A 40,761-nucleotide genomic window follows, 5' to 3' on the forward strand; every position below is an offset into this window, starting at 1 on the left:
CAGTATTACGCCATGCTGGACGAGCCAGCCATGGCCGCATAACTTAAACCAACCGGCCTCCGGCAAACCCGGCGCGGTTCAGTTCCGCTGAGAATGCTGTTGTGTGAGAGGCTAGCCGTCGATATCAACGCGTGCCAACTGGCAGTTCTCCAAGTTTATGGCATGGCAGACCAACCAGCAATAAACATAGAGCTTTCGATCCTGCCAAATGCGGACAGGACGCGTGAAATACTTCTGGCTCTCGCCAAGGAAATTCAGCACGTGGTCGCGGCGGCTGCGACCACAGGAGTTGCTGTTCGCATCTCTCAACTCGACCCAGCAACCTACATAGCCGTAAAATAAGTGCACGCTTTGTTTCCTACGACGCGTGCCGTGGGCACGAGATCCTGGTCTCTTGAGGAGACCGGGCATCCAGTGAGCCGCCAGATGGAGCGGCTCTCACCAGGTCAGCTCATTCACGATTCCACCGTCGAGCTAACAAGTCGCTGGACCGAGATTGTCATTTTCCCGGTCCGCTGTTGGATGAATGATCAGAACGGATAGTGCCGCTCTTCGGTTTGCACGGTGATCCAGCGCAAGTCGGTGAACTCAGCGATACCGGCTCGCCCGCCGAAGCGGCCGATGCCAGAAGATTTCACCCCGCCAAGCGGCATCTGAGCCTCATCGTGCACGGTGGGTCCGTTGATGTGGCATATCCCGGACTCGATGCGTCCTGCAACCTGCCAAGCCCGCGCTATGTCGCGTCCGAAAACTGCGGCGGACAAACCATATTCCGTGTCGTTCGCGACTGCGACGGCCTCGTCGACACCACGAACGCGCAAGATCGGCTTGACCGGCCCAAAGCTCTCGTCCCTGAATATCCTCATCGTCGGTTTGACATGATCTACAAGCGTCGCCTCCATTAGCGTCGACTCGGATTTCCCGCCGATAGCGATCCTTGCTCCTTGCAAAACTGCGTCATCGATAAGGGCATTACAACGATCGACGGTCGCTTGGTTAACGACAGATCCCAAGACGACGGGGCCAAGGCGAGGGTCGCCGGCCGGCAAGCTCGCTGTCTTCGTGACCAGACGTTCCACAAATTCGTCAGCGATTTTTTCATCGACGATTATCCGCTCAGTCGACATGCAGATCTGGCCGGAATTCATGAACGCACCGAAGGCGGCAGCCTGAACCGCTGCCTCGATGTCAGCGTCGTCAAGGATGACCAGGGGCGCTTTGCCCCCTAATTCGAGGACCACGGGCTTGAGATATTTAGCGCAGGTGAGTGCAACCAGCCTGCCGACTTGCGTCGATCCGGTAAAGCTCACGCGCCGAACGGCCGGATGAGCGACCATGGCCTCAAATACCGCTCCTGCGTCAGCTGGGGCATTCGTTACGTAATTTACTACCCCTTCTGGCAAACCGCCGTCACCGAGCGCTTCAATGACGAGGGCATGCGTCCGTGGGCATTGCTCCGATCCTTTGAGAACGATTGTATTTCCGCAGGCGAGCGGCGTTGCCAACGCTCGTACGGCAAGAATGACAGGGGCGTTCCAAGGGGCTATCCCAACCGTGACGCCGGCCGGCACGCGGACCGCCATAGCCAAGCTGCCAGGCACATCCGATGGAATGACGTCACCGCCCACACTTGTAGTAAGAGCTGCCGCCTCTTCCAACATGTCCGCCGCAAGCCGAACATTGAAGTCTGCCCACACATCAGTGGCGCCGATCTCCGCCTTCATCGCTTCTGTGAAATCCGCCCGCCTTTGACGAATGGCGTCGGCAGCCCTCATAAGCATGTTTCGACGCTTGTGCGGACCAAGCTTCGACCAGGATGCGAATGCCTTCTCTGCGGCCTCGACTGCCAACAGGACGTCGTCCGTCGTTGCTGCAGGCGCCGTGCTGACCGCTTCACCGCTTATGGGATTGATACGTTCGAATATCGCACCGTTTGACGCGTCTCGAAGCTGGCCGGCAATAACCAGTTTCGTCTCGAGCACACTGCTCAAGTCACTGGTCGACATCTTCTCTTGTTCCATTCTCCTCCCTCTCCTTCTTTAACAGCCTGAGGCTGCATTCACTGATCAGCGAAGTGTGCAGCGCTGTACATGTCGCGCCTTACCAACTTCATTACCGGACGTTCGTGGCCTCTCCTCTTCACAGACCGATCAGGTCTGCGTGGTCGGTCATTTGAATTGCTGCTCGGGACAATGCTGCCCCCTAATTTGGTTCGGATACTGGACTACTTTCTTCGCATGGCCGTCAATCACCGTCAATGACCGTTGTTGAGTGGTCGGGTCTCCTGCAGAAAAAACTCATTTGAAAAAGGGGCGCTCCAAAGACAATTGTTGCATGTATTGAATGGAGGTCGTGAGGCTACGCACACTGAGCTTTCCCCTAAGATTCTGAAGTCATGCCTTTTAGTCCATACGCCGAACTAAATTGAATGTTCGGCATGCGGGTTCGGACGGCCCCTGCAGTCGAACGCGGGGATGATGCGAACGCTTTTATTCAGGCTTACCGCCAATTGGAATGGTGACTTGCATCCAAACCTTGTCGCCCCGAGTGGCATATTTATTGCCAAACTCGTGCTGCCATTTGACGGCGATTCCGCCACCGCCCTCAAAGGCGTATGTGACTTGCGGGCCGATCGCGAAGCCTTGCTGCCTGAAGCCGTCGCCCACAATCGCACCTTTTATCGTGTCGTCGCTCACTTGTTTAATGATATATCCATTGAGGCCTAACGCCAGTTTCGGGACCGACGGCGCCAGATGGTAAAGGACCGCCCAATCCGCCATGAGCAGCGTGCCAGAACGGTATCCGGTCTCATCGTTCTGCGTGTGGAACTCTGCAACGCCAGTGAGATCCAGCTCGAGCTCCTGCGTTGGAAACCAAGTCATGCTGACAATAGGGCTAATCGAATAAAAGTTGTTCGAGACCTTAGTTTTGGTCGGAATGACGAAGTCCATACCCGCATAGGCAAAAAACGTATGTTCTGGATTAGACCAGCCAAAATAGGCTGGTGAAACAGTGACATCACCGAGAGAGAAATCATGCTCCTCACCGGTAATGGCATTAGTTGTGTTGATATTGAAAAAGGGAACCGCGAAAGCCGAACTGATGCTGAATGGTCCTAGAGTGACCCCATCCCACGTATGAAACAGCTTCGACGCGTTTGCAGAAACGCTGGCTTTGAATCCGGGGATCAGGCTGTCTCCGTCTCCGTCAGCAAAATTGTTGGATGTATAATAGGTTGAAAAGCTCTGAAACCACGTTTCGCCCGGCTCGGGCACGATACCCGAGACAACAGTATTGACACCAATCGGATAGGCAATAGCGCCCTGTTCCGTTGCACCTGTGTCGAATGCTGGAAGCAAAATGCCGGTGCATGCTCCCGCAAGCAGTATTTTCGATTTCATGACGGTCCCCCCTCCTCTGAAGCAGATCGTGAGATCACTCAACAAAAACACTTGCCAGAATCGGTCGCAAACGCTCGATACGTGAAGGTTGCACTGACCACCCAAAGACCGACCGCCAGGCATAGGCGGTCCTCCACCGCCGCCCAAGAAGCAGGCTTTCCTAATATTTTGTGGCTAGCGTGACCGACAAAAGAGCCTTCTGCGCCGCAACAAGCGGTCATCTTGTAAGGTTGCGCAGCAGACTTTTGGCCCGCCGCCACCCGGCCATCGGCGCGGTTCATCGACAGCTGTCGATTCTGCCTCCACCGATATGACGTAGCTCTTCACCCAGTTTTGGCGGTAGGGACATCCGTTTCGTTGCCGACTTCCTGGTTCCCGTGGAGTTGCAGATAAGGACATGCGGACGCCGCCACCATGCGCGGTGTTTTGTGCTGACCCTTGATGTCACCTTTCTGACGCGCCCGTTCGGGGACACTGAGCTTTGGATCGGGCAGAACATTTATCGACAGCCACATGTTGATTTTCACAAAACGCTTGATCAGCCATCCGATGATTGGGTTTGGATCTCCCATTTCGTGTAGATCGCGGGCGCGTTTGTCTGTAAACGTCAAGATCATTTGACGCCCAAGTCCCCAGAAGGGCTTTGGCAGATTGCGCTCGTTGAACTGGCTGATGACATATGGAATGATTGTCCGCGCAACCTCTGATTTTGGCCATTTTTCGTTGTTGAAGTCTTCGACGAACCGCTCCATCGCATCAAAGCTCTCTGGAAAGTCAACAATATAGCCTTCCTCGCTCCGCATCTTGGCCATGATGTTCTTCCAGAAGAGGTGCGATGCAATCTTCTGCTTTTCGCTAAATCCCGGAAGTCCCACCATCTTGGCGAACCGATGCGGACCGGTTCCAAGTGAACAAGGGGCATAGACATAATCACGAAGGGCGAACGCTTCCGGCATCACTTTCATATAAAGCGCATGATGAATCCGGTTAACCTCCTCAATCGCGCGGATTGTGTCGATGTGATTAGGTCCGTTTTCCCACCAATGCCAGAAATGCGATATCGTGTCGTCAGAGCGCTGTTGCTTCAACTTACTGATCTTGGCGGTGCGCTTAAGAATCTCCGCGCCATCTGGGTTCTGAATAAGCCCCGGCAGACCAGTAGAATAGCTGAGGTTCAAAACGAAGTCGTTAGTATAGTAGAGGGAGCTTAGCGCCCAGATCCGCGCGTAATCGATTTTCGGATCGAGGCGCTCAATTTCCTTGGCAATCCACTTGTACCCTTTGACCGGGGTGAGTGAACTCGCACCCGCAGGCACGCCTGAAGTGATCGCTGTCATAAGTCTCCTCCCTCGACTTTCATTGACAAAGGATTCATGACAGATCAAAATTTTTACGTATACAAATAAAGCTCGATATGCGTTATTAGTCATATGGATTTTCGTTCGATCGACTTGAATCTTCTGCTTGTCCTTGACGCCATGTTCAGGCTGCGCAGCGCTACCCATGTTGCGCGCGAACTGATGATTAGTCAGCCGACAGTGAGTTTCTCGCTTAGGAAGTTGCGCGAATATTACAACGACGAACTTTTCATCCGCACCGCCAACGGCATGCAGCCGACGCCCAGGATGTCAGAACTAGCCGATCCCGTTGCGCGAATGATTAGTTTGCTGAATAAGGAAATCCTCAAAACACAGACGTTTGATCCAGCCCGTAGTGGCCGATGCTTCGTCGTCAATATGAGTGACATAGGCGAAATCGCTTTTGGCCCGAAGCTGCTTGAACGTTTGCGGGCCTTCGCGCCAGGCACCAGGATCGAAATCAAGACACTGGGTCCTGATGCGTTGACTGAGGCCCTGAGCCTGCACAAAGTCGATCTTGCCATTGGTTATGAGCCCGAATTGGCCGGGGCAAATATCATGGTGCAAAGCCTTTTCGAGCACCCGTTTGTATGCCTGGTGCGCGCAGAGCATCCGGCGATACAGACCGAACTCACATTCGATCTCTATCGAAACGCGGACCACATTGCCCTCGTGGGGGAGGGGCACGCGCAGAAACACTTCGAAATGATGATCCGAAAGACAGGTATCGAGCGGAAAATTGCTTTCCAGACACCATACTTCATGAACGTTCCCTTTCTGATACGCGAAACCGACCTGGTGGCGACTGTGCCCAAGGCAATCCCTTACATGTTTCGCGAAATGGGCGGACTTCGCGTTTTCGAACCCCCGATCGAACTGCCGCTCATTCCGGTCAAGCAATATTGGCACCGCAGCCTGCAGAACGATCCTGCACAAATCTGGCTCCGCAGGACCGTCGGTGAGCTGTTTCTCAACCGCGATCCAAGCCTCAGCTTGCCGCTCAACAGCCTTTTCGCAGCGGAACAGCGGCGTAAGAAGAGGTATTGAAAATGAAGCGTCTTCCGCTTTCGAATATTCCGATTGCTTCTCAGGCAGCGAGCCCCATCCGGCAGTGGTGTTGCCGGTTAGCGTCCGCATGCTGGTTCCCGCTGCGGCTTACATGACTGGTGCAATCATCAGCTTGTTGCTTAAGTAGCTGCTAGCTGGATCAGTATGGGAGGCGACGTCGAGCGGACCGCATGTAGATGCTGCTCGTCGCCCTAGGCATACCCAGTGGCGCTCCTTTCGGCGGCCAAGAAATCAGGCATCAGCGTAGAGTTCGGTCAGGAAAGCCTCTACAAGAACACCGACATAAGGTCAATTTCTCCGCTGAGCATAGGTGCGGCTGCGGGCCAGCTTCCAAGATTTCGATTTCGTCGAGAAAGCGGAAGCAGCTCGAACCGGCTACCGATCAAGCAGCTGCACCTGTGCCGCTTGATAGATTTTCGTCGTTGAAGCACTGTCTTTAGAAACCGGCGGACCGCAGTTCTGGACACTTAGCGCCCGAGAATGTCTTTGAGGCCGATCGACCATTTATGGCAGTTTCTGCTGGACCAGGGCGTCGTCAAAGGGAAGCTGTTTCTGAGGGCCGAGGTCTGATCTTATGAAAGAGACTGGAGATAGCGTGGGGTCCTTCCGTCACTTACAGCTTTCGCCGCATGCATGATAGTATTGGTATCCAAGCCATGATGCCGATAGAGGTCGGCAACCGTTCCCGTCTGCCCGAAGTGTTCGACACCCAGAGACTTCACACGGTGACCATAGACGCCGCCAAGCCAGGAGAGCGTTGCTGGATGTCCGTCGATAACTGTGACGATCCCGCAATCCCGTGACAGCGGCGCCAACAGGCGTTCGATATGGCTCATCGCCGAGGTCGCTCCACGTTGCCGGGCGCGTTCAGCAGCTTGCCAGCCAGCATTGAGCCGGTCTGCTGACGTGATCGCCAGCAATCCGACATCACGCCGATCTTCGGCGAGCAGGCCGGTTGCGGCGATTGCCTCTGGCGCGACGACACCCTGATAGGCAATGATCACGCTGGCATTCGGTCCCGGCCGACGTAACCAGTAGGCCCCATTGATGATGTCTTGCTCCAGGTCAGGCGCCATCTGGCGTCCTGGCTGCTCCAGCGGGCGTGTCGAGAGGCGGAGATAGACAGATCCGCCCGTCTGATCGCGCAACCATGTCACCTCATCGGGGTCACCTTCGCCGTCGCGCTGCATGTAGTCGAAGGCGAAGCGCATGATGACCGAAAGCTCGTCGACGAAGGCAGGCTCGAACGAGCACAGCCCGTCCTGCGCCATACCGATCAATGGCGTACCAATCGACTGGTGCGCGCCGCCTTCCGGAGCTAGCGTCACGCCGGACGGAGTTGCAACCAGCAGGAAACGTGCATCCTGGTAACAGGCGTAGTTCAACTGGTCGGCCGAGCGGTAGATGAACGGATCATAGACGGTGCCGATGGGCAGGAGCCGAGCGCCGTTGATCGAATGTGAAAGACCCAGTGCCCCGAGCATGATCATCAAATTGGACTCAGCGATCCCCAGTTCGAGATGTTGACCCTTCGGACCGAACTCCCAGCTGTAGGTCGACGGAATCCGTTCCGCCTTGAAGATGTCGGCCATGCTTTCGCGGGCGAAGAGACCCCGGCGATTGACCCAAGGGCCGAGATTGGTCGACACGGTCACGTCCGGCGAGGTCGTGACAATACGCTCTGCAAGCGGTGTGTCAGCACGCGCGATGTCGTTCAGAATTTGTCCAAAACCCATCTGGGTAGACAGCAGCTTGCCCGGCTGACCGGGCGAGGGAAGGGTAGGTGGGACGGGGATTGCCGGTGCGAAAAGTCTGCGGCGGCCCTCGCTGAAGAAGGGCGTCAGAGCGACGAATGCGTCTAGCTCACCAGCTGGCATGGTAGCCGCAGCCCATTTTTCCCATTCCTGCCCGGGCTTCACCCCCATCTGCTGGCGGAACCCCTCCATCTGGTTGGGGGTCATCTGACCGGCATGGTTATCCTTGTGTCCTGCCAGCGGCAGGCCATATCCCTTGATCGTATAGCAGATGAAGCAGACCGGACGGTCGTGCTGTGAGGCCTGCTCAAAGGCCTCTAGAAGACTCGGCAGATCATGTCCTCCGAGATTGACCATCAGCGCTTGCAGTTCCTCGTCGGAGCGCCGCTCGATGAGCGCGGTTACGGGCCCTTGATCACCGATTTCATCCAGCAATCGCTTTCGCCATGCCGCGCCACCCTGGAAGGTCAGGGCGGAATAGAGTTGGTTCGGGCACGTCTTGATCCATTGCCGCAGTTTGTCCCCGCCGGGCTCGGCAAAGGCCGCCTCTTGCAAAGAGCCGTGGCGCAGGATCACGACGTCCCAGCCGAAGTTTCTGAATATCTGTTCGAACCGCTCCCAGAGGCCTTCGCGGACGACAGCGTCCAGCGACTGGCGGTTGTAGTCGACGATCCACCAGCAGTTTCTGAGGCCGTGTTTCCAACCCTCGATCAAAGCTTCGTAAATATTGCCTTCGTCCATCTCGGCATCGCCGATCAGGCTGATCATCCGCCCTTCAGGCCGATCGTTCATCCAGCCATGCGCCGAGACATAGTCCTGGACCAACGAAGAAAACAGCGTCTGCGCCACGCCGAGACCGACCGAGCCGGTCGAGAAGTCGACGTCATCGACATCCTTGGTCCGTGAAGGATAGCTCTGTGCACCCTTGAAACCGCGGAAGTTTTCGAGCTTCTCGCGGGTCTGGTTGCCTGCCAGATATTGGAGAGCATGGAATATCGGTGCTGCATGGGGTTTGACCGCGACCCGATCCTGGGGACGAAGCGCCGAGCAGTAGAGCGCGGTCATGATGGTGCTGAGCGACGCTGACGAAGCCTGGTGCCCGCCAACCTTCACCTCGTCCGCTTCGCGGATATGGTTGGCGTGATGGATGGTCCAAGCGGCAAGCCAGGAAACGCAGCGTTCAATTTCGTTCAGATAGTTGATCTTGGAGTTCATCACACCCCTCTTTTACAAGTCGAGTTTCAGAACGCCCGTCGCGCGTGATACGCACGGGATAAACCGACGGTCACGCGCGTCGTTCGAAAGCACAGCATCGCGATGGATTGGCTGTCCTTCCAAATACCCGCACTCGCAGGTTCCGCAGACGCCGTTCTCGCAGGACGCCATCAGCAACACGCCGGCGGCGCGAATGGCCGATAGCGCTGACTCGTCTGCAGGTACCGGAACAACCGTCCCGTTACGAAGCACAATCGTAAACGGTTCGGGTGGAGCATCATCCCCGGCCGGCGGCTGAAAGGCTTCGAAATTGACGGTGCCATCCGGCCAGTGTCCTGAAGCCTGGCCAACGGCTGCCATGAAGCCGGGAGGCCCGCAATAATAGAGCTGCGCACCACGGGGTCGCGCCAGCAGCAGGCTATCAATGTCCTGCCGAGTTTCTACTTGATCGTCGAAGTGGAGCCTCAGGCTTTCGGAGCCGATAATCTTCTCCAAAGTTCCCAGCAACGGTGCCAGGCTTCGGCTCCGCGAAAAATAATGGAGCTCGAAAGTCTTGCTCTGCCGACAGAGAGCCCGCGCCATTGCTAGGATAGGTGTGATCCCGATACCTCCCGCCAGCAAAAGGACCGGCCCGTCACACTCCCTGAGCGGAAAATGATTGCGCGGGGCGGATACGGACAGCTCGACGCCTGGCGCAATAGTATCGTGGATCCATGCCGAGCCGCCCCGGCCACCGGTTTCGCGCTTCACCGCTATCGTGTATCGGCTGAGATCTTCAGGGTCACCGCAGAGCGAGTATTGGCGTACCTTCCCGTCGGGGAGGTGGACGTCGACATGCGATCCCGGTTCAAAGCGCGGCAGAAGAGGCTTGCGTGGGTGCCTCAACTCGATCACGCGGACGTCGCCCGGCTCGTCGTGGACGCCGGCAACAATCAGTTTCATGATGATACGTGGAGATCCCATGTCGCGTCACTCGTCCATTGGCAGGATCGGGTCCCCAGGGCGGATGGTACCACCGACCTCGATCGAACAGTTGAGGCCGGAGCGATTCAGCAGCCCTTCGTAGAGGCCCGGCATGCCGAGCAGCTCCTCGATGTATTTGCAGGGAAAGTTCATCCGCGCCGCCCGCAAAACCGTTTCGCCGACCCGGAAGCGCTTGCCGACGAGATGATTGAGCGGAATGCCGCGGGTCGTCAGGTTGCGCCTGTGATCTTCGGGTTTAAGCGTGCCCTGGAAACCAGGAATCTTGGGCTCTCCCTTGGCAATCGCCTCGAGAACCTCGACCTCTATCAGCGTGACTTCACGGACGTCAGGCTTAGGGGAATACGTCCCAGTCCCGAGATAATAGCGGTCGCCCGCAATGCCGCGGCCAGCGATGAGTTGCGCCTCGGCGAGTTCTTCCATTTCGTAGGAAGCGGCCGGCGCAATGTGAATGTGGAGCAGACTCCCCTGCCAAGTCATGTATCGGCTCCCGCAATGCCTTGCCTTTTATCGACATGGATCTCCGCGCCGGTGGCCTGCTGCTCTCATCATGGGATCATCCCATGTCTCACCAGTCCCGGCTGACGGGGAAATCTGCCGTGAAACTGGCTTCGTCAACAGTGCCAGTTTACCAGCATGTTCCTAGTCCAGTTCGGCGAAGGTTAAAGGCTTGCCACGAGAGGATGCAATAAAATGCTCGGCGCGCTGGGTCTTGCTGTCAGCCCGCCCCCTTCACTGCATCGACGGCCGAGGCGACAAGTTGAATGCCCTTCTCGATCTGCCTCGGTGTCAACGCGGAATAGCCTATCACCAATCCCAGCCGCTCTCGTGGCGCCTCACTTGCCTCTGGTGCAGAATCGTAGAGCAATGAAATACCGTAGAGGCCGACGCCGCGTTGGCGAGCGGCATCCATCAGGGCGATCTCAGCTGATCTCGGCAGCTCATTGAACCAGACGACGACATGCAATCCGGCATCCGCACCCTCGACCGTGACGCGGTCGCCGAATGCAGTCTCAAGAGCGCTCAATAATGTCTCACGGCGCTCCCTATTCAGTCGTCTGACGCGACGCACATGGCTCTCATAGGTGCCACTTTCGATCAGAGAGGCGAGCGCTTCCTGCTCGGTCATAGGTGTATGGCGGTCGGTCAATTGCTTGGCGGTTGCGAACACCTCCTGCAATTGCTTTGGCACCACGAGGTAGCCAATGCGCATCATCGGCGACAGTGTCTTTGAAACGGTGCCCAGATAAATGACGTTGCGCCCGTCCGCCAAGCTCTGGAGGGGCGGAACGGGGCTGATGTCGTACCGGTACTCGCTGTCGTAGTCGTCCTCAACCACATAGGCGTCTCGATCCCGAGCCCAAGCGAGAAGCTGGTGGCGACGGCTGATCGGCATGACACCGCCCAAGGGAAACTGATGGGATGGTGTTACATAGGCCATCCGGGCGTCGATTCCTGATAAGTCCGGGGTCTTCAAGCCGCCCGCGTCCACGTCCACTGCCACGGCGGAAGCCCCGGTGCTTGAGAAGATCTGGCGAGCCATCCGGTAGCCGGGATTCTCCATCACAAATGCGCTGTTCGGGTCGAGGAGGATCCGCGCGCAGAGATCCAGCCCTTGTTGGGAACCATTGACGACGATGATTTGCTCGAGGTCGCATTGTAACGTCCGCGCCCGCCAGAGATAACCTTGAAGGGCTTGCCTCAGGCGTCGGGATCCTCGCGGGTCCTCATAGGCAAGCCGACCTCGCCGTTGCGTAAGGACCGAATTGACGGCCCGCTTCCATGCCAGTGCAGGAAAGTCAGACGGGGCAAGATCTCCGTACCTAAAATCAACCGCCAGGTTGGTTGGCAGATAGTCGAGCCACGGCGAAAGCGCACGAAGTCTTTCGCCGTAAGCAGAAAGCGGCCCGAACGCCTCCTGTGTAGCGTCGGACTCTTTCGGCCGCTGTCTCAGCTCCAGCGCTGTCACACGCGGGCGGGCGCCTTGGCGCAGCTCTACAAAGCCTTCAGCGGCAAGCTGTTCATAGGCAACAGTAACTGTTGTCCGCGACACATGCAGTTCATTGGCCAGGCTGCGTGAGGATGGCAGTTGACTTCCCGCTTCATAGACACGGCTAAGGATCTGACTCTTGAGCGCCTCGTAAATCCTGCGTGCGCCCATCCTCGGGGCGTGTACTGCCGCCGCTTGGTTTTCCGACTGGACCATATTCTTTCTGCCAAACTGGATGTTTCATGCCGGCCAGTATGATGCCAGTCTGGGCCAAAGCAAAGAGGATACGATCGAGCTATGACAGGCGGCGGCGAGCATGACAAATGTCAGAAACAATCCGGCCACTCTCATGCGGCAAGCTTCGGCTTCGACACGCGCGCCATTCATCATGCGTTCAGCCCCGTGGACTTCAAACGGGCAGTCCAGCCGCCAGTCTTCCTGACCTCGACCTACGGCTTCGAGAGCGTCGAGGCCAATGACGCCGCGGCAGCGCTCGGCGGCAGACTTTACGCGCGGGAATACAACCCGACCACAGAGATCCTCGAGCAGAGGCTTGCGAATCTGGAAGGGGCGGAGGCGGGCCTTGTCGTATCGACCGGAATGGCCGCCTTCGGCACTCTCATCCTCTCCTTGCTGTCGCAGGGCGACGAGCTCGTCGTTCACAAAACGCTTTATTCGAATACCGTGGCAATGGTGGAGCAGGGGCTGCCGCGTTTCGGCATCAAGGTCGTTCCCGTCGACCTCTCTGATCCGTCGAACCTCGACACGGCGATCACGGAAAAGACCAAGCTCGTCTATTTCGAGACGCCCGTGAACCCGCTCAGCAGCATTCTCGACATTTCGGCAATCTCAGAGCGTGCACACGCGCGTGGGGTGAAAGTCGCGGTGGACAGTACCTTTGCTTCTCCCGCGCTCCAGCGGCCGATCGAGCATGGCGCCGATATCGTGCTTCACTCTCTTACGAAATACATCAACGGCCATGGCGACACGTTGGGTGGGGCGTTACTCGGCGACGCCGAAACGCTCCACCGCCTGCACGAAACGGGTTTGCGTTATATTACCGGTGCAACCTTGGCGCCGCACTCGGCCTTCCTGATCATGCGCGGTCTGAAAACACTCTCGCTTCGAATGGATCGGCACAGCGCCTCGGCTCTGGCGATCGCTCGAATGCTCGAAGCGCATCCCGCCGTGTCCTGGGTGAGCTATCCCTTCCTCGAATCGCATCCCGGTCAGGCTATCGCGCGCAAGCAAATGACACAGGGATCGGGCATGCTGGCCTTCGGACTTCACGCCGGTTTTGCCGGCGCAAGAAATATGCTCGATCACTTGCAACTGATGACACGCGCGGTGAGCCTCGGCGATACCGACACCCTGATCTATCATCCGGCCAGCATTACGAGGGCGCGGCAATCGATCCGAAAAGACGCTCACATGATCTCGGGCGTTGGTGACGACCTTATCCGCCTTTCTGTCGGCCTTGAGGACGTGGATGATCTGATTGGCGACCTGCAGCAGGCGCTCGCGACCTTGTGACACCCGCATTGACGATTGCGAACATAGAAGCACAGAACCGGACCGGGAGTATCGAATGGCTTTCCTGAGCGGGCTCTCCGCATTTCCCATCACGCCGATTGACCTAGACGGTCGCGTCGACACTGCCGCTCTCAAGAGGCTTGTGGCTCGGCTTTGCATCGCAGGTGTCGACTCCATCGGCCTTCTCGGCAGCACCGGAACCTACATGTATCTGTCCCGCGAAGAGCGGCGACGCGCCTTGGATGCGACCATCGAGGAAGCCAACGGCGTACCGGTCGTGGCAGGCGTCGGCGCCTTACGGACCGACGAGGCGGTCAGACTGGCGCAGGACGCCAAGGCCGCAGGCGCGGCCGCAGGTCTTCTTGCCGCCGTTTCGTATGCGCCGCTGACGGAGGATGAAGTCTTCGAGCATTTCTCCACCGTCGCTCGAAAGAGCGGCCTCCCCATCGTGATCTATGATAATCCGGGGACCACCCATTTTCGCTTCACGGCTGTTCTGGTGGAACGTTTGGCTCAGGTCCCCGGCATCGTGGCAATCAAGAATCCGACGGAAAAAGCCGAGGAGATTGCGAGCCACCTGGGGCAGCAGAGATCCGCGACACCCAAGGGTTTCTCGATCGGCTATAGCGGCGACTGGAATGCTGCCCAAGCCATGATCTGTGGGGCCGATACCTGGTACAGCGTGCTCGCCGGCATCCTTCCGGACGTTTGCCTGCGCATCGTGAGAGCAGCTCAGAACGGCGATGCTGAAGAGGCACTCCGGATTGATGCAAGTCTTGCCCCTATCTGGGAGCTCTTCAAGCGGTTCTCCAGCTTGCGAACCGTTTATACGATGGCCGATCTGCTTGGCGTCTGCCGGGCCGAGCCGCCTCGTCCCATCCTCCCACTACCGCCGTTTGCAAAAGAGCAGGTGGCACACTGCCTGACCTTGCTCGAGCAGGATCTCGCCTGACCCCTGGCAAGGTCAGGCGCCGCCGGAGGATCGCGACGGAATTGCTTTACATCGTCTGGGCATTGCCCGCGCTCATCGTCATCGGCCTTCTGGCAAGCGGTCGGGCTTCCACGCTCGTTGCCGCGGGCATCGGATTGCTGGTGGCAATGGTTGTCGCGCTCGGCGCGGCGCCCGGCGGATTCCAGTTGCGCGACGGCGCCAGCGCACTCTTTCGCGGCGCATGGATCGGCTGGATCGTCGTGCCATATATACTGGGCGGGCTGTTATTCTGGCAGATGGCTGTTCGGCCCGGGGATGCAGCGATACCGGTCGAGAGCCTCAGGCGGAACAGGCAGTCCAGGCGGCGTCTGCTATTTGCTGCGTGCTTCCTGATCGGCCCGTTTTCTGAATCCGCGACCGGCTTCGGCGTCGGAATTGTCGGGACGATGCTACTGTTGCGCAGGCTGGACTTGCAACCGGTTTATCTGATGGCCTTCAGCCTGCTGAGCCAGACGATGATCCTGTGGGGCGGCATGGGCAACGGTGCAATTGTCGCTGGCGCCTTCTCGCGAAGCGATCCGACCATGCTCGCTGTCAATGCCAGCTTCTTTCAAGTCGCCCTGAATGCGCTCTGGTTGCCGCTCTACTGGAGAATGGCTGAAAAAGCTGGTATCGGGGCTTCATGCCGCGAGTGCCTCAGCGAGGTCGTCTGGCTCGGCGGAAGCCTCCTTCTCCTGATTGCCGCAACGCGAGCTCTGGGGCCCGAGGTTGCGATGCTCTGCGCCTATGGACCGGTCATTGTGCTGCGTTATATTGTCGACGAGCGCCCCGATGCGGGCCAACTCCTTGACGCCGTAAGGAGAATGGCGCCATTCGCGCTCCTCATCGCATTGCTCATGGCGACCCGGCTGATCTTGCCCGTGCGCGAACTCTTGCTGCAAACTGGGCGGCTGGAGCCGTTCGTCGGAGCCCCGGCCTGGTCGCCGCTGTTTCATGCGGGCACGTGGTTGGCTTTTGGCGCTGTCATCTGCGCATTCCTCTATGGTCATGTTTCCAGCTTGGGATCGCAAGTCCTCACAGCCTGGAGGACCGGGCGGCTCGCAATTCTTGCCATCATCATCTTCTCGATGATGGCAGAGCTGCTATCCAGCTCCGGGATCGCTGCAGCATTGGGGGAGGGGATCAATTCCGCAGCCGGCGGAGGCGCATTGACATGTCTTGCTCTTGTCTCGGCAGCGTTTGGAGCACTTGCAAACAGTGGTAACGCCGCAAACGGCCTGTTCATGAGCTCGCAGGTCAGTCTTGCGAAGGAAGCGGGCCTCAATGTCGCGGCCGTGATTGCCTTGCAACACACCGCCGCTCTGGCGCTCAACTGTACCTCAGGGTCTGATCACGCCTTTCGAACGACGGAAGAGAGCGCGAATGCCGTAAGCGTGTCGCGTACCCCGGGGAGTTCGGATATTTGCTGCCAGATCTGGCGAATACGATCGGCTTGCGAAGACTCGACCCTCACCACCAGGTCGAAATCGCCGGTCATGACGTCACAGGCGACAACCTCCGGGATTTTGCGTAGGACGTTGATGACGTCACCGCCTCTCATGCGGTCATGGCGATAGACGAACATAAGTGCGGTGGTCACCTGCCGGTCGTTTCCGCCCTCACCGGTGACAATCGTGTAGCCTTTGATGAAGCCTTCTCGTTCGAGCCGTTCGATGCGCACCCGCACGGCGTTTCGGGACAGGTTCACCTTTGCCGACAATTCCGCGTGCGGAATGCGGGCGTTGTTTTTGAGTTCGGCAAGTACCAGCTCATCTATTCGGTCCAGAAGATATTTCATCCCGTTGCCGCCTCTATTGGTCGAAGATATCTGGCGTGACCGAATGATAAGCAACAAGGGCACATTCAGGGGCCGAAGTCATTCGCGCGCCCGCAGCGGCGCGCTTCGCTGTTGAGGCAAGAACAAACGCAGGCAGAGCTGCTTTTTCTGCTCCCGAAAGCTTTCTGATGGTTTGATAACCGCTCAAGAGCGCATGGGCTTTGCGCCGGTCCAAACCGCCGTCGAGCCCGCCTGTCCAGTCAACGAGAACGTCGGCTATCTCAGTGATGAGGGCGTCATCATGGCGAAGCCTGAAATTGATGACACCGCTGACTTCCTCGCCAAGAAAAAAGACATTCGCAAAGACCAATGCACCATGTATGGGGCCCGATGGTAAGTCGGGCTGGCGGTTGAGCCCACCCTGCAAGCTCCTGTGTATCTGGCCCATAACGCGGCCCACACTCGCACATTTGGCTGGCGACGGGTCACTCGTCGATGACCCTGACACGAAGCTTACGATGGCTACGAGCCGACCCGCAGCCTGAAACGTGGCATTGCCGTCGACAGTGCGCCTGGGTTCGGGGCAGGGGACGCCCGCCCGATGCAGCGTTTCCATCGTCGTGAAAGCGCGTTCGAGATCAAGCGGCTCAGCCCCGTTTTCAAACAGGGTCACGATGGACTCCCCTTCGGCAGACCTGAACAGATAGGTCGTTTCACGATCGCCGTCGGCGATGCCGATCACCGAGGACAAACCTGTCAAGCCGTAAGCTTCCACGATCGCGTGGCGGTCTTCGTCAGACAGTTCGGTAAATACCGCCATGACTTCCCCTCAAGCGGACGTGCGCTGCGGGACGTTCGCAAACGTCGCGTAGTCGCTGAAGATTTCCTCGATCTGCCGTTCGGTCAGGCATCCGTCGTCCTCGACGATGGAGCGCAGACTTTTCTTTTCAGATAGTGCTCTCTTCGACAGCAAAGCCGCCTTGGAGTAGCCAATCAGCTTTGCTAGCGGGGTGGCCAAAACGAGAGACTGGTCCAACAACGCCCTGCAACGATCCTTATCGACCTCGATCCCCGCCACACATCGGTTGGCGAAGATTTCCATCCCTCTGGTCAGCATGCGTATTGACAGCAGGATGTTCAGGACAATGACCGGCTCCATCGCATTGAGTTGCAGTTGTCCGGCGCTTGCCGCCAGCGTCACCGTCAGATCATTGCCGATCACCTGAAATCCGATCTGATTCATCATTTCCGGAATGACCGGATTGACCTTGCCGGGCATGATCGAGGAGCCAGCCTGCATCGCCGGCAGCCGAATCTCACCCAATCCCCCGATTGGGCCACTGCTCAAGAGCCGCAGATCGTTGCAGATCTTCGTCATCTTCACGGCAATCCGTTTGAGAATGCCTGAGAAGGCGACAAACCCGCCTGTATCCGACGTCGCTTCCACCAGGTTACGAGCTGTCATGAGCGGCAGACCGGAGATCTCGGAGAGCTTCCTGCACGCAACGCTCGGGAAGGTCGGCGGCACATTGATCGAGGTCCCGATTGCAGAACCGCCGAGATTGACCTCCTGAAGAATTTTCTTGGCAGACTGCACCTGGATGATGTCCTCGTCGATCAGCTCCGCAAAGGCTTCGAACTCCTGGCCGACAGTCATGGGCACGGCGTCCTGGAGCTGAGTGCGTCCAACCTTTATGACATCCGCGAATTCAGCACCTTTCCGACGGAATGTGTCCCGAAGATTGACCTGCGCGGCGATGAGCGCGTCGCAAGTGCGCAACAGGGTCAACCGGATCGCTGTCGGGTAGACATCGTTAGTCGACTGCGAGAGGTTCACGTCGTCGTTCGGGTGAAGCGTGGAATAGTCTCCGACGCTGGCGCCCAGCTTGAGAAGAGCAAGATTGGCCACAACCTCGTTGACGTTCATGTTAGTCGAGGTGCCCGCTCCGCCCTGCATCATGTCCACTGGAAAATTGTCATCAATCGCTCTTAGTTCGATGAGATCGTCGCACGCCTCTGCGATCGCAAGAGCTTTTTCAGAAGACAGCAGTCCAAGCTCCATATTGGTCAGCGCCGCAGCCTGCTTCACCATCGCCATCGACCGAATGAGCTCGGGAAAGTCTCTCAGGCGGAAGCCTGTCACGTTGAAATTCTCCTCCGCGCGCTGAGTATGCACGCCAAACAGCTTACCCGCGGGAATGGAGAGAGGCCCGATGAGGTCAGTTTCTATGCGATCGATCTTCATCGGTGACCTCAACTCAAGATGTCAGCGTGGAGCATCGCCCGGTCGATCTGTTCGCGAACCGAGCTGCTTACGGGAACAAGAGGCAATCGCAGGTCCCCACGGATGCGTCCCAGCCGCTCCAGGGCATATTTTGGTCCAGCGGGGTTTGTTTCCAGGAAGAGCGCCCGGTGCAATGGCATAAGACGATCCTGGATCTCCAAAGCCGAGGCGAAGTCGCCTCCAAGGCAGGCGCGCTGGAATTCAGCGCACAGGCGCGGTGCAATGTTGGCGGTCACAGAAATGCACCCGTGCCCGCCATGGGCCATGTAGCCGAGGGCTGTGCCGTCTTCCCCGGTCAGCAGGTTGAAGTCCTTGCCGCAGGCCATGCGCTCCAGTGAAGGTCGCAGGAGATTGCCGGTGGCGTCTTTGACGCCGCTCACATTTTTGCAGTCGCTAATAATGCGCGCCAGCGTCTCGACCTGAATGTCGATCACACTGCGACCCGGAATATTGTAGACGATGATCGGGATCTCGGCCTCGGCATCTATGGCTTTGAAATGCTGATAGATGCCCTCCTGCGTCGGCTTGTTATAATAGGGCGAGACGACGAGCAATCCATCGGCGCCGGCTTCCTGTGCATGGCGAACGAAGTCGATTGCCTCCGCCGTGCTGTTCGAGCCTGCCCCTGCAATGACCGGGATGCGGCCGCCGACCGTTTTGACCGTAATCTCGACAACTTGTTTGTGCTCGGCATGCGTGAGTGTCGGACTTTCGCCTGTCGTTCCGCATGGGACCAGCCCGGATGATCCCTCCTCGATCTGCCAGTCGATAAGGGCGCGCAGCGCGCCTTCATCGACACGCCCATCAGCAAAGGGTGTAACAAGTGCGGTGATGGAACCTTTGAACAAAATGGTACTCCTGATGTTGCTGATGGGCTTGTTGGCTGGTGATCTATTGCCGTTTGAGCCTGTTGATGCAGACGACCTTTGGTTGGGTCATGTCTTCAAAAGCAAAGCGCACCCCTTCGCGGCCCATGCTGCCATACTTGAAGCCGCCGAACGGCATAGCGTCGAACCGGTAGTCGGAAGAGTCGTTGATCATGATCCCTCCGGCATCAATCCCGCTGGCCGCCTCGAGGGCTCCCTCGAGGTCATTAGTGAATATACCGGCGTGCAGACTGTAGTCTGGCGCATTCGCAAGGCGGATGGCATCGCAGAGCGCATCGAAGGGTTCGAGGATTACGATCGGGGCGAACACCTCTTCGCTCCATAGGTCGCAACCGAAGGAAACATTTTCCAAGACCGTCGGCGGGTAAAGGTTGCCCGCCGGGCTGTGGCCGCAAAGGAGGTCGGCGCCAGAAGCAATGGCGCGGTCGACCATCGCCGCTGCGCGTTGAACGGCACGTTCCGAAATCATCGGGCCGACATCAGTGTCAGGCTCAAGTGGGTTTCCGGTCTTGAGCATTTTTGTGGCTGCAACGAACTCCGACTTGAACCGCTCATAAATGGAGCGCTGGATCAGGATCCTCTGGGTGCCAATGCAGTTCTGACCCGCCGCCCAGTAGGCTCCAGACACGCAGCCGTCGACTGCAGCGACGAAATTGCAGTCCTCCATGACGATGACTGGTGCATTGCCTCCCAGATCCATCGCCAGCTTCTTGATGCCTGCAGCCTTGGCGATTGCCTCACCCGTGGCAAACCCGCCCGTGAACGAAATCATTCGCACGTCTCTTGCCACGACGAGTGCCTTGCCAAGATCCGCGCCACCGATGACAACCGTAACGATCTCTTCCGGAAGGCCGCTTTGCACCAGAACGTCGACCAGTTTGAGCGCCGATAGGGGAGCAAGCTCAGACGGCTTCAGGAGCACGGCGTTTCCACCGGCAATCGCCGGCCCAAGTTTGTGGGCGACCAGGTTCAGCGGGTCATTATAAGGGGTGATTGCCGTAATGATCCCGAGCGGCTCTCGCGTGTACCAGCCCTGCCGGGCTTCGGACCCAGCATAGGACTCGAACGGAATGACTTCGCCGGCATTGCGTTTGGCCTCATCGGCCGAGAGTTTTAGCGTGTTGACGCATCGGGTCGCCTCTTTGCGGGCTTGCGTTATCGTTTTGCCGGCCTCGTTGACGATCAGAAGCGCGAATTCTTCATGCGCCGCCTCAATGCAGGCGGCTGCCTTTTCGAGGATTGCAGCTCGCTTGTGGCGCGGCAAAGCTTTGGCGGCCTGCGCTCCGCGGTGCGCGCGTTCAATAAGGCTGCTCACGCAAGAAGCATCGCTGCTTGGAACGGTTCCGACGACCGATCCGTCGAAAGGGTTGCGCACGACGATCTCGTCGCTTGAAAAGGGTGCGTTCAGGGCAAGGCCGTGCATCATGCGGCCTCCTTTGCAATGGCGGAGGTGCTTTGGGTGTGAATTGCCACGATGTCGGACAGAAGAGCATAGGCGGTCTCAATTCGCCCCGCACCTGGTCCGGTGACCGTCACAGAACCGAGCAGCTTCGTGTTGAACGAAACTGCATTGGTTGGACCGTTGACGGCGGCGAGAGGATGCTCCAACGGCAGTTGCTTCGGCATGACGCTTCCGACGACGCGGCCGTCTGCCCCCCGGGAGGCGGAACCAATGAGTTTCCAGCGGCTGTTGGTCTTGGCTGCATCCCCGATGTCAGAAGGCGAAAGCTGCGAAATGCCTTTGCAGGTGACGTCATCCGGCTTGAGCTGCGCACCAAGCAGCTCATTGGCAAGGATGACGACCTTGAGGCGGACGTCGAAGCCTTCCACATCCGCCGTGGGGTCGGCTTCCGCGTAGCCGAGCTCCTGTGCTTCCCTGACGGCGGTATCGAAATCCAGGCCACTTTCCATGCGTCCCAGAACGAAGTTGGAAGTGCCGTTCAGGATTCCCTCGAAACCATCGACCTCAGCGCCCGCGAGCGTCTTCGCGGCCATTCGGATCACCGGCGTTCCGCTCATCACGGAACCCTCGTACTCAAACCGGACGCCATTTGCCTCAGCGAGGGCTTTCAGCTCCAACGCGGCGAGTGCCACCGGGCCCTTGTTTGTCGTCACCACATGCTTGCCGCTTGCAAGCGCCCAACGGCAATGGGAGACTGCGGGCTCGCCGTCCGTTGGGTTGGTGAACGTTGCCTCTACGACAATGTCTGCCGGAGCGGTCCTGATGATCGTTTCGTTGTCCGCTTCCGCGTTGCCGCCTGAGAGTTGGCCGAACCCCCCTTTGGTGAACTTGGCGTCAATCAGCGTCTTCGCGTCGAGCCCGTTTGGTGAGATCACGGAGCCCAGATAAAGATCGCTCACAGCGACAATGTTCAGACGGAACCCGAGCTCCCGCTCCCACAGCGTATTCCTTGTTGCGATAAGCTCGGCCAAAGCGCGGTTTACGCCGCCAAAGCCGATGAGGGCAATGTTGTAGACGGTCATGACAATCCTCCAATGACACCAATGATGTTCTCTGCTTGCCGAGAATGCGAGGCAGACCGCTCAGTGGGAACGGCGCAAATCGGCCAAAGGAGGAGGCATTTCGCCCAAAGTGCCTGCGTGACGATGCTGGCGCTCATTGCTTCTCTTGCGAACAATCCGGCGAGCCGCTGGAGGTCCTGCAACAACACTGACATCTATGAAATTCCGTCCAGTTTGAGGCTTTGCTGCGCAAGGCGGATGATGGCCGCCGTCAGCCCCTCCAGCTGTTGGACCGCTACGCGATGAACCTGCCATTGCACCGGCAAGTCGACGCCTGTCCCTTTGATCAATTCTGTCAAAGTGCCGGACTTGAGATGGGCCGCCGCAAGGTGAGCCGGGACAATGCCCCATCCAATGCCTGCGAGGGCTGCATCGAAGATGCTTGCGCGCGAGGGTAGCCGATGCACCGGAGACTCGACACCATCGCCGAGCGCAGCTTTGACCCATCGCTTCGGAAAGGGGTCCGTCGACCCCATGGCCAGACCAGGCGCTTTGGCCATCGCCTCGGGGCTTGCGCCTTGTGGAAAATGGCGGCTGCTATAGCCCGGTGTTGCCACGGCTAGGAGGCGCAGGCTGCCCAACGAACAGCTGTCGTGATCCTCAAGCCGTTCCTCGCCTAAGGTGACCGCAGCGACAACCTCGCCGGCTCGCAGCCTTTCTGGCGTCGGGATGGTCTCATTCAGAACCAGGTCGACGAGAAACGGTGCGGATCGTACGAAGTCGGAGACAGCATCCAGGATCCAGCTCCCGAGCCATTCCGGATTGGCGGCAATCCTGATGGTCATGCGTCCAGGCAGTGAGCCAGGACCGATAAGACCGGGCATTCTGGAGGCCAATTGGCGCTCGAGCAGTTCGACGCGCTCGAAATGGTAGACGAGCTGAGCACCCGCCGTGGTGGCGGAACACGGGCTTCCTCTGACGATCAACGCGACGCCGAGACGTTGCTCCAACTGCTTGACCCGCTGCGACACAGCTGATTGCGTAACCTTCAGTTCGCGCGCAGCTCTGTCGAAGCTGCCCAACCTGATGACAGAAACGACGGCCTTGACTGCCTGATAGTCGATCATGGCTCGAGTCCAGTCTGCGTTTGATGGTTGGCGAAGTTTGTTCTTGTCTGGGCTTGGCGCGCAAAATCGCTGACACCGGAACGCGCGAGCGACCGTCGCAAACCTTCTTTCATCCGGCGTTCGACAGCTTCATCATCAGGAGACCGGAGAGTATCATGGCGCCGGCGAGAATGCGCATTGGGGCAGCTGGCTCGTTCAAGACCAGGACGCCAAGCAGGAACGACCCGATGGCTCCAATGCCAGTCCAGACAGTGTAGGCCGTGCCAAGCGGAAGAACGCGCATCGAGAATGAAAGCAGCACACCACTTGCGATCATTGCGGCGACCGTGATTGCCGACGGAACAAGCAGTGTGAAGCCTTCGGACTTTTTCATATAGAAGGCCCAGACCACTTCGAGCAGCCCGGCGATGAGCAGAATAATCCAATGCATAATGTGTTTCCCTTGAGAAAGTCGCTGAGACAGCGGGAAGATCCCAAGGAGAGGGCTTCCCGCTGCACCGGGCGTCTGAATTCGCGTCTTCAGGACTGGCCGAAGGTCTCGTCGAGAGCGTTTTTGATATCGGCGATGAGGTCCTCGGGATCCTCCAAGCCGATGGAAAGACGCAGATGTCCATATTTCTGGAAATTCAGCGGATAGCGTTCGGCGCCTCCGCGGCCGCTCCCCCCGACGTGCACGATCAGGGTTTCGTCGTGGCCGAGCGAGACCGCTGAGGTGATCACCTTCAGATTGGAAACGAAACGGTTCTGGGCGTCCGGGTCCCCCTCGACCGCAAAGGCGATGACGCCGCCATAACCCTTGCCTCCAAATTGAGCCTGTGCGAGTTGGTGCTGGTCGTGGCTTTCGAGCCCGGGATAAGTGACGTAGGCAACCCGCTCGTCCCGCGCAAGGTTATCCGCAACGACCTGTGCGGTCGCGAACTGCTGCTTGAGGCGCAATGGAAGCGTGACTGAGCCGCGGGTGATCAGCCAGGCATTGAAGGGGGAGATCGTTCCGCCGAGATCGACAAGGGCGTCGGCCTTGACATGATGGATGAGCTCCTTGGAACCGACCACCACACCGCCCATAGCATCACCATGGCCATTGATGTACTTGGTCAGGGAGTGGATAACGAGATCGGCGCCGAGCGCCAGCGGCCGGAAAAAGGGGGGAGGCGTAAAGGTGGAGTCGACTGACAGAAGCGCGCCAGCCTGCCTGGCTATGGAGACCAGTGTCGCGATATCGGCAACCTTTGTAGTCGGATTGGCGATCGTTTCCGTATGGATCAGCTTCGTGTTAGGCCGCACGGCGGCTCTGACTGCCTCCATGTCGCCCATATCGACGAAGGTTGCCTCAATCTTGTAGCGCTGAGGCAAGAGCTCGGCGAAGAGCCGCCAGACGGCTTCATAAGTGACATCGCCGACGATCACATGATCGCCGCTTTTCAGGAAGGTGAAGAACACGGCGTGGAGGGCAGCGACACCGGTTGCGAAGACGGCTGCGTCCTCTCCACCTTCCATGGCCGCCAGCTTGCGCTGCAGGCAGATCTGGTTATGACCGGAATTGCGTGTATAGGAAGGCGCCTCCGTGTCCGACCAGTCCATGGTCGAGGGGTCGTAGGGCAGAAGATAGGAATTGGCCATGACGATCGGTGTGCGGATCGCGCCGGAGGTCTTGTCGATCTCGTTGCCGCCATGCACCGAAAGCGTGTTGAAGGAGAGCGTCGAAAGCTCGTGTTTGTCTGGTCTGGACATGTCGTGGGCCTCTGGTTGTTCTGGGTTTAAGGGCCGCGCTAGCGGCGCGTCGGCACAGCATTTTCGAGCTTCTGGAAGGCCTGCGTGATGAGAAAGGTCAGACCGACATAGAAGAGGGTGACGAGGAGCAGGGGTTCATAGACGAGCAGCGTGTCCTGGCGGATCTTGTAGGCGGCGCCATAGAGGTCCATCACCGTCACCGAAAACACGATCGGTGTGGCCTTGAGCTGAAGGACCACTTCTCCGGCGAAGGTGGGCAAGCCGATGCGGATTGCACGGGGAAGCCAGATCCGGCGCAGGATCATGGCAGGCGACATGCCAACGGCGCGAGCAGCCTCCAATTCACCCTTCGGAACCGCCAACATGGCGCCTCTGAGGATCTCACCTTGATAGGCTGCAAAATTCAGCGTCAGCGCAAGGGCGGCGAAGAACAGGCCTTCTCGCAATATCGGCCACAGGAAACTTGTCCTCAGTCCCGGTATGTAAGGCAGATACGTGCCCAGGCCGTAGTAAATGAGCCAGAGCTGAATCAGAAGCGGTGTGCCGCGGAAGAACGTGCAGTACCCCTTCGCAAGCCAGCGTGCGACGGGGTTCTTGCCCACCTGGGCGATCGCAAGGAAGATCGCCAGGCCAAAGCCGCAGGTCACCGAGATCACGAGCAGCAGGCAGGTGAGGAAAGCACCCTGCAGGATGAGATCGCGGTAGGGGAAAATCCAGCTGAAATCCATGTCTGGCTCCCTTACACAACCGGTCTTTGTCCGCGACGGAAGTAGGCTTCCAGCGCAGCGAAGAGCATGTTCGAGACTATGGTGATTACGAGGTAGAGCACCGCAGCAGCCAGAAAGAACACCATGTATTCCTTGGTGTTGCTTGCTGCGACGCGCGCGGCAAGCGCCAGTTCCTGGTAGCCGACGACGGCGATCAATGCGCTGTCCTTGATGACCGACATCCATAGATTGGCAAAGCCCGGCAGCGCGTTCGGGATGAGACCCGGCAGAACGATCCTGCGGAAGCGCAACGCCGGACGCATTCCGAAAGCCTTGGCGGCTTCCAGTTGCCCGACAGGGATTGCAAGGATTGCGCCGCGCAGCACCTCGGTCATGTAGGCACCTTGCACAAAGCCAAGGACCGCAACAGCCGCGACAAGACCGTTGATTTCGATAGGTCCCAGTCCCGCCCAGGCGAGGATACGGTTCAGGCCGTCAGTTCCCGCGTAATAGAGGGCAACGATCAGTATCAGCTCGGGTACGGCACGAATGATCGTGGTATAGGCATTGAGCAGGAATTGGAGCGGCCGAAACCCACTCAGTTTTCCGAGCGCGCCGAACAGTCCGATTAGCATCCCGACCAGATATGCTCCGGACGAGATCAGGACAGTGGCCAGGGCACCCGCAAGGAGCACGCCTCCCCAGCCGGGAGGAGCGATGGACAGAAGATCCAGCGCTGAATGTGTGGGGTTCATGGGAAGCCTTCCAGTCAGGACAAGGGATCGCCACACAGCTGTGCGGCGATCCGCAACGCCTTGGTCTCAATAGGGGTCGTAGTCGAAGTACTTCTTGCTGAATTCGGCATACTTGCCGCTGGCCCTGACGGCCTTGATAGCGGCGTTCAGCTTTTCGCGCAGCGCGTCGTCGCCCTTGCGCACTCCACCGCCGACACCCGCTCCGAGGATGGCATCATCCGGCTCGACATTGCCCTTATATTCGCAGCACTCTTCTCCGAGGTCTGTTTTCAGGAATTCCTTGAGCGGGCCGGTGTCGGCAAAGACGTAGTCGATGCGTCCGGAGGCAAGGTCCTGGAAGGACTCATCGACCGTCGCATAGCTCTTCTCGCTTGCGACGTCGGCAAAGTGTTTCTTGAAATAGGCGGATTGGGTGGTCGAGACGGCAATGCCCACCGTCTTGTCCTTCAGCTCCTTGGCCGTGACCCCCATGGCGCCGTCCTTCGGGCCGATCATCCCCGCCAGCGCCGAATAGTACTTTTCGGTAAAATCAATCCGCTTCTTGCGCTCGTCGGTGATCGACATGGAGGACCAGATCACGTCGATTTTCTTGCTTTCCAGCGCCGGGATGAGGCCATCCCAGGCAACGTCGACGATCGTGCACTTCTCCTTCAGCTCCTCACAGACGGCGTCCATCAGGTCGATCTCCCAGCCGATCGCCTTGCCGGAGGCGTCCTTGGTCGTGTAAGGCGGATAAGCCTCGTTGACGATGCCAAAGCGGATGTCGGCATGCGCATTTGCCGCCATCACGAACATGCCGATAGCCAGAGCTTTTCCCAGATGCTTCATTTGCATTCCCCTTTTTGCTGTTGAAAAGATTGAGTGGTTAGTGCGAACCGGCTGCAACGAATTCTTTGCAGCGAGCGCTCGTGGGCGCGCCGAAGACCTGTGCGGGGGAACCTTCCTCCTCAACCTGGCCCTGGTGCAGAAACATGACGCGTGTCGAGACATCGCGAGCGAACTTCATCTCGTGGGTGACCATGATCATGGTGCGGCCCTCCTCGGCGAGGCCGCGGATGACCTTCAGCACCTCCCCGACAAGCTCGGGATCAAGAGCCGATGTCGGCTCATCAAACAGCATGACGGCGGGATCAACGCAGAGTGCGCGAGCGATGGACGCGCGTTGCTGTTGTCCGCCTGACAGGAAGGCCGGGTAGGCGTCCTTTTTGTCGTAAAGACCGACCTTGGCCAGTAGTGCTTCGGCCTTCTCGATGGCTACGACCCGCTCGACCCCGAGCACATGTACCGGCGCTTCGATGACGTTCTCAAGGATGGTCATGTGCTGCCACAGGTTGAAACTCTGGAAGACCATGCCCAGGCCGGTTCTCAGCCTTTCGATCTGGCGCCAGTTCGCGGGTTGCGATTTTCCGCCGCGCCCGCTTCGGAACGCGACTTCTTCGCCATTGATGCGGAAGGAACCACAATCCGGAATCTCAAGGAAGTTGATGCAGCGCAGGAAGGTGCTCTTGCCCGAACCTGACGATCCAATAATCGAGACGACATCGCCCTTCTCGGCGGACAGGGAAATGCCCTTCAGGACCTTGTGGGCTCCGTAGCTCTTGTGAACATCACTCACGACCAGAGCGGGCGCGTGTTTCTCAGTGCGCATTGTTCCTCCTTTGCGATACGGTGAACGCCCGCTCCTCCGGGCAAAGCTTCGCCTCCGCCGCGTCGCCGCGACGAAAAATTGTCCGATCTGTCCGCGAATGACGCCACTTGTTAGCCGGCGCTTGCTTACAGTCTGGGGTAAGCAGTCAATATACTGACTTTCGTCACTTGCTCTGCGGGCGCTACCTACGCCGCCAGAAGGTTTTGCCTATATACTTCACACCCCGGCGCCAGTTGCCGAAGACCATTCACCAGCATGTTGGCCGCCTCCTCAAGCGCCTCCTCTGGCATCGTTTCGAGGCTCTCCAGGATGAACCACATCCGACCACCGATGAAATCCAGCCGCGTGCGCGTTCCCTGCCGCCAATTCCACCGGCGGCATGTCACGCCGATATCGTCGCGCCAGATCACCTCACCAACGGACGGATGCTCGATGATCGCCTCGCCATTCGCGACCGTGTCGAAGGCTTCCGTGCCGTCGGCAATCGACAGCCGCGGCTTGCCGACATAGGCATCAAAATTCTCACCCCCGACGGGTACGGCAAAACGCAGGCTGACGGCATTATAGAGGTCGACCAACGGATTGATGGAGGGTAGGCGACCGTCCTTTTCAACCCGCTTCTTCAGCGCCTGTGCAGAGCATGGCGTCCGGTTGGGCTTGGCCCCGAAACGGCTATAGACGTCTGCCCAACTGGCAAGATGCGCGTCGCCCCATTGTGGTCCACCGGCGCGGACGAAGTCACAGGCTTCCCCGAGCACGTCACACGCTATTGGTCCGCGGGTTGGATCGCCGGCATCAACCAAGATGCTGATCGCACGGAAATCCGGCGCTATTTCTGCGACAGACCTGTCGATGAGCGGAAAATCTAACATGCCCTCTAGCTCCCATTGACCAATTTAGTCTATAATATCGACCATGGAAAAGAAAGTCAATATATCGACCGACACGGTCGCCGATGTCGAGCGCGTCAGCGCAACCGTCTCCCAGAACCTGAAAACCTTCAGGCGCCAGAGCGGCCTGACGCTCGATGAACTGTCCCGCAAGTCCGGTGTGAGCAAGGGCATGCTTGTCGAGATTGAGAAGGGAACCGCCAATCCCAGCATCGCCACGCTCTGCCGGGCCGCCACCGCCTTGGGCGTGTCGGTTGCAGATTTCGTTGGCGTCGCGTCGAGTGTTCCTGTTCGCATCGTCCCACCGCAAGACGCATCGACCCTGTGGCACGGTCCGAAGGGCGGAAGCGCCACACTTCTGGTGGGAACCAACGGGCCGGACGAGATCGAGCTGTGGCGCTGGACGCTTTTCCCAGGCGAGATTTTTGAATCTCCCGGCCATTCGCCCGGCACACTCGAGCTCCTTAACGTCGAAACGGGTGAGCTCACGCTGAAGTTTGCAGACAGCGAGCACTTGGTTCCCGCGGGTTCATCCGTTCTGGCGCGAACCGAAGACAAGCACGCCTACATGAATTGTGGAAATGATGAACTACGGTTCGTAATGGCTGTGGCGGAACTGCAGCGACCTAGAGTGAGGACGGGTCTTTAGCGATCCACGATCGGGGCGCAGATGAGCAGCAAAATAACGAGAGATCAGCCAGTTTCGGGCAAGGCCTCGCCTGACGTCAATGAACTTGGCTTTTCGACCCGCTCCATACATGAGCCGTTCCCGTCTACTGCGATTGCGTCCCTTCGCAGTGGACCATCGGCTTCTGTCTGCGGTCGGACCACACTTGTCCATCCTGGCGGCGCGGACGGAGACCGGTCGGCGACATGGCTGCTCGAGCACAAGCTTGCTCGTCTTGAAGGAGCGGAGGCCGGTCTTGTCCTCTCCTCAGGTCTGGTTGCCTTTCGCACGCTTGTCCGGGCATTTCTTGCTGCCGGAGACGAGATGATTGTTCACAGGCCGGTCTGCACCGACACAGCTTACCTGATGCGGGAGATTGTTTCGGCGGTCGGCGCAAAGCTCGTCGCGGTGGATCTTTCGGAGCCGAGCGCGGTCAGCCGTTCAATAACCGAACGGACAAGATTGGTGTATTTCGATACGCCCACCAATCCACTGAACAGCGTTCTGGATGTCTCGGCCATTTCTGAACACGCTCACGCGTTCGGCCTCAAGGTGGCAGTTGATAGCACATTTGCAACGCCGGCCCTCCAAAGGCCGCTTGAACACGGGGCTGACATCGTGCTGCACTCGCTGTCGAAATACATGAACGGGCACGGTGATACGGTCGGCGGAGCATTGCTGGGGACGGCGGCGGATATTCGAAAGTCGCGCGACGAAAGCCTGCGCGAGCGCCTTGACACCGCCATCTCGCCGCAAGCTGCGTTCCTGATCCTGCGCGGGCTGAGCACTCTGGCGCTCAGAATGAATCAGCATTGCAACACCGCGCACGCCCTTGCCCTGACGCTGGAGGCCCATCCTTCGGTTGCCTGGGTGAGATATCCTTTCCTCACGTCACATCCCGATCATGAAATTGCACGCCGTCAGATGTCGGGCGGCTCGGGGATGCTTGCCTTTGGGCTTGAGACGGGCCCGGAGGGCGCTACGGCAATGATCAAGAGACTGAGGTTGATCAGGTCAGGCGGAGATTTTGCGGAGGTCGGTAGCTTCATCTGCGGTTCAGCTCGGCTCACCAATGCCCGTCATCTGTCTCTTGTCGGCAGCCAATTCTGCGTCAACCTTGGCGAGGACGTCATACGATGCTCGGTCGGCCTCGAGGACGCCGAGGATCTCGTTGAAGATCTTCTGACCGCGCTCGAATTTGCATAACCTGATCCCGACCAACCGGAGCTCATGCGCAAGATCGCATTCGGCGGCTTAAACCTTGCGCGACTAAAGGGCTACTTGCTAGGCGGGGCTTGCTCTTTCAACAGCCGATAGAGCTGCGCGCGGCTGATGCCGAGTACTTCGGCTGCGCGTTGCTTGTTGCCTCCGGCTTGCTGGAGGGCGGCGCGCAGGGCTGCATGGGCTTCGGATTTCATGCGGCTCTTCAAGTCGCTCTTCGCGTCCACAGAGGGAGACCGGTGGCGATCATCAAGCGATGCAGTGGATATACGCCCCGTCACGATCATGCGCGTGAGGGCATTCTCCAATTCCCGGACGTTACCCGGCCACGTATGAGCGACAAGCCGCTCATGATCCTCAGCTGTCAATACTGGTGCCGGTACGGACAGCCGCGTGGCGATGCGTGCAAGGAGGTGTTCGGCAAGGTGAGCCAGATCGCCCCTTTCTCTCAGGGCCGGGACCTCGATCGGCAGAACGTTCAGCCGGTGGTAGAGGTCCTCGCGAAAACGGCCCGTCTGCACCAGCTCGACAAGTGGCTTATTGGTAGCGCAGATGATGCGAACATCGATGCCGACCGGGTTGGTGCCGCCGACGCGCACGATCTCCCCGGTCTGGAGCACGCGCAGAAGACTGCCCTGCAAGGCAAGCGGCATGTCGCCAATCTCGTCAAGGAAGAGCACGCCGCCTGTCGCCAGTTCGAACTTGCCAGGTTTACCTTGGCTGCGCGCACCCGTGAAAGCCCCGCCCTCGTAGCCGAAAAGCTCTGCTTCGATAAGTTCGCTGGGAATGGATGCGCAGTTGACCCACACGAATGGCCCGGTAGAGCGGTCCGACAAGGAATGGGTTGCCTGAGCGGCCAATTCCTTGCCAGTGCCTGTCTCACCGCAGATCAGAACCGGCAGATCATAGGCGGCAGCCAGTTTAAGCGCGTCGCGATGCGCTTCCATCAACGGACCAGTCCCGATGAGATCGTCGAGACCGAACTTCGACTGCCAAGCTTTCGGCTTCGAAGGGATGGCGAGTTCCGCCTTTGAAATCCGGCCGTAGGTCTTTTTCAGGGCATCGTAGTCGGAAAACAGCGCCAGACCCACGGCGCCGATGATCCTTCCGTCCTTGTGCACAGGGACCTGCTTCGTCACCAGCTTATGGCCGCGCACTTCAAGCGGATAACCAATATGAGTGCCAATACCCCGCGCGACGAAATGAAGTTTGGTTTGCGGCCCCACCACATCGGTGATGTGCCGTCCGAGAAATTCCTCGGCCTCACCGCCAAGGAGGCGGCAATAGGGGTCGTTGATCAGGACGATCGTTCCTTCCGTGTCGACGGCGACAAGGCAATCAGAAACGTGATCAAGGACAAGCCGGAGGAACCCGGCTTCCTCGGAGGATCCTGCAAGCCATTCGGGAAGGGTCATATCAGCTGCCTGACTGTTCCTGGGATATCGCAAATCGCATGTTATCGGGTTTTGTCTCATTTGCGAGAATTTTTGTAACGCAGCCGAGACAAAGAGACGGAGTTACACCGCCAGCAAGACAGTGGGCAATCCACCCTGCGTTTCTAATAACCGTTTGTCTTGAGCGTGTTAGATTGAGCAACACTGGCATGCGTGGAACTGGCCCAGGGCTTGCGATGCTCCTTGGCGTAAAAACCGAAAGGGGAGCAGATACCATGCATACAGAAACAATAGAGATAGGCGATACGATTGTCCGGGTGTCGGGTGCGGGCCAACCGCTCGTCTTCGTGCACGGATTTACGACGACCGCGGAATTCTGGCGCGGGCAGGTCGAGGCCTTCTCATCCCGCTACAAAGTCATCCGTATCAACCTGCCGGGGCACGGCGTGTCGCCAAGGCCTGCCGGTCGCAGCTATACCATCGACGCCTTCGCAAACGACGTGCTCCAAGTCTTCCGCAAGCTCGACATCCGCCAGGCCGTCCTTGTCGGCCTCTCGATGGGCGGAACCATCGCACAAAGCTTTACGCTGGCGCATCCGGAGCGCGTACAGGCATTGGTGCTCGTCGGAGCGACGCCGCACGGACTTGGAGAGGACGTCAATGTCAATAATGTTCTGAAGGCGATTGACGACCTCGGGGTCGTCCAGGCCAGCCAGAACGTCATTGATCGGTCGTTCGGCAGCGCGGCCAGTCAGGAACTCCTGAACTTCGCCAGGCAGGAGGTCGCACAGACCCCCGATTTCGTGGCGCGCGAAGCGATTGCGTCACTGAATGCATCCGACAGTCGTTCGCGTCTTGGTGACATCAGGGTCCCGACACTGGTGGTCGTCGGAAACGAGGATATCATCACGCCGCCGTCGGAGTCGGTGATCCTGGCTGAGGGCATTCCGGACAGCAGGCTGGAGGTGGTCGAGAATGCGGGGCACTTCCCGATGCTGGAGCAGCCTCACAAGTTCAATGAAATGCTGGCAGCATTTCTACGGGCCTGTGAAGATCCGGTTTCTCAGGCGAGCGGCCAAGGCCTCTCGCAACATGCCATCTAGGGGAGGGGCTCGCAATGTCTGTTCATGAAATTTCGTCTGGAATCGTTGCGCGGGCCGAAGGCCTCGACCGCAACACAAAACGCACGGTCTTCGCTGCAGCGCTCGGAACCGTTTTCGAGTGGTATGACTTCTTCATTTATGGGTCACTCGCCGCATTCTTCAGTACGCTGTTCTTCCCCAAGGGCAACGAGACCGCAGCACTTCTTGCGGCACTTGCGACCTTTGGCGCCGGCTTTGTCCTTCGGCCGTTTGGTGCCATCGTCTTTGGGCGGCTCGGTGACCTCGTCGGCCGGAAGAAGACCTTTCTCGTCACCATGCTGGTCATGGGCCTTGCAACGGCTGCCATTGGCCTCTTGCCGACCTACGAATCGATAGGCTGGGCTGCCCCTGCATTGCTGGTGGCCTTGCGTCTCCTCCAGGGATTGGCTGTGGGGGGCGAGTTCGGCGGCGCCGTGACCTATGTTGCCGAGCACGCCGATCATAATCATCGTGGTTTAACGACCAGCTGGATCCAGATCACAGCGACGCTCGGTCTCTTCCTGTCGTTGCTCGTGATTGTGCTGTGCCGCAGCTCGATGTCGCCGGAGGCCTTCGCAAGCTGGGGCTGGCGCTTGCCCTTCGTCGGCTCGATCGTGCTTCTGGTTCTTTCGCTCTACATCCGACTGAAGCTGCATGAGTCGCCTGTGTTCCAGGAGATGAAGGCACAGGGTAAGGGCTCGAAGAATCCGATCGCCGAGACCCTCGGTGATAGCCGGAATCTTCGGCTGATTATGGTCGCGATCTTTGGTGTCGTCGCAGGTCAGGCGGTGATCTGGTACACGGGCCATTTCTACAGCCTCTACTTCATGACGACGACGCTGAAGATGACGCATGATCAGGCCAACTTCTACCTCCTGATCGCGCTGACGCTCGGCACGCCCTTTTTCCTGTTCTTCGGCTGGCTTTCCGATCGGATTGGACGCAAATGGATTGTCGTGACAGGTTGCGCACTGTCGGCGTTCCTGATCATGCCACTCTTCCAGGCGCTGGGGACCTACGGCAACCCCACCCTTGCCGAGTTCCGCGCGAAGACGTCGGTCACGCTCGCTGGAAACGACTGCGACCACGACCAATCCTTCGTCGGGCAATTGTTCAGCCCCCAGGCGACGACCGATTGCCAGAAGGCGAAGGCGCTTCTCACGGCCCGGGCGGTTCCATACACGGTCAAGACCGACGCGGAACCCCTGCGGGTTCAAGTGAACGGCGGTGAGGCGAAGTCGTATAACGAAGCTGAACTGCTCGCGGCTTTGACTGCAACTGGCTTGCCTGATCCGAAAGCACCCGTTCAACCGAACGGACCCGCAGTCATCGGCATCCTGTTCTGCCTCGTGTTCCTGGCCACGATGGTGTACGGCCCTCTCGGAGCGCTTCTTGTCGAGCTCTTCCCTGTCCGTATCCGCTACAGTGGTGTTTCCGTTGCCTTGCAGCTCGGGAACGGCTGGATCGGGGGATTCGCTCCATTTGTCGCGACGGCGGTGGTGATCGCCACAGGCAACATCTTCGGTGGGCTTTGGTATACCGTCGCGTTTGCCGGACTGACGGCCGTGATCGGTGCGCTTCTCCTGCCGGAAACGCGGGGCCGCGATCTGAATAGCTGACGCGGCGAAGTGGTTCACTCAACAGTCGACTGCCAAGTCTCCTGGTTTCCTGAGTCACCAACAGATCGACGTAGACGAAGTCCGGGCAACTCGCCCGGACTTCTCTTAGGGGCTCGCGGAACGCCCCGTCAAAAGAGTTTCATCAACTCACGAACAAGGCGGACCACGAGTTGAGCTCTGGCCGGTGCAGCCGCGGGCCCTCGAATGCTTGAATTTCTGCGAGGACATCCTGCAGCGGTCTCGTGCAGCGACTACAAAGCAAGCTGCAGGGGGCTCCTGAGATTCATCCTCCAATGAAGTGCCTGATGCTTCAGTACCATTGCCAATTTATGAGGACGAGTTCATGTCAGCCAAAACCTATCCGGTGCTGAAATCCGCAAAGGTCCGCCCCCTGATCGACGACGAAAAGTACCAGAAATGGTATCAGGAGAGCGTCGAAGAGCCTGAGAAATTCTGGGGCAAGCACGGCAAGCGGATCGATTGGTTCAAGCCCTATACGAAGGTCAAGAACACGTCCTTCAAGGGCAAGGTACCCGTCAAGTGGTTCGAAGACGGCCTTACAAACGTCTCCTACAACTGCATTGACCGTCACCTGAAGACGCATGGCGAACAGACCGCCATCATCTGGGAGGGCGACAACCCTTATATCGACAAGAAGATCACCTATAACGAGCTCTATGAGCATGTCTGCCGCATGGCGAACGTGTTGAAGAAGCACGGCGTCAAGAAGGGTGATCGCGTCACAATCTACATGCCGATGATCCCTGAAGCGGCCTATGCTATGCTGGCCTGCGCGCGCATCGGCGCCATTCACTCGGTCGTGTTTGGCGGCTTCTCACCGGAAGCTCTCGCCGGCCGCATCGTCGACTGCGAATCGACCTTCGTCATCACCTGCGATGAGGGCGTCCGCGGCGGCAAGCCAGTGCCACTCAAAGAAAATACCGACATCGCGATCGACATCGCCGCCAAGCAATATGTCATCGTCAACAAGGTGCTCGTCGTTCGCCGCACCGGTGGCAAGATCGGCTGGGCGCCGGGCCGCGACATCTGGTATCATCAGGAAGTTCACACGGTTAAGCCGGAATGCCCGCCGGTCAAGATGAAAGCGGAAGATCCGCTGTTCATCCTCTACACGTCCGGCTCCACGGGTAAGCCGAAGGGCGTCATGCATACGACGGGCGGTTACCTCGTCTATGCCTCGATGACGCATGAATATGTCTTCGACTATCACGATGGTGACATCTACTGGTGCACCGCCGACGTCGGCTGGGTCACCGGTCACTCCTACATTGTCTACGGGCCGCTTTCGAACTGCGCCACAACGCTCATGTTCGAAGGTATCCCGACTTTCCCGGACCAGGGGCGGTTCTGGGAGGTGATCGAGAAGCACAAGGTCAACATCTTCTACACCGCACCGACCGCCATCCGTTCGCTGATGGGGGCCGGCGACGACTTCGTGAAGCGCTCGGACCGGTCGTCGCTGCGCCTGCTCGGTTCGGTCGGCGAGCCGATCAATCCAGAGGCCTGGGAGTGGTATTACAACGTCGTCGGCGAGCAGAAGTCGCCTGTTGTCGATACCTGGTGGCAGACGGAAACGGGCGGCATCATGATCACGCCGCTGCCGGGCGCCACCAACCTCAAGCCCGGCTCCGCTACGCGGCCCTTCTTCGGGGTCAAGCCGGAGCTGGTCGACAACGAGGGAAAGGTGCTGGAAGGCGCGACCGACGGCAATCTGTGCATCACCGACAGCTGGCCGGGACAGGCCCGCTCGGTCTACGGCGATCACGACCGCTATGTGCAGACCTACTTCTCCACCTACAAGGGCAAGTACTTCACGGGCGACGGCTGCCGACGTGACGAGGACGGCTATTACTGGATCACGGGCCGCGTTGACGACGTCCTCAACGTGTCTGGTCACCGCCTCGGAACCGCGGAAGTCGAATCGGCACTCGTTTCGCACCATCTTGTCTCGGAAGCGGCGGTGGTCGGTTATCCGCACAATATCAAGGGGCAGGGCATCTATTGCTATGTTACTCTGATGTCGGGTCACGACGGCAACGACGCGCTGCGGGCCGATCTGGTGAAACATGTGCGTACGGAGATTGGTCCGATCGCGACACCGGACAAAATTCAGTTCGCGCCGGGATTGCCGAAGACCCGTTCCGGCAAGATCATGCGCCGCATTCTGCGTAAGATTGCCGAGGATGATTTTGGCGCGCTGGGCGACACCTCGACGCTCGCCGATCCGGCAGTCGTCGATGATCTGATCTCCAATCGTCAGAACAAGATGCCGCAGTAAGCTCAACTTCACTGGCACCTATAGGGAGAGGGCCGGTCACCGTTGGCTCTTTCCATCCGACAAATGCCACGACGCAATTGCACCGCCTGTAGTTTCGCAGCCTCGCAGTTTGAGCACTGTTTTGCTCCGTTGGTGGTTCAGCGCCCTCCGGCGGCACGAAGCCGCCGGAGGCAGTAAAGTTTCATTTGCGGTAAAAGCAGTTCATTCAACGAACGGGCTAGCGCCCTACGCAGCCTCATAAAGAAGAGTGTCACGATTGCTGGATTCGGTTTTGAAGTTGGCAATCAAACTGAGCAGGCCTTCGGTATCAGTTGCCAAAGCCGCCGCAATTTCGGTCGATGCCTGCGCCATGGCAGCATTTTTCTGGGTTGCCACGTCAAGTTCATTGATCGAACTCGCCACGCTTGAGAGTGTCGTGTCCTGTTCTTTGGCGCTACGGGCAATACTTGCTACAAATTCATCGGCTTCTTCTATCTGTCTCGATATTCGCTGGAGCGCCTGACCGGCATTGCCGACAAGGCTCACACCTTCGGTGACCTGAAGCGTCGACTTGGAGATCTGATCCTTGATCTCTTTCGCGGCAGAGGCTGAACGCTGTGCTAGCTCGCGCACTTCCTGGGCAACAACTGCGAAGCCCTTACCGCTTTCGCCTGCTCGAGCGGCTTCGACGCCGGCGTTCAGTGCAAGGAGATTGGTCTGGAACGCGATCTCATCAATGACACTGATGATATTGGAGATCTCTCTCGCAGAATGTTCGATTCCGGCCATCGCGCTGATTGCTTTCACGACAATTGCTTCGCTCTGGGTAGCTTCCTGGCTGATGGCGCTTACCTTGGCTGCTGCGCTATGCGCTCCCTGCGCTGTTTCCCGGACGGTAACCGCCAGTTCATCAATTGCAGCTGAAGCCTCTTCAAGGTTTGCTGCTTGAAGTTCGCTGCGGCGCGCAAGATCGGCTGACGCGCGATAAATTTCATCCTTACTCATCGAAATGACCTGGCCTTTTTGATTGACGACAGCCAAGGCCAGTTCGAGTTTCTCCATCGCAGTATTGAAGTTCAAGCGAAGGGCAGCATACTTCTCACCTAAATCACCGCACCTTACAGTAAGATCGCCGCGGGATAATGCTTCTAGGGCCCCACTGATTGTGGAAACGACATGCGATTGGACCGATCGCTCTGCCTCTTCGAGCTGCAATCGCTGCTCTCGTTCGGCTTCTAGGGCGAGTTTGTTCTCGGCATCGCGACGCTCCAACTCCAGCCGCCTTCTCACTCTGTCTTGAAGGGTCTTGATCGAAGTGGCCATCATGCCGATTTCACTTGGCTGATCAGTGTAGGGAATTTGATAGGAGATGTCCTGTGCGGCTATTGCACCGAGCGCCTTGCGAATCTCCGAAAATGGCACCGTGATGCTTCTCAGCAAAGCGACCGCAATAGCCACGCTGACAGCAAGCACTGATAGGCCGATAATCGCAGCGTTCTTGTATATCTGGTAGTTCTTGCCGTCGATATCGTCCATGTAGGTACCTGTCCCCAGTACGATCTGCCATGGCGCAAAATCCCGCGCATAAGCCGTTTTCACGACTTGTTCCTCGGCAGGAAGTCCCGGCTTTGGCCAGTAGTACTGCAATGATCCGCCACCATTGCGAGCAAGCTCTATCAATGTTTTGACGACGGGGACCCCGTTTTTGTCCTTGGTGCCAATAAAGTTCGTCCCAACGTCCTTCTTGTCCGGCATCAATACGCGCACACCATTGTAGTCGTACCCGAATATGTAGCCGGTTGGTTCAAAGCGGATCGCTTCAATTGCGTCGGCAGCCGAGGACAGGGCCGCTTCATGACTTAACGTTCCCGATTTCTCGGCTTCGTAGAAGTGATTCATGATAGAGTAGGCGATATCCACCTGGCTCTTCAACGCCTCGATCCGCTCACCTGAGACATTGTCCATGGCGGTCTTGACCAAGCCGGCCGCCGTTAAGGACAACGCGAATGCCAGGCCACAGATGAACAGAACCAGCTTATTTCGCATTGAAATATTACGCATCCTTCTCTCCAAGTATTGAACGGGTTTTAAGACTCGCGGCCTGATGACTATTGTTCCGCGCGCATTCCCTACTTGGATACGCGGCCAACAGATCGAGCCCGACATGTTGTGGATTTGAATCGCAAAGTATTAACAGTGTCATAGAGACGAGATCAACGTGAATGCTTCGCGGCGTTATCTGGACAATGTTCGCAATATGGACAGAGATGGCGTGGATTGAGCCAGTGAGCGTTGGCCGGTCGCATCTGCATCGTCTTTTCGAAAAAGATGGCTGTCGCCAGGTCGTATTCTTCCTCGAGCGGAATGAGTGGCGAGCTCCTCGCCGGCTCGAGCCGGCGGATTTTCACTTGACGCTCCCGTTCGACCGCGGTCGCCCGGCTGCATACTTCAGGATCGGTTTGTCGGGACTCCGCCTCCAGCAGCTCGCCTGACTGTTTCAGCGATGATACTGCGCGTCTCAAATTTGGGACATGCTGTCAGGAAACTCGATCCCAGAGAGGCGCTTTGCGAGTTAATTACGCAATCATTTCAGAGCAGTATTAAACGGCTCCTGAGCTGGCCTGAGGATTGCTGGAGGATCTTCGACTGATTGATAATAGTTGCGGGCGGGAGACTGTGCGTCGCCAGCCATCGCGACTATTTGCTTGGCGGAGGCGATCGTGCGGCTTGTTGAGATTGCTGCCACCGGATGTGGGCGGCTTGGGTTCCATGGTCGATCGGGTCTCAATCAACGCACAGTCAAGCTGGGAGGCCAGGAAGACGAGATCGCGATCTCGGGGAACAGTTTCTTGATTGGCCGAACCGGTCCGCCTGGCGAAGACTGTGTTCCAGAAATGATAAACGCTCTGAGTAAGGTGTCCGGGCTTTGTATCCTGTGCTTGCCAATAATCAAAGCGGATAAAGCAGCCGGCGGCGTCGGATCCGCTATGAAGACTCAAGCCCGCGGTTTCTTTTCAAGTAGCTGGAGCGCCACCAGAGAGCGCCTGCTGGTCGCTGAGGTCAACCACTTGGTTTTTGCGTTCGAGGCGGCCGCACTAGAGAAGGCCTTGAGTGTGCTCCTCGGGAAATCTGCACTTTCAGGTTCCGAATTGGATGGGGAAATCGACCTGGACTTGCCGACCGGATCACACTTGGCGGGGCTTGTCGATCTCATCTGGAATTGTATCGACGCCCCTGAAGCACATCGGCTTGGGTGCGAGGCTGTCGACTGTCTCGTCCAGTCCGTTGTTACCGCCCTATGTTGGGCTATCGTCGCAAGTCCTCTTCGACGAAAGGGGCGACCTGCGTCGCCGGCAATGCCTTGGCACGTAAAGCGCGCTATCGGATATATGCGCGCCAATCTCGGGCACTCCATGACTGTGGCATCCATTGCGCGCGAGGCTGGGATAAGCGTCAGGGCCTTGCAGCTCGCGTTCAGGCGGTTCAAAGGGACTACACCTCTCAGCTATCTCCAAGCGATGCGACTCGCGGCTGCACGCGAGGAGTTGCTAAACAGCACGTCCCCTCTATCGATTTCTGCCGTGGCACGGAAGGCTGGATTCACGCACATGGGACGGTTTGCTGCAGCCTACAGTGAAGCGTACGGGGAGACCCCATCGGAAACGCTTGCTGCGTCAGGGCGCCTCGTCGCGAGAGGCGACCGACAAGCTCGCGGATATCCACTTCGGTGAATGCCGGCTCCCCAGATTGTGCTGTTGCCGATGCTTTAGTCAGATGGTGCGGTACTCCGCCGTCCGACGACGTTCTTTGAGGGTCGCCTCCGTGAACTGGTTTTGGGCAGAAGATCATGTCCCAGGGAGTGGTGTAGGTGGCGGCTTTGGTCGCCGCGTTCTCCGGCATGGGCCGGGATGATCAGCGCGCC

At 58.3% G+C, this 40,761-nt stretch carries 32 protein-coding genes; 9 read left to right on the top strand and 23 right to left on the bottom strand.

Annotated elements, in window-relative coordinates:
- Positions 1 to 530 precede the first annotated feature (530 nt).
- The 3 genes from ATB98_RS02655 to ATB98_RS02665 all read right to left on the bottom strand — a co-directional run bounded on the left by ATB98_RS02655 (position 531) and on the right by ATB98_RS02665 (position 4,738).
- On the bottom strand, positions 531 to 2,021 hold the full coding sequence (locus ATB98_RS02655; RefSeq protein WP_234781852.1) for an aldehyde dehydrogenase: 1,491 nt from the start codon (positions 2,019 to 2,021) through the stop codon (positions 531 to 533).
- Positions 2,022 to 2,489: 468 nt separating this feature from the next.
- The gene (locus ATB98_RS02660) at positions 2,490 to 3,401 is read right to left on the bottom strand and encodes a SphA family protein (RefSeq protein ID WP_066868661.1); all 912 of its coding nucleotides are present in this window, start codon (positions 3,399 to 3,401) and stop codon (positions 2,490 to 2,492) included.
- Positions 3,402 to 3,724: 323 nt separating this feature from the next.
- On the bottom strand, positions 3,725 to 4,738 hold the full coding sequence (locus ATB98_RS02665; protein WP_066868663.1) for a hypothetical protein: 1,014 nt from the start codon (positions 4,736 to 4,738) through the stop codon (positions 3,725 to 3,727).
- A gap of 93 nt (positions 4,739 to 4,831) precedes the next feature.
- Between ATB98_RS02665 and ATB98_RS02670 the strand changes: the two genes are divergently transcribed.
- Positions 4,832 to 5,806, top strand: a complete 975-nt coding sequence (locus ATB98_RS02670) for a LysR family transcriptional regulator (protein WP_066868665.1) — start codon at positions 4,832 to 4,834, stop codon at positions 5,804 to 5,806.
- 593 nt (positions 5,807 to 6,399) lie between these two features.
- Here the strand turns inward: ATB98_RS02670 and ATB98_RS02675 are convergent.
- The 4 genes from ATB98_RS02675 to pdxR all read right to left on the bottom strand — a co-directional run bounded on the left by ATB98_RS02675 (position 6,400) and on the right by pdxR (position 11,983).
- Positions 6,400 to 8,796, bottom strand: coding sequence for a transketolase (locus ATB98_RS02675; protein ID WP_066868667.1), 2,397 nt, complete (start codon positions 8,794 to 8,796; stop codon positions 6,400 to 6,402).
- Between the two features lie 12 nt (positions 8,797 to 8,808).
- On the bottom strand, positions 8,809 to 9,759 hold the full coding sequence (locus ATB98_RS02680; protein ID WP_066868669.1) for a PDR/VanB family oxidoreductase: 951 nt from the start codon (positions 9,757 to 9,759) through the stop codon (positions 8,809 to 8,811).
- A gap of 6 nt (positions 9,760 to 9,765) precedes the next feature.
- Positions 9,766 to 10,257, bottom strand: coding sequence for an MOSC domain-containing protein (locus ATB98_RS02685; protein ID WP_066868671.1), 492 nt, complete (start codon positions 10,255 to 10,257; stop codon positions 9,766 to 9,768).
- A gap of 238 nt (positions 10,258 to 10,495) precedes the next feature.
- Positions 10,496 to 11,983, bottom strand: a complete 1,488-nt coding sequence (gene pdxR / locus ATB98_RS02690) for a MocR-like pyridoxine biosynthesis transcription factor PdxR (protein ID WP_066868673.1) — start codon at positions 11,981 to 11,983, stop codon at positions 10,496 to 10,498.
- An 81-nt stretch (positions 11,984 to 12,064) separates the two neighbouring features.
- On the opposite strand from pdxR, the gene ATB98_RS02695 reads away from it, so the two are divergent.
- Together ATB98_RS02695 and ATB98_RS02700 are read left to right on the top strand one after the other, a co-directional pair.
- Positions 12,065 to 13,300 carry a trans-sulfuration enzyme family protein gene (locus ATB98_RS02695; protein WP_066868675.1) on the top strand — a complete coding sequence of 412 codons (1,236 nt, stop codon included), beginning with the start codon at positions 12,065 to 12,067 and terminating at the stop codon, positions 13,298 to 13,300.
- Positions 13,301 to 13,355: 55 nt separating this feature from the next.
- Positions 13,356 to 14,252, top strand: coding sequence for a dihydrodipicolinate synthase family protein (locus tag ATB98_RS02700; RefSeq protein WP_066868676.1), 897 nt, complete (start codon positions 13,356 to 13,358; stop codon positions 14,250 to 14,252).
- A 1,369-nt stretch (positions 14,253 to 15,621) separates the two neighbouring features.
- Here the strand turns inward: ATB98_RS02700 and ATB98_RS27745 are convergent.
- The 14 genes from ATB98_RS27745 to ATB98_RS02775 all read right to left on the bottom strand — a co-directional run bounded on the left by ATB98_RS27745 (position 15,622) and on the right by ATB98_RS02775 (position 28,521).
- On the bottom strand, positions 15,622 to 16,068 hold the full coding sequence (locus ATB98_RS27745; protein ID WP_022557287.1) for an Lrp/AsnC family transcriptional regulator: 447 nt from the start codon (positions 16,066 to 16,068) through the stop codon (positions 15,622 to 15,624).
- 13 nt (positions 16,069 to 16,081) lie between these two features.
- The gene (locus tag ATB98_RS02710; RefSeq protein ID WP_066868680.1) at positions 16,082 to 16,867 is read right to left on the bottom strand and encodes a phosphotransferase; all 786 of its coding nucleotides are present in this window, start codon (positions 16,865 to 16,867) and stop codon (positions 16,082 to 16,084) included.
- Between the two features lie 9 nt (positions 16,868 to 16,876).
- The gene (locus ATB98_RS02715) at positions 16,877 to 18,292 is read right to left on the bottom strand and encodes an aspartate ammonia-lyase (RefSeq protein WP_066868682.1); all 1,416 of its coding nucleotides are present in this window, start codon (positions 18,290 to 18,292) and stop codon (positions 16,877 to 16,879) included.
- 8 nt (positions 18,293 to 18,300) lie between these two features.
- Positions 18,301 to 19,179, bottom strand: a complete 879-nt coding sequence (gene dapA, locus ATB98_RS02720; RefSeq protein ID WP_066868684.1) for a 4-hydroxy-tetrahydrodipicolinate synthase — start codon at positions 19,177 to 19,179, stop codon at positions 18,301 to 18,303.
- Positions 19,180 to 19,222: 43 nt separating this feature from the next.
- On the bottom strand, positions 19,223 to 20,644 hold the full coding sequence (locus tag ATB98_RS02725) for an aldehyde dehydrogenase family protein (protein ID WP_066868686.1): 1,422 nt from the start codon (positions 20,642 to 20,644) through the stop codon (positions 19,223 to 19,225).
- Positions 20,641 to 21,702 carry a homoserine dehydrogenase gene (locus tag ATB98_RS02730; RefSeq protein ID WP_066868688.1) on the bottom strand — a complete coding sequence of 354 codons (1,062 nt, stop codon included), beginning with the start codon at positions 21,700 to 21,702 and terminating at the stop codon, positions 20,641 to 20,643. The genes ATB98_RS02725 and ATB98_RS02730 overlap by 4 nt, the downstream gene beginning before the upstream one ends.
- A gap of 194 nt (positions 21,703 to 21,896) precedes the next feature.
- Entirely contained in the window at positions 21,897 to 22,808 is a 912-nt protein-coding gene (locus ATB98_RS02740; RefSeq protein ID WP_066868692.1) for an ArgP/LysG family DNA-binding transcriptional regulator, read from the bottom strand.
- 109 nt (positions 22,809 to 22,917) lie between these two features.
- Positions 22,918 to 23,238, bottom strand: a complete 321-nt coding sequence (locus ATB98_RS02745; protein WP_022557280.1) for a DMT family transporter — start codon at positions 23,236 to 23,238, stop codon at positions 22,918 to 22,920.
- 89 nt (positions 23,239 to 23,327) lie between these two features.
- Positions 23,328 to 24,539, bottom strand: a complete 1,212-nt coding sequence (locus ATB98_RS02750; RefSeq protein WP_066868694.1) for a trans-sulfuration enzyme family protein — start codon at positions 24,537 to 24,539, stop codon at positions 23,328 to 23,330.
- Positions 24,540 to 24,577: 38 nt separating this feature from the next.
- Complete coding sequence (locus ATB98_RS02755; protein WP_066868696.1) at positions 24,578 to 25,267, bottom strand: ABC transporter permease; 690 nt, start codon at positions 25,265 to 25,267, stop codon at positions 24,578 to 24,580.
- An 11-nt stretch (positions 25,268 to 25,278) separates the two neighbouring features.
- Positions 25,279 to 26,001 (bottom strand): ABC transporter permease, encoded by a 723-nt coding sequence (locus ATB98_RS02760; RefSeq protein WP_066868698.1) that lies wholly within the window; start codon positions 25,999 to 26,001, stop codon positions 25,279 to 25,281.
- A 66-nt stretch (positions 26,002 to 26,067) separates the two neighbouring features.
- Positions 26,068 to 26,829: a transporter substrate-binding domain-containing protein gene (locus ATB98_RS02765; RefSeq protein WP_066868700.1), complete on the bottom strand. Its 762-nt coding sequence runs from the start codon at positions 26,827 to 26,829 to the stop codon at positions 26,068 to 26,070.
- 37 nt (positions 26,830 to 26,866) lie between these two features.
- Positions 26,867 to 27,649, bottom strand: a complete 783-nt coding sequence (locus tag ATB98_RS02770) for an ABC transporter ATP-binding protein (protein ID WP_066868702.1) — start codon at positions 27,647 to 27,649, stop codon at positions 26,867 to 26,869.
- 185 nt (positions 27,650 to 27,834) lie between these two features.
- The gene (locus tag ATB98_RS02775; protein ID WP_066868704.1) at positions 27,835 to 28,521 is read right to left on the bottom strand and encodes a B3/B4 domain-containing protein; all 687 of its coding nucleotides are present in this window, start codon (positions 28,519 to 28,521) and stop codon (positions 27,835 to 27,837) included.
- A 43-nt stretch (positions 28,522 to 28,564) separates the two neighbouring features.
- On the opposite strand from ATB98_RS02775, the gene ATB98_RS02780 reads away from it, so the two are divergent.
- Both ATB98_RS02780 and ATB98_RS02785 read left to right on the top strand, forming a co-directional pair.
- Entirely contained in the window at positions 28,565 to 29,188 is a 624-nt protein-coding gene (locus ATB98_RS02780) for a helix-turn-helix domain-containing protein (RefSeq protein ID WP_066868706.1), read from the top strand.
- 21 nt (positions 29,189 to 29,209) lie between these two features.
- Positions 29,210 to 30,412: an aminotransferase class I/II-fold pyridoxal phosphate-dependent enzyme gene (locus ATB98_RS02785; RefSeq protein WP_084435246.1), complete on the top strand. Its 1,203-nt coding sequence runs from the start codon at positions 29,210 to 29,212 to the stop codon at positions 30,410 to 30,412.
- A gap of 71 nt (positions 30,413 to 30,483) precedes the next feature.
- Here the strand turns inward: ATB98_RS02785 and ATB98_RS02790 are convergent, their stop codons facing one another.
- Positions 30,484 to 31,842, bottom strand: coding sequence for a sigma-54 interaction domain-containing protein (locus ATB98_RS02790; protein WP_066868710.1), 1,359 nt, complete (start codon positions 31,840 to 31,842; stop codon positions 30,484 to 30,486).
- A 254-nt stretch (positions 31,843 to 32,096) separates the two neighbouring features.
- Here ATB98_RS02790 and ATB98_RS02795 point away from each other — a divergent pair, with 254 nt between their 5' ends.
- The 3 genes from ATB98_RS02795 (at position 32,097) to acs (ending at position 36,860) form a co-directional block, all read left to right on the top strand.
- Complete coding sequence (locus ATB98_RS02795; RefSeq protein WP_066868712.1) at positions 32,097 to 32,924, top strand: alpha/beta fold hydrolase; 828 nt, start codon at positions 32,097 to 32,099, stop codon at positions 32,922 to 32,924.
- A 14-nt stretch (positions 32,925 to 32,938) separates the two neighbouring features.
- On the top strand, positions 32,939 to 34,561 hold the full coding sequence (locus ATB98_RS02800) for an MFS transporter (protein WP_066868714.1): 1,623 nt from the start codon (positions 32,939 to 32,941) through the stop codon (positions 34,559 to 34,561).
- Between the two features lie 343 nt (positions 34,562 to 34,904).
- Positions 34,905 to 36,860 (top strand): acetate--CoA ligase, encoded by a 1,956-nt coding sequence (gene acs, locus ATB98_RS02805; RefSeq protein WP_066868716.1) that lies wholly within the window; start codon positions 34,905 to 34,907, stop codon positions 36,858 to 36,860.
- 225 nt (positions 36,861 to 37,085) lie between these two features.
- Here acs and ATB98_RS02810 read toward each other — a convergent pair whose 3' ends face one another.
- Positions 37,086 to 38,900: a methyl-accepting chemotaxis protein gene (locus tag ATB98_RS02810; protein ID WP_066868718.1), complete on the bottom strand. Its 1,815-nt coding sequence runs from the start codon at positions 38,898 to 38,900 to the stop codon at positions 37,086 to 37,088.
- Positions 38,901 to 40,228: 1,328 nt separating this feature from the next.
- On the opposite strand from ATB98_RS02810, the gene ATB98_RS30515 reads away from it, so the two are divergent.
- Positions 40,229 to 40,570: a helix-turn-helix transcriptional regulator gene (locus tag ATB98_RS30515; RefSeq protein ID WP_407695280.1), complete on the top strand. Its 342-nt coding sequence runs from the start codon at positions 40,229 to 40,231 to the stop codon at positions 40,568 to 40,570.
- The last annotated feature ends 191 nt before the right edge of the window (positions 40,571 to 40,761 follow it).

This window comes from Sinorhizobium saheli (assembly GCF_001651875.1).
Taxonomy (GTDB): domain Bacteria; phylum Pseudomonadota; class Alphaproteobacteria; order Rhizobiales; family Rhizobiaceae; genus Sinorhizobium; species Sinorhizobium saheli.

Excerpts from the sequence above, each read along its gene's own strand:
- ATB98_RS02655 (WP_234781852.1), bottom strand. The coding sequence starts at position 2,021 with ATGGAACAAGAGAAGATGTCGACCAGTGACTTGAGCAGTGTGCTCGAG.
- ATB98_RS02660 (WP_066868661.1), bottom strand. The coding sequence starts at position 3,401 with ATGAAATCGAAAATACTGCTTGCGGGAGCATGCACCGGCATTTTGCTT.
- ATB98_RS02665 (WP_066868663.1), bottom strand. The coding sequence starts at position 4,738 with ATGACAGCGATCACTTCAGGCGTGCCTGCGGGTGCGAGTTCACTCACC.
- ATB98_RS02670 (WP_066868665.1), top strand. The coding sequence starts at position 4,832 with ATGGATTTTCGTTCGATCGACTTGAATCTTCTGCTTGTCCTTGACGCC.
- ATB98_RS02675 (WP_066868667.1), bottom strand. The coding sequence starts at position 8,796 with ATGAACTCCAAGATCAACTATCTGAACGAAATTGAACGCTGCGTTTCC.
- ATB98_RS02680 (WP_066868669.1), bottom strand. The coding sequence starts at position 9,759 with ATGGGATCTCCACGTATCATCATGAAACTGATTGTTGCCGGCGTCCAC.
- ATB98_RS02685 (WP_066868671.1), bottom strand. The coding sequence starts at position 10,257 with ATGACTTGGCAGGGGAGTCTGCTCCACATTCACATTGCGCCGGCCGCT.
- pdxR (WP_066868673.1), bottom strand. The coding sequence starts at position 11,983 with ATGGTCCAGTCGGAAAACCAAGCGGCGGCAGTACACGCCCCGAGGATG.
- ATB98_RS02695 (WP_066868675.1), top strand. The coding sequence starts at position 12,065 with ATGACAGGCGGCGGCGAGCATGACAAATGTCAGAAACAATCCGGCCAC.
- ATB98_RS02700 (WP_066868676.1), top strand. The coding sequence starts at position 13,356 with ATGGCTTTCCTGAGCGGGCTCTCCGCATTTCCCATCACGCCGATTGAC.
- ATB98_RS27745 (WP_022557287.1), bottom strand. The coding sequence starts at position 16,068 with ATGAAATATCTTCTGGACCGAATAGATGAGCTGGTACTTGCCGAACTC.
- ATB98_RS02710 (WP_066868680.1), bottom strand. The coding sequence starts at position 16,867 with ATGGCGGTATTTACCGAACTGTCTGACGAAGACCGCCACGCGATCGTG.
- ATB98_RS02715 (WP_066868682.1), bottom strand. The coding sequence starts at position 18,292 with ATGAAGATCGATCGCATAGAAACTGACCTCATCGGGCCTCTCTCCATT.
- ATB98_RS02725 (WP_066868686.1), bottom strand. The coding sequence starts at position 20,644 with ATGATGCACGGCCTTGCCCTGAACGCACCCTTTTCAAGCGACGAGATC.
- ATB98_RS02730 (WP_066868688.1), bottom strand. The coding sequence starts at position 21,702 with ATGACCGTCTACAACATTGCCCTCATCGGCTTTGGCGGCGTAAACCGC.
- ATB98_RS02740 (WP_066868692.1), bottom strand. The coding sequence starts at position 22,808 with ATGATCGACTATCAGGCAGTCAAGGCCGTCGTTTCTGTCATCAGGTTG.
- ATB98_RS02745 (WP_022557280.1), bottom strand. The coding sequence starts at position 23,238 with ATGCATTGGATTATTCTGCTCATCGCCGGGCTGCTCGAAGTGGTCTGG.
- ATB98_RS02750 (WP_066868694.1), bottom strand. The coding sequence starts at position 24,539 with ATGTCCAGACCAGACAAACACGAGCTTTCGACGCTCTCCTTCAACACG.
- ATB98_RS02755 (WP_066868696.1), bottom strand. The coding sequence starts at position 25,267 with ATGGATTTCAGCTGGATTTTCCCCTACCGCGATCTCATCCTGCAGGGT.
- ATB98_RS02760 (WP_066868698.1), bottom strand. The coding sequence starts at position 26,001 with ATGAACCCCACACATTCAGCGCTGGATCTTCTGTCCATCGCTCCTCCC.
- ATB98_RS02765 (WP_066868700.1), bottom strand. The coding sequence starts at position 26,829 with ATGAAGCATCTGGGAAAAGCTCTGGCTATCGGCATGTTCGTGATGGCG.
- ATB98_RS02770 (WP_066868702.1), bottom strand. The coding sequence starts at position 27,649 with ATGCGCACTGAGAAACACGCGCCCGCTCTGGTCGTGAGTGATGTTCAC.
- ATB98_RS02775 (WP_066868704.1), bottom strand. The coding sequence starts at position 28,521 with ATGTTAGATTTTCCGCTCATCGACAGGTCTGTCGCAGAAATAGCGCCG.
- ATB98_RS02780 (WP_066868706.1), top strand. The coding sequence starts at position 28,565 with ATGGAAAAGAAAGTCAATATATCGACCGACACGGTCGCCGATGTCGAG.
- ATB98_RS02785 (WP_084435246.1), top strand. The coding sequence starts at position 29,210 with ATGAGCAGCAAAATAACGAGAGATCAGCCAGTTTCGGGCAAGGCCTCG.
- ATB98_RS02790 (WP_066868710.1), bottom strand. The coding sequence starts at position 31,842 with ATGACCCTTCCCGAATGGCTTGCAGGATCCTCCGAGGAAGCCGGGTTC.
- ATB98_RS02795 (WP_066868712.1), top strand. The coding sequence starts at position 32,097 with ATGCATACAGAAACAATAGAGATAGGCGATACGATTGTCCGGGTGTCG.
- ATB98_RS02800 (WP_066868714.1), top strand. The coding sequence starts at position 32,939 with ATGTCTGTTCATGAAATTTCGTCTGGAATCGTTGCGCGGGCCGAAGGC.
- acs (WP_066868716.1), top strand. The coding sequence starts at position 34,905 with ATGTCAGCCAAAACCTATCCGGTGCTGAAATCCGCAAAGGTCCGCCCC.
- ATB98_RS02810 (WP_066868718.1), bottom strand. The coding sequence starts at position 38,900 with ATGCGTAATATTTCAATGCGAAATAAGCTGGTTCTGTTCATCTGTGGC.
- ATB98_RS30515 (WP_407695280.1), top strand. The coding sequence starts at position 40,229 with ATGCGCGCCAATCTCGGGCACTCCATGACTGTGGCATCCATTGCGCGC.